This is a genomic window from Archangium sp., from assembly GCF_036277355.1.
Lineage (GTDB): Bacteria > Myxococcota > Myxococcia > Myxococcales > Myxococcaceae > Archangium.
This window is the reverse complement of sequence record NZ_DASUNC010000073.1, coordinates 1-56,177: the sequence shown is the minus strand read 5'-3', so window position 1 is coordinate 56,177 and position 56,177 is coordinate 1. Positions and strand designations below refer to the sequence as shown.

Below are 56,177 nucleotides of genomic sequence, written 5' to 3'. Positions count from 1 at the left end.
GGCTCGTGGCCATCCCATCAGCCAACGTGCCTCACCTTTCCAGTCTCGGTGATGGGATACCCCTGCTCACGGGGAGCCTGCCCATCACCCAGCTCGCTCATTCTGGCCCGCTTTTCCCTCATCCAGCGTGCTCGGTAACACAGAGGAGGCACTGGCGGACTTCGTCGCGTTCGCGACGCGCTGGGGTGACGGACTCGTACTGCTCGACATCCTCACGCCCCAGGTTCTGGATGAAGACCAGCAGATCTTCCGCCGGGTCCTCAACGCCAAACTCGATGAGGTTGAGCAACTGAGGCAGCAGATGACGATCTGCCGCCTCTTTCCTGGGTGGTTCCCCCTCGTGGGACCGACAGCGGTGATGCTCGCCTTCCTTTCTCTCGCATGCGGCAGGAAGGCGTTGGTTCGCGATTATCTCGCCTTCTACAATATCGATCACACCACGGCCGGTCCGCGTTGGGATGCGCTGGTGCGGAGCCTCAAGCGCAAGGCGAGAGGGTAGCGCGGCAACTCGCCCACTCATAGCGCTTCCCGATTGCGTTGAGCCCATTTCATATTTCAACACTGCGGGGGCTTTGGGAATCATCCCGATTGCGTTGAGCCTGCGCGCCTGATTTCTGAAGTGGCTGGAGGTGGACATGCCCCGGCCCTATTCCACTGACTTGCGCGAGCGTGTGCTTGCGGCCTGCGACCGCGGGTGCACGATCGAAGAAGTGGCTGAGCAGTTCGGTCTTGCGGTAGCCACCGTCAAGCGCTGGCGCCGCCTTCAGCACCGGACAGGCTCCGCAGGTCCAGTGCCGCACGGCGGTGGTCGTCCCCCTCGGGTTGTGGACAAGGGCCTGACAGTGGTGTCCCAGATCGTGCAGGAGCATGCTGACCTGACGGTCGCGGAGATTGCGGCGGAGTACAGGACGCGCACAGGGATCGCCGTGAGTCGCTCTTCCATGGGGCGCACGCTTCAGCGGTTGGCGCTGACGCGAAAAAAAAGTCCCTGACCGCCACCGAACAGAAGGCACGGAGGGTCCAACTCCTACGCGCGCTCTTCCTGCTGCTGGTGCACCTCATCGACCCTCACCGGCTCATCTTCCTCGACGAGTCGGGCAGTCACATCGGTATGACCCGGGAGTATGCTCGTGCGCCGCAGGGAGAGCGAGCACCTGCCAGCGTCCCACGCAATCGAGGCTGTGCCCTCACGCTGTTGGGCGCCCTGGACTGCCGAGGGCTGAGAGCTCTGATGACCATCGAAGGTGCCACCACGACGGAGGTCTTCGACGCCTTCTTGGAGCACTGCCTGGTGCCCGAATTGAAGGAAGGGGACGTCGTCGTGCTGGACAACTTGGGCGCACACAAGTCGGCGTCCGTCCTACGACGCGTCAGGGCGGCAGGTGCCTTTGTTCTCTTCTTGCCCCCGTATTCTCCGGAACTCAATCCGATAGAGCTATGTTGGAGCAAGTTCAAGAACCTGCTCAAGCATGCCGGTGCATGTACTCGCGAGGAACTCGAACACGCGGTCGCAGAAGCAATGAAATCAATAACCCCGGAGGATGCGGCGGGTTGGTTCCATCATTGCGGATACAGGCTCAACCCAAATGAGCACGACTGAGACAATCAGTCACTTCAAGCCACAAACGCAGGCTCAACGCAATCGGGAAGCGCTATCAGAGGAACAAGCTGGCGGGGCCGGGACCCAGGCGCTACAACGCGCGCGATGACATCCCTCCACGTCGCCATCGTCGGCGCGGGGCCGGCCGGCTCCTCCGCGGCCACGTTCCTCGCCCAGCAGGGTGCCCGGGTGACGCTGCTCGAGCGCAACCGCTTCCCCCGCGACAAGATCTGCGGAGATGGGTGCACGCCCCGCACCCTCTGGATGCTCGAGCGCCTGGGCCTCGGCGAGCTGCCCACCAGCACCGACGCCGCCCCCGTGGACTCCGTCTATGCCCTCTCCCCCGGCGGCGTCGTCCTCGAGGAGACCATCCCCTCGCGCCTCTTCGGCGGCAAGGCCAGCGTCATCGCCCGCCAGGTGCTCGATGAGCGGCTCGTCCGGCGCGCCGTCCAGGCCGGCGCCGAGCTGCGCGAGGGCGTGCTCGTGGACGGAATCGAACGGGACGAGCGCGGCGTCCTCCTGCGCTGCCGGGACGGCGAGCCGCTGCGCGCGGACCTGGTGCTCGGGTGCGATGGCTCCCCGTCCGTGGTGCGGCGCGCGCTCGGGGCTCCCGACTTCCCCCGCGACGAGGGCGCCTTCGCGGTCCGCGCCTACTACGAGAACGTCCGCCTCTCCCACCCGCGCAGCTTCGCCTTCTTCTGGGAGAAGGAGCTGCTGCCCGCCTACGGGTGGATCTTCCCGCTGCCGGACGGCCGGGCCAACGTGGGCCTGGGCATGCGGGCGGACCAGCTCGACGCCTCCGAGGTGAAGCTGCCCGCGCTGCTGGAGAAGTTCTGCGCGCTCCCCCGCGTGGCCGCGGAGCTGGCCGGCGCCCGGCGCGTGGGCAAGGTGAAGGGCCACCACCTGCCCTACGGCTCCTTCTCCCGGCACACCGGGTTCGACCGGGCACTGCTGCTGGGAGACGCGGCAGGCTTCGTCAACCCGCTCACCGGCGAGGGCATCGAGTTCGCCCTGGAGTCGGGCGCCTTCGCCGCCGAGGCGGTGGCCGAGGCCGCCGCGGCGGGAGACTTCTCCGCGCGGGGACTGAGCGGCTACGCGCGGCGCTGGGAGACGCGCTTCCGCACCGCCTTCCACCTCAACCGCCGGTTGATGTGGGCCTTCGAGCGGCCCTGGCTGCTGGACCGCGTCTTCCGCACGGCCAACCGCAGCACGTCCGTGCGCGCCGAGCTCAGTGACATCCTGGCCGGCGAGGCCACGCACATCTCCTGGCGCTTCGTGGCGGAAGTGGCACGCGGGGGCTGAGTAGCACACACCTCTGACACATGGATGACGTCTCGGAATGACGCACCGCGAAGGGGGTCGCGCCCCCTTGCACGCCCTTGGCACGTGGGCACATTCTTGCGGCGGACGGCCAACAGGGAGGTGGGCATGCTTTCCATCCACGAGCACGCAACGCTGGAAGAGGCGAGCACCGAGTTGCTCGAGTTCGCCCTCGAGCCGTCCAACTGGATGACGCTTCCACCCGCCGAGCAGGCAGCCGCCACCGTCCCGCAGGACGTGCGCTACCAGCGGCGCGTGGGCTCGCTGCGCATCTACACGGTGCTGGAGGTCGCGCCCTCGCTCGAGGTCTTCCTGCGCGTGGCCTTCCGCGCGCCGGGCCTCACGCCCGTGAAGGCGGCGGACCACCTGGAGGCCTTCCTCAAGCAGCGTCTGCCGCTGACGCCCAACAGCGAGTGGCAGGTGGAGGTGGACGAGCGCCGGTGGATCCACTTCGTGCGCCGCTACTCGGCCCCGCGCCTCCAGGCCTGATCGCCGGTACCACTCCCGCCCGGGTGGACGTCCCTATCTTGACGCCATGGCGGGGAGCGACACATCCACCAGCCCCGAGGCCCCCCTCCGGCTGTGTGACTTCATCCGGAGACACCGCGCCCGGGTGCTCGAGTCGTGGGCGGGACAAGCCGGTCTGCTGCCGGGCATCCAGGGCCTCTCCCGGCCGCAGCTCCTGGACCACCTGCCGGACCTGCTCGACCGCATCGCCAACGTGGTGGAAACGGTCCACACGGGCGAGCACCGCACCCTCGAGGAGTTCCCCGAGATGCATGCGCTCGAGCGGCTGGATGCCGGGTTGGACCTGGAGCAGGTAGCGAGCGAGTACGCCCTGCTGCGCGCGTGCATCCTGAAGCTCTACAGCGAGCACGTGGGCGAGCGGAACGCCGGGGTGGTGGTGCGGGAGATGTTGTACTTCAACCAGACGTGCGACACGGCCGTCGTCACCGCCGTGGCGCGTTATGCGCGGGCCCGCGAGCGGACGCTGGTGGCGTTGGATCGTCTCTCCGAGGCGGCGCTGGGCACGGAGGACCTGGACACGTTCCTGCCCCGGCTGCTGCGGGTCATCCTGGAGAGCACCGAGTCGGTGGACGCGCTCGCGCTGCTGCTGCGCGACGGGGACACGCTGCGGGTGGGCGCCTCGGTGGGGCTGGGCGAGGAGGAGTCCACGGGCTTCAGCCTGAAGGTGGGCGAGGGCTTCGCCGGAACCATCGCCGCCGAGCGGCGCCCGAAGGAGCTGCGCTCGGCCTCGACCCGCGGCATCCAGGCCCTCTACGGCGTGCCCCTGCTGGATGGAGAGCGGGTCATCGGCGTGGCGCACATGGGCAGCCGCACCACCCACGAGTTCTCCAACGAGGACAAGCTGCTCTTCCGGGTGATGGTGGGCCGGGCCGCCAGCCTCATCGTCCAGGCGCAGCTGGTGGCGCGCGAGCGGGAGGCGCTGGCGCGCGTGCGGGCGCAGGAGGAGCGCGCCGTGCGCCTCCAGGCGGTGACGGCCGCCCTGTCCCAGGCACTCACCACGACGGACGTGGCGCGCGTGGTGGTGGACAAGGCGGTGCGGGCGCTGGGGGCCATGGGTGGCTCCATCGGCCTGCTCTCGGAGGACGGCCAGTGGTTCGAGATGCTGGAGGCCCAGGGCCACCGCGACGAGGTGGTGCGGGACTGGACGCGATTCCCGGCGGACGCACCGGTGATGTTCCGCCAGGTGGTGTCCACGCGTGCGCCCGTCCTCTACGAAACGGTGGAGCACTTCCTGGCGGACTACCCGCAGTGGGAGGTGCTCGCGCGCGAGGAGGGCCATGGCGCCTTCGCCACCCTGCCGCTGTTGGCCGATGGCCAGGTGCTCGGGGCCATGGGCCTGACGTTCCGCGAGCGGCGCACCTTCTCCGCGGAGGAGGTGGCCTTCATGCGCGTGCTGGCGGGACAGTGCGCCCAGGCCCTGGAGCGCAGCCGCCTCTACGATGCCGAGCAGCGTGCGCGGGCCGAGGCCCATCTCCACCTGACCCGGCTCAACCTCATCATGGACACGGCGCCGGTGGGGCTCGCCTTCCTGGACACGGAGCTGCGCTATGTGCGCATCAACGAGCGCCTGGCGGAGATGAATGGGCGCTCCGTGGCGGACCACCTCGGACGCACCGTGCGCGAGGTCCTGCCCGGGCTCGCCTCCACCCTGGAGGCGCTCTTCCACCGCGTGCTGGAGACGGGACAGCCCGTGGTGGACCTGGAGGTGACGGGAGAGACGCCCGCCCACCCGGGCGTCCAGCGCCACTGGCTGGTGAGCTACTACCGGGTGCAGGACGTGAAGGGCCCCCCGCTGGGCCTGGGCGGCGTGGTGGTGGAGATCACCGACCGCAAGCGGGCCGAGGAGGAGCTGCGCCGCACGGCGGAGTTCCGCGAGCTGTTCCTGGGCATCGTCTCCCATGATCTGCGCAACCCGCTCAACGCCATCCGCCTGTCCGCCAGCACGCTGCTGCACTCCGAGGGGGTGGAGAAACATCAACTGAAGGCCGTGCGCCGCATCACCACCAGCGCGGAGCGGATGGGGCGGATGATCTCGGATCTGCTCGACTTCACGCGGGGGAGGCTGGGCGGAGGCATCCCCATCCACCCCCGGCCCGCCAACCTCCGTCACATCTGCCAGAACGTGGTGGAGGAGCTGGAGGCCGGCCACCCCGAGCGCAAGCTGAAGCTGACCGCGGTGGGCCGCTTCCAGGGGGCGTGGGACCCGGACCGGCTCGCGCAGGCGTTCGGCAACCTGGGCAAGAACGCGCTCGAGTACAGCCCCGAGGGCTCCCTGGTGGACTTCGTGCTCCGGGACGAGGGGGACACCGTGCGCCTGGAGGTGCACAACGAGGGCCCGCCCATTCCGGTGGAGGGGCTCTCGTCCGTGTTCGAGCCCTTCCAGCGAGCCGTGGAGCACACCGGCTCCTCGGGGCTGGGCCTGGGCCTCTTCATCGTCCAGCAGATCATCACCGCGCATGGCGGCACCGTGGAGGTGCGCTCCACCGAGGCCGAGGGCACCACCTTCACCGTGCGGCTTCCCCGCCACGCCGTGGAGAAGAGCCAGGGCACTCCGGCGAAGTAGACGGCCCCGTGGGCGCTCAGTTCAGCGCCCCACCGGGCACGTGCTTCTGTCCCCCCACCACCTGGCCGTCCTTCACCTCGATGACCCAGTAGCCCTCTCGGCCCGCCTGTGTGGAGGAGCCCGCGCTGAAGATGTGCGGGCGCTCGGCGGTGGACGGGTGGTGGTAGCGCTTGTGGATGTGGCCGTGGAGCACCGCGAAGCGGGGGCCCGGAATCAGCCGGAAGAGCGCCTCCGCGTCCCGCAGCCCGTGGAAGTAGCTGTCCGCCCGGCCATGGTGGGTGAGCGGAGCGTGGTGCACCGCCACCAGCACGGCGCGGCCGTCGAGCCGCGGATCCTTCACCAGCGCCGCGAGCCCCTCCAGTTGCGCCGGGCCGATGTGGCCATGGGCGATGCCCGGCAGGGAGGGCACCCGCGCCGACAGCAGGCCCACCACCGCGGCCTCCTGGCCCACCAGCCGCACGAAGGGGAAGGCTCCCTCGCGGCGGTACTCGGGCAGGTCACTCTCCAGCAGGTGGCCGAAGTACCGCGCGAAGCGGCCCTTGCGGTGACTGCCCGGGGTGAAGACGTCGTGGTTGCCGGGGATGACGGTGCAGCGGCCCGGATCCTCGGCCAGCGTGCCGAGCGACTCGCGCGCCAGCTGGAACTCGGGCTCCAGCGCATACGCGGTGACGTCCCCGGAGAGGATGAAGTGGTCCACCCCCTGTTGCTCCGCGTCGCTGGCGATGGCGGCGAGCGTCTCGGGAGCCCGCGCGTAGGCCTTCTTGCGCCCCCCCACGGACAGCTCGGCCAGGGCGGCCCACCGCCTCCAGCCGAGCCTCAAGAAGGGCAGGGAGAAGTAGTCGGCGGTGATGTGGACATCGGAACAATGGAGGAAGCGCATCCCGGTCCCCAGTTAACCTTCCGTGGCGTCCATGGCCACGGAAAGCTGCGCATGTCCGGTGCGGGGGCCAAGGAGGAAGCAGCCAGCCCTCCCCGGGCGCGTTAGTCTGCCAGGGACTTCCATGAGCTTCCGCGGACGCTTCGCCCCCAGCCCCACCGGCCGCATCCACCTCGGCAATGCCCGCAGCGCGCTGCTCGGCTGGCTCCAGGCCCGCGCGGCCGGTGGCCAGTTCCTGCTGCGCATCGAGGACCTCGACCGCGCGCGCTGCAAGCCGCAGTTCCTCGACGACCTGTACCGGGACCTGGAGTGGCTGGGCCTGGATTGGGACGAGACGCCCCTGGTGCAGAGCCAGCGCGATGACGTGTACCGGGAGGCCCTGGAGAAGCTGGAGCGCGCGGGCCGCGTCTACCCGTGCTTCTGCACGCGCGCGGAGATCGCCCGCGCCGCGAGCGCCCCCCATGGCCTGAGCGACGAGGGGCCGCGCTACCCGGGCACGTGCGCCGCCCTGACCCCCGAGGCCGTGGCCGAGCGGGCCCGGACGCGTGTGCCGGCCCTGCGCTTCCGGGCGGCCCCCGGCGAGTGGTGCTTCGAGGACGGGCTGCATGGCCGCACCTGCCAGGACGTGGCCACGCTGGTGGGCGACTTCGTGGTGCGCCGCAACGACGGGGTGGCCAGCTACCAGCTCGCCGTGGTGGTGGACGACGCGGCCAGCCACATCACCGGCGTGCTCCGGGGGGATGACCTGCTGACGTCCACCCCGAGGCAGCTTCAAATCCACGAGGCACTGGGCCTGACGCCTCCGCGCTTCTGGCACGTGCCCCTGGTGCTCGGCGAGGACGGCAAGCGGCTGGCCAAGCGGGAGGGCGCCTTCGCGGTGGCCGAGCTGCGCGAGCGGGGCATCTCCGTGGAGCGGGTGCTCGGGCTGCTCGCGGCGTGGAGCGGGCTGGGGGACGGCACGCCGGTGACGCTGCGGGAGCTGGTGCGGCGCTTCCGGCCCGAGCTGCTCCCCCGCTCCCCCGTCGTGGCCCGGGAGGCGCTGTTGAAGGAGGCACTGGGGCTCGGGGGTTGAAGGTGCACATGCGGGGCAGAGCCGTCTTCCTCTGGGTGGTCATCCCCTTCGTGGCCCTGAGCGTGCTGGCGCTCTGGCTCACGCGGGACACGTCCGCGCCCACCAGGGCCGTGGCCGTGGACGTCCCCGCCTCGCCTCCGCCCGGGCCGCCCTCCCCTGCCCCCGCTCCCGAGGTGCCCGTGGAGCGGACGCCTCCCGTGGCCCCACCGCCCCCCACGCCCCCCCCGGAAGAGGAGCCGAGGCTCGAGCTCCCGCCGGGCACGTGGAGCGAGGAGGAGGTCCGCGTGGCGCTCCGGTCCGTGCAGCCGCTGGTGCGCTCGTGCCTCGAGGACGCCTCGGTGCGCCACCCGGGTCCACAAACAGTGAGGCTGCGCTTCACCCTGGAGGCGCGGGGGGAGCGCGGCCACTTCCAGGACAGCGAGGTGGTGGAGAGCACCGTGCTGGACCCCTTCGTGCTCGCCTGCCTGGTCGATGCTTTCGCCGACGCACAATTTTCCGCTCCACCTGGGAAAGCGCCGCTGACGCTGACACATCCGTTCCACTTCCGGCCCGGAAAGCGCGGAGCCCCTTGAAAACCCTGGCGGGACGTATGGTGTAGTAGGACGGTCCGTCTCCCCCATGCCCATCACGGTCCAACAACTCGCCCCTTCGGACGCCGATGCGCTGCGGGCGCTGCTCGCCAAGGATCCGGCGCAGAACCTCTACCTGTTGGGGTTGCTGCAGGAGTTCGGCATCGCACCGGCGGACGGGCGCAGCAGCTTCTCGTACTGGGGACGCTTCGATGGGAAGACGCTCACGGCGGCGCTCTTCGTGGGAGGCGGGGGCGGACTGGTGGTGCCCTCGGCGAGCGACAGCGCGTCCACGGGAGTGATCGCGGACGCGCTGGCCGAGCGCGTGAGGCTGAAGGCCTCGGTGGGCGAGAAGCCGGCGGTGGACGCGCTGGTGCGCAGCCTGTGTCCGGGCAAGCCGCGGCTGTCGAAGAACTACCGGCTCTTCGCGGTGTCGGCGGATGACATGGGGCCGTTCACCAACCCGCTGCTGCGGCTGGCGCGCGAGGAGGATGTGCCGCGCCTGCTGCCGTTGGCGCTCGGGGCGGTGCAGGAGATCTACGGCCGGGACGCGCTGGCGGAGGATCCCCACTTCGAGGCGCGGGTGGCGCAGCGCGTGAGGGCCCGGCGCACCTACGTGCTGGAAGAGAACGGGGAGATGGTGTTCAAGGTGGACATCGGCAGCCGCTCGCAGTTCGGGGCGGAGCTGGAGAACCTGTACACGGTGCCCTCGCAGCGGGGGAAGGGCCACGCCACGCTGTGCCTGGGGCAGATCTCCCGCTTCCTGCTGTCGTCGTTGCCGAGGCTCACCCTCCGGGTGGAGGAGAAGGACGAGTCGCTGGCGCGGATCGCTCGCAAGGTGGGCTACCTGGCCGGCCGCACCCAGCGCCTGGTGCTGGCGGAGTAGTGCCGGTCCCGAGGGGTGTGATGAAGCAGGACGACCTCTTCGCGCGCATCCGGAGCATCTGCGAACGCCCCCGGATGTTCGCCCCCCACTTCTCGCTCGAACACCTGTTGCTGTTCATTCACGGTTATGAGGCGGCCCTGCGGGACACGCAACAGCCGGGCCAGCATGAACGCTTCGAGGCCTGGCTGTACGCGCAGCACCCGGAATGGCGGGCCTCGTCGATGTGGTGGGGGAAGCACCTGCTCGAAGCGTGCGGAGGCGACCTGGAGCGCACGCTCACGGAGATCATCGGACTCGTGGATCGCTTCGTGGCGTCACAGGCTGCTCACGGTCTGTGACGTGATGCTCGCTCCAGGCTCCGTCACCAACCGCTTCATGTATTCATCCACTGGAAGCCCGGCCGGGCCGGTGAACGCATCGTAGAGCCGATCCTTCACCCGCACGACGACATGCATCCATCGCTCACTGACTTGAATGGTGCTGCCCGGTTTGCCCGCGCGCATTTCGAATCCCAGGAACCGGGAGCCCTGAGCAGTGAACCGGACGAAGGAGGGCTCCGCACCGAGGCGTTTGAAGCCTTCGAAGATGGCCTTCGCCACCTCGATGCAGGGGCCCGCCCGTTGATTGCCCGTGCTGAATGCGTTTTGGAGCGCTCGCAGCCACAGGGGTGCCTGGCGTCCCATCTCCAGTTCCCACAGGGCGATGGCACCTGCGATGTCCCCTCGTGCGAGTGCCGCCAGGACCCGGACCCGAAGCGTGTCCGGCATCTGGAGCACGAGCTGGGAGAGCTGCGCGGGAACCCCAGCGGCCTGCGCCAGGACCAATTGCTGGGTGAGAACCGCAGGAGCCAGCACCCTGGGCGAAGCCTCAGCGGACATCGCGCCCATGGCGAGCACGACCATCAACCAGCGAAAGCGCATATCGAGGTGACCTCCCCGGGAATCATCCTCCACACCATGGCTCGCCCGGAAGGCGGGAAGCCAGGCTCACAAACCCGGCGCCCCATGACGGCAGCAGTAGCGTCCGCGAGCGGGGCGGTTACACTCCGCGCCCTCGCCGGAGTGCACCATGTCCCGTCCCACCCCTGAGCGCCGTCCCCTGTCCGGAGAGGGCCCCGTCATCCTCCGAGTCGCCTCGGATCCCCGCTGGCTGCCGCTGGCACTCGAGCGCTTCGACGAGGTGCTCGTGGACCATGCCCACTGCGAGAAGAAGGCGGCGGCCAACGCCCTCTCGCTGCTGCAGGTGTACCCGGACCTGCCCGGCCTGCCGGCGCAGATGGCACGGCTGGCGCGCGAGGAGAGCGCCCACCTGGCCCGCGTGCTGGACCTGATGGCGGCCCGGGGTCTGACGCTGGGGCGCGACGCCGGTGACCCGTACGCCCAGGGGCTGCAGAAGTTCGTCCGCACCTCCGCGGACGGGCGCCGGGTGGACCGGCTGCTGGTGGCCGCCGTCATCGAGGCCCGCTCGTGCGAGCGTCTCTCCCTGCTGGCCGAGGGACTCGAGGACCCCATGCTGCGCCGCTTCTACGGTGAGCTGGCGCAGTCCGAGGATGGGCACCAGTCCCTCTTCTTCCGGCTGGCCGTCACCGCGGCGGCGGGCGACGAGGCCACGGTGCGCACGCGGCTGGACGAGCTGCTCGTCCTGGAGGCCGAGGTGCTCGAGCGCATCGGCCTGCGCGCCGCCATCCACTGAAGCAAGAGGCCGCCCCGGTGTACTTGGGACGGCCTTGAGAAGCGTCCGTGGGACGGCGGGCTACTGGATCTCCGTGGCGCTCGCGGAGTTCTGCGGCTGACGCGTCGTGCGCAACACGAAGTCATTCGCGTTGTTGTCGCTGTCGTACCCGTTGCCACGAGTGGCGTCGCTGCCCCCCACGGCCATGGTCGCCGCGGTCGAGGTGGAGACCGCCTTGCGCTCGTAGCTGCCACTGGTGGCCAGGGTGCCCGTGATGGCGCTGCCCTCGGGGGCGTTCGCCGAGCCGTAACCCACCGTGTCCACAACCGTCACGCCATCCGCCTGGACGAGGCGCACATGGCCGCCAGCCTGGGCCATCGCCTGGGTATAGAACCCATTGGAGAGGGTGGAACCGGAGTAGGTGCCGCCGGACAACTCCAGCAGGTAATAGCCGCGGGCGGAGAGCTTCGCGCCGATCGAGAAGGTGTAGCTCGTCGCGTACGAACCACTGGTCGCCGCCTTGTACTGGAGCGTCCAGTTGGACAGGGACACGTCCGCGTTGGTCGGGTTGTGGAGCTCGATGAACTCGTCACCGTTCCCATTCGGCCCCGTATGAGCCAGCTCGCTGATGACCACGTGATTGGTCAAGACGGGAGGCGGCGGCGTGGCGACCGTCACGGTGCCGTAGGTGCCAGCCGGAGGCGTCACGGCCCCGCTCTGGTCGCAGTACGTATAGGGCGAATAGGTGCCCGTGGCCGGATCCAGGAGCCGGTAGCGGAAGCCGTACTTGTACGTGCCCGCCGTGGGAATGCTCAGGGTCCCCTGCACCTCATCGTTGTTGCTGGACGTGCTGGAGTAGCCGGCATTGGGGCTCGCCGCCGTCCACGTCCAGCCCGCCGGGTTGCTGGCATCCGTGCCGTAGCCCAGCTCGGCGGAGACATGCGGGTAGCCATCGTTGCCCTTCGTGTTCCGGTCGGTGACGCCGGGCTCTTGGAACTGGCTGAAGATCGTCCACGAGGAACCGGGAGTCACGGTGGCCGGGTAGACACCATCCCCGGACGGGAACGTCTTCGGGTACTGGATGGCGCAATAGTCCACGGGAGCCGCGGGCGCGATGCCGCACGAGGAGTTGGCGGCGTTGGGCGTACCGTAGTCGCCGCCCGAGAGCAGCGCCGTCAGCTCGGAGTCACACCAGTACCAGGGTTGCGCGCTGGCCGGGGTGCCCACCACGAGCGACGAGAGATTCATCGCGCGGCCCGTCGTCTGCGGGAAGCTCAGGGTGTACGTGAAGTCCTCCACCGAGGTGGCGCCGCTGACGAGCTGGATCCGTCCCTCCTTGTCCAGGTCGATGCCGGAGCCATAGGCGAAGTCCGCGGAGACGCCACCATTGGTGGCCGTGTCCTGGTTCTGCGCCAGGACGAAGGTGCCCTTGCGGTCGATGACGGCCGGCACGCTCCCGGAGCCCACCGTGAAGGAGCCCAGGGTGGTGCCGCCACCGTTCTTGAAGGTGACCGCGAGCCCGTTGAGGTTGAGCAGGGAGGAGGTGGTGTTGGTCAGCTCGACGTACTCCGTAGTGCCGACCGAGGCGGAGTGCATCACCTCGGAGACGCGGAGCGCGCTGGCGCCCGGCTTCGCCGCCGTGTCACAGGCGCTCTTGAAGCAGACGGCGTCGGTGCCCGGGCAGGCGGTGGTCGTCTGCGAGTCCTGGCACGTGGGGGTGTTGTCCACGTCCACGCAGGTCGACGAGTAGGTGATGCGTGAGACCCCATCCGGAGCACAGGTGGGCGAGGCCGCCGTGCAGGTGTACCCGGCGCACGGGTCCACGCGGGTCGTCACGCTCAGCACGGAGAGCACGCTCGCGTTGCCCACGTCGTCCTTCACCCTCAGCGCGAACTGGTACGAGGTGTTGGGGCTCAACCCGGTGATGACGCCCGACATCCCGGAGCCCGAGCCCAGCGGGCTCACCACCACCCCCGTGGTGGAGGCGGAGCCGAACGTCGAGTCGTCGATGGTGCTCGTCGCGTAACGCAGCTCGTAGCTGGAGGCGGAGCCGGCCATGGCGTCATCGCCCACGAGGTTCCACTGCAGCTCCACCCGGACGCTCGTCTTGCTCACCTCGGCGAGCACCGGAGCGCTCGGCGCGACGTCGTCCACGATGGAGAAGGCCGCACTGGAGACGGGAGCATACGAGCCACCCGAGGCCTCGAGCTGGAAGCCCGAGCCCTGCTGGTCCACGGAGAGGGAGCCGAAGGTGACGATGCCTCCCGAGGGGCTGGCCGGCACCATGCCACCGAGCACGGCCGCGGGATTGCCGCCGGTCAGGCGCAGGGAGATCTCCGGCTCCGAGACGTCGACGACGTTGCCGAACCCGTCCGTGACGACCACGCTCACGGTGCCCAGGGACTCACGTACCCGGGTGGAGCTGCCAGGCGGGTCGCGGAAGGCGAGCTTCTCGGCCGGGCCGGCGTCGACCCGGATGGAGGTCTCCGCCGCCAGGGAGGCGCTGGCCACGTCCTTCACGGTGAGCGTCTGGGCATCCACCCGGGCCGTCTTCAGCGTCACGGAGAAGGACCTGTGGCCGGAATCCCCGGGGACGAACGCGGTATCGCCGGGGAGGGCCGCCTTCGCGTCGCTCGATGCGAAGTGGACCGTGCCCGTGTAGCCGGTGGCCACGTTTCCGAAGCCGTCCATCGCCGTCACGTCGACGGTGAGCGCGGTGCCCGCGACAACAGGCCCCGAGGGCGTCACTGCCATGACGAGCTGCATCGCGGAGGCGGGGGTGACGTCCACCGTGTCGGAGCCGCTCTTGCCCAGGGCCGCGTCCGTCACGGTGAACGTGGTGGAGACGGCCTTCTTCGGCGTGAAGGAGAAGAAGGCGCTGCCCTTGTCCGCCGGGGCGAAGGTGTAGTCCGCCGGCAGCTCGGCGCCCGTCGGAGCCGAGGAGAAGCCCACCGTCCCGAGGTAGTCCTCCACGGTGTTGTCGTAGGCATCGAGCGCGGTGACCTTCACGGTGACCGGGTCGCCCGCCTTCGCGGAGGCCGGAGCGTCCATCAGGAAGCGCGCCAGCTCGGCCCACGTCACCTGGACACTGGCCGTGGCGGTGAGCGACGGGGTGGCCTTGTCCTCGACCGTCACGGAGTGAGCGAGCGCGCGCGCCGTGAACAGCTTGACGGGGAACTCCTTCGTGCCCAGGTCGGCGGGCGTGAAGGTGTACTCCGGCGGCAGCTCGGCCCTGCTGTCCGAGGAGGTGAAACGCACCGTGCCGGTGTAACCGGTCTTGGGCCTGCCGAAGCCGTCGAACACCTCGACCTTCAGCATGAACGAGTCGCCCGCCTTCACCGGGCCCGGCGGCCCCGTGAGCACCAGCGTGTCCGGAGGAGGCGGAGTCACCTCCACCTCCAGCGTGTTGCCCGGCAGCCCGTCGCTGGAGGACGCGGTGAGCGTCTGCTTGCCCGGGGTGCGCAGGATGACGCCAGGGAAGGTGTACTGCCCCTTGTCGGTGGCGGTGAAGGCGTGGCCCGCTGGCAGCGAGGCGCCGGCGTCACCCGAGGCGAGCGTCACCGTGCCGGAATAGCCCTCCGCGACATTGTCGAAGGAGTCCAGCACCTTCACCGTGGCGCTGTGCTCGGAGCCGGAGACGACGGGGCTCGAGCCGGACAGCACCAGGCGCGCGGCCGAGGCATGGGAGATGTTGAAGAAGTTGCTGGTGGCGGGGATGAGCGGGGTGCCCGAGGCGGTGCTCGCGGTGGCCTCCAGGGAGTAGTTCTCCCCCGCCTTGTCGATCCGCACGGCCCGGGTGCCGTCGAACGTGGCCACGCCTCCGCTGGCGTTGACGGTGAAGGGACCGAAGCCCGAGACGCCCTTCACGGTGAGCGTCACGGCGAGGCTCGAGCCGCTCACGATGCGCCCGGCCGCGTCCTGGATGGCCACCTGGACGGCGGGAGCCAACTGCGGCACGCCGGCCGTCCCGTTGCGAGGCTGCTCGAGGAAGACGAGCCGGGAGGCCTCGGGGTCCGGAGTGGAGGCCGAGCCCGTGACGCGCACGGAGTTGCCGGCGTTGTCCATCACCTTCAGGGCCACGTAGTAGGGGGTGCCGGGAAGGAGGCCCGAGAGCGTCGCCGACTCCAGCGCGGCGGCCGGCTTGGGCGAGCCCAGGACCACCGAAGAGGCCGAGGCGAAACCCGGGTCCGTGGAGTAGACGAGCTCGTGGCTGCTCGCCTGGCCGAGCAGACCGTCATCGCCGACGGCCTTCCAACCGACGGTGATGGAGTCGAGGCCGTTGACCGTGAAGGTGAGCTCCGGCGCGGAGGGCGCCAGGTTGTCGGTGATGGTGAAGGCATTGCTGGAAACGGGAGTCAGCCCGGAACCCGAGGCCGTCAGCACGTAGCCCGAGTCATCCTCGGCGATGGAGAGGCCGGAGAAGGAGGCCACACCGTCCACCGGGGTCACGGGGGCGCGGCCCACCAGCGTCCCGGTGGTCTTGTTGAGGCCGAGCGTCACCGATGGAGCGCGAGCGGCCACCCGGTTGCCGAAGGAGTCCGTCAGCGCCACCTGCACGCCGAACGTCTGGCGGACGAAGCGGTCCGTGGGCTGCCCGGTGAAGACGAGCTTCGCGGCGGCGCCGGGCACCACGCCCACCTCGCGGGTGGAGGCGAGGGCCGCGTTACCCGTGTCCCGCACCGTCAACCGCCGCGCGCCCGCCTGCTTCAGCACGAGCGCACCGGTGAAGACGTGGTGGCCCGCGTCGGCCGCGGTGAAGACGTAGTCCGCCGGCAGCGTGGCCGAGCCATCCGTGGAGGAGAAACGCACGGTGCCGGTGTAGCCCGTCACCCTGTTGCCGAAGACGTCCAGCACGGACACCTCGGGGCTGAGCGCGGCACCCGCCGTCACGGAGGCCGCCACCTGGGCCAGTTCCAGCGAGGCGGGCGCGGCGGGCGCCACGGCGAAGGAGGAGCTCGTCGTGCCCGTCAGTCCCGCGCCGCTCGCCACCAGGGTGTAGTTCGGCGCGGCCTTCTTCAGCACCAGCTCGGAGAAGCGCGCCACGCCATTCACCGCCGCCACCGACACGGTGCCCTCCAGGGCCGCGACCGCCGGGCCGGAGCCGAGCGCCAGCGTCACGGTGTTCGTGGCGCCCGTCATCGTCTCGCCATCCGCGTTCTGGATGGAGACCTCGACAACGCCGAGCACCGCGCCGGCCGTACCGCCCGAGGGCCCCTGGGTGAAGGCCAGCCGGGAGGCCGGCGGCACGACGAACTCGAGCGAGGGCCGGGACGTCAGCGTCACCGGGCCGCCCTCGGCCTCCACCGAGGCCGTCACCGTCTTGAGGCCGGCGACGGTGGAGGACACCCGGGCCACGGCCACGCCCTGTGCGTCCGTGGTGCCCTCGGGCTGCAGCACCGTGTTGCCCTCACCGGAGACCGCCACCTTCACGGTGCGGCCTTCCAGCGCCGTCCCGTCCTCCTTGCGCACCGTCACCGTGAGCTCGACGATGTCCTTGCCGTTGGCGCTGATCGCCAGGGTCTTGCTGGCCTCCACCGCCGAGCGGTCCGCATCCGGCATCTCGCGCATCGGTGGCGTCCCCGGGTCACAACCCGCGCCACATCCCACCGACAGACCGAGCAGCAACACGCTCCACGCGACCAGGCGCGTCATGACCCTCTCCCATCAAGAAATGCACCCGCCAGCACGGGGCACGGCGAGAACGAAGTGTCTTTTAGCAGACGCCTCGGCCTGCCCCCAATGTGGAGCGGGTGCGCCCAGGTGACGGGACCTGTGCGCTACGACCTGGGACGCATCTCCAAGACCCACCACCCCTCTCACCGTGGCGCCATGCGCTCGCTCACCGGCTCCCGGGCGCGAGCCGGCTCGGACCCGGCCTTGTGGAAGGGCCACACCAGGGGCACCACCGCCACCAGGAAGGCGAGCAGCAGCGCCGTCAGGGGCGTGCCCAGCCGGAAGAAGTCGGTGAAGCGGTAGTGGCCCGGGCCGTACACCAGCACGCAGCTCGGCTCGAGCGGCGTGATGAAGGAGCAGCTGGCCGCCAGCGTCACGCCAATGGCGAAGGGCCGCGGGTCCACGCCCAGCTTCGTGGCCGCGCCCACCGCCACCGGCAGAATCACCAGCGCGGCGGCCTGGTTGCTCATGGGCGCGGACAGGATGATGGTGAGCGCCATCATCAGGAGCAGCACCAGGCGCGGACCTCCGTACTCGCCGAGCCGCGCCGCGTGGGTGCCGAGGAACCTGCCCGCCCCGCTCTCCTCCATGGCCACGCCGAGCGCCAGCATGGAGCCGATGAGCAGCACCACGCGCCAGTCCACGCGGAAGGCCCGCCGCGCGTCCACGCACCCGGTGGCGATCATCGCCAGCATCCCCGCCAGCCCCGCCACCGACAGCGGCATCACCTTGAAGGTGCCCGCCGCGAGCGCCCCCAGGAAGAGCACCACCGCCAGCAGTGACTTGCCGTAGCGCGGCGGCTGGTACGCCACGTCCCCCAGGATGAGCAGGTTGACGCCGTCCGACAGCTCCTGGACCTTCTCCCGCGGGCCGCGCAGCAGCAGCACGTCACCGGCCGACAACGGCAGCGAGGACAGCGACTGCCCTCCGAAGAGCCGCCCCAGCATCTGCAGCTTCGTCAGCCGTTGGATGGCGGGCTTGCGGTGCAGCGCCAGCGCCACCAGGCCGTAGCGCTCCAGGAAGAGCGTCTCCTTCAGGCTGCGGCCGATGAGCGGGCTGCCCGTGGGCACCGTCGCCTCCACCAGCAGCGTGTCCTGGGGCCTCAAGTCCGTGTCCGACAACCGCATGTCCGGGCGGATCTCGATGCCCCTCAAGTCCTTCACCCGCAGGATGTCCTCGCGGTTGCCCTCGATGATGAGCCGCTCGTCCCCCACCAGCCGGTACGTGGGGACCGCCGGCTGCGACTGCCCCTCGCGCACCAGCCCGATGACGCGCAGCCCCAGGCCCTCGGTGATCTCCGCCAGCGCCTTGCCCGCGTAGCGCGAGTCCGGCGGCAGCTCCGCCTCGGTGAGGTAGTCGCGCAGGGACCAGTCGGCCACCGTGCCCTTGCCCACCCGCGCCGGCAGCAACACCGGCCCCAGCAGCACCACCACGAGGATGCCCAGCACCGCCACCGGAAACCCCACCGGCGACAGCTCCGCCACCCCGATGGGCTCCAGCCCGAAGCGCGGGAAGGCCGCGGACGCCACCAGGTTGGTGGACGTGCCGTACAGGAACACCATGCCCCCCAGCATGGAGGCGTACGCCAGCGGCAGCAGCACCTTGCTCTTGGGCACCTTGGCGCGCTGCGCCGCGCCAATGGCCACCGGCAGGAAGGCCGCCGTCGTCACCGTGTTGGACACGATGGAGGAGAACACCGCCACCACCACCATCATCGCCAGCACGAACGTCTGGTGCCCGAAGCGCGCGAAGAAAGCGAGCCGCTGCCCGACCAGGTGCACCACGCCCGTACTGGCCAGCCCCTCCGTCATCGCCAGCAGCGTGAAGATGAAGATGACCGTGTCGTTGCTGAATCCCTCGAAGGCCTGCTCGGGCGTCAGCACCCGGGTGACCGCCAGCAGACACACGATGACCAGCGAGCTGACCTCGATGGGTACGACATCAATGGAGAAGAGCACCAGGGCAACCAGCACGATGCCCAGCACGATGACGATGGTCATGGACGCCCCCAACGTGCGGACTCGTGTGCCCGGAGGTGAGACCCCTTCCGCTCCGAACGTCCGCTAGCCGAGAGCCTGTACTTCTCGAACGTCTTCTACTGAATAGTGGGGGTTCAATAAGTGAAATTGAAGGAACGTGGCAGCGCCGGGACGGTCTTCACCCGGGGCGGTTGTTGCTTTTACAGGGGCCTCCCGGGAAGGTTCGCCCACCAACTGAGGAGACAAGCGAATGGCTTCGACCCACAACGCGGCGCTCCAGGGCACTGCTCCCACGAAGAACGCGGAGCTGCTGGCCTGGGTAGCCAAGATGGCGCAGATGACCCAGCCGGACAGCATCGTCTGGTGTGACGGTTCCGAGGAGGAGAAGAAGCGCTTCACCGACATGGCGGTGAAGGAGGGCATCCTCATCCCGCTCAACCAGCAGAAGCGGCCGGGCTGCTACCTGCACCGCTCCAACCCCAACGACGTGGCGCGCGTGGAGCACCTCACGTTCATCTGCACCACCAACAAGGAGGACGCCGGCCCCACCAACAACTGGATGGAGCCCGAGGCGGCCTACACCAAGCTCACCCACCTGTTCACCGGCTGCATGAAGGGCCGCACCCTGTACGTGGTGCCCTACGTCATGGGCCCGCTGGGCAGCCCCTACGCCAAGATTGGCGTGGAGCTCACCGACAGCGTCTATGTCGCGCTCAACATGCGGATCATGACCCGCATGGGGAAGGCCGCGCTGGACATGCTCGGCGACTCCAACGACTTCAACCGCGGTCTGCACAGCACGGGAGATCTCAACCCGGACCGCCGCTACATCTGCCACTTCCCCCAGGACAACACCATCTGGAGCTTCGGCAGCGGATATGGCGGCAACGTGCTGCTGGGCAAGAAATGCCTCGCGCTGCGCATCGGCAGCTACCTCGGCGAGCACGAGGGCTGGCTGGCCGAGCACATGCTGATTCTGGGCGTCACCAGCCCCAAGGGTGAGACCACCTACGTGGCGGCGGCCTTCCCGTCCGCGTGCGGCAAGACGAACTTCGCCATGATGATCCCGCCCAAGGAGTACGAGGGCTGGAAGATCGAGACCGTGGGCGACGACATCGCCTGGATGCGCGTGGGTCCGGACGGGCGCCTGTGGGCCATCAACCCCGAGGCCGGCTACTTCGGCGTGGCCCCCGGCACCAACTACAAGAGCAACCCCAACGCCATGGCCTCCGTGGCCAGGGACACCATCTTCACCAACGTGGCCATGACGGCCGATGGTGACGTGTGGTGGGAGGGCATGGACGGCGAGGTCCCCGAGGAGCTCACCGACTGGCAGGGCCGCCCCTGGAAGAAGGGCAGCACCGAGAAGGCCGCGCACCCCAACAGCCGCTTCACCGCGCCCGCCTCCAACAACCCGGTCCTCAGCCCCAAGGCCAACGATCCCATGGGCGTGCCCATCTCCGCCCTCATCTTCGGCGGCCGCCGCTCCAACACCGTCCCGCTGGTGCTCCAGGCCTTCAACTGGACCCACGGCGTGTTCCTCGGCGCCACCATGGGCAGCGAGACCACCGCCGCCGCCACCGGCAAGGTGGGCGTGGTGCGGCGCGACCCCATGGCCATGCTGCCCTTCTGCGGCTACCACATGGGTGACTACCTCCAGCACTGGCTGGACATGCAGAAGAAGATCACCCACCCGCCGAAGATCTTCCAGGTCAACTGGTTCCGCCAGGACAAGAACGGCAAGTTCATCTGGCCGGGCTTCGGCGAGAACATGCGCGTGCTCGAGTGGATCGTGAACCGCGTCCACGGCCGCGTCCCCACCGAGGAGACGCTGCTGGGCTGGGTGCCGCGCTCCGACCAGGGCCTCAACCTCAAGGGCCTGGACCTGTCCCCGGAGGCCGTCAGCGAGGTCACCTCCATCAAGGAGGACGAGTGGAAGACCGAGCTCAAGAGCCAGGAGCCCTTCTTCGAGTCCCTGGGCCTCAAGGCCCCCGAGGCGCTCACGCTGCAGCGCAAGCTGCTCATCTCGCGCCTGGGCAGCTGAGCCACCGGCCCGTGGAGGGCCCGCCGTCTTCCGGGGCCGTCCCGCCACCAGGTGGGGCGGCCCCGCCGTTTTTCCGGCCCCCCCGTTCTTCCGGACCCTCTTCGCCCGGCGGGGAGTTCAGGAGTAGGCTCCGCAACCATGCGATTGGTCTTGGTTTTATTGGCGGCCTTCCTGTTCGCGCCCGCCCCCGCCCATGCCCAGCGGGGTGGCTCGCGCAACCCCAAGGAGCTCATCAAGCAGGCCGAGCGGCTCTACGACCAGAAGAAGTACCTGGAGGCCGCGGCGCTGCTGGAGAAGGCGAGCGAGTCCCTGCCGGACACGCGCATCCTCTACAACATCGCCCGCGCGTACGATCAGGCCGGCAAGGAGACGGAGGCCATCTCCTACTACGAGAGGTACCTGACGGACGGAGAGGACGCACAGCTGCGCAAGCGCTCGCGCCTGTCCATCGACCGGCTGCGGCTGCAGAAGGAGAAGGAGGAGAAGGCGACGGCGGCGGCGGAGGCCGAGCGCAAACGGCTGCGCGCGGAGGCCGAGGAGGCCAGGAAGCGGGCGGAGGCCGAGCGGGCCGAGGCCCGGCTCACCGACGAGGCCAACCAGCAGCGGCTGAAGGTGGCGTACGAGGAGGCACAGGCCTCGCGCAAGCGCATGCAGGTGACGTCCATCGCCCTGGGCGGCGTGGCGCTGGCGAGCGCGGGGGTGGGGGCCTTCTTCGGGGTTCAGGCCAACAACTCGCGCACCGCGTTCAACTCCGCCACGGAGCTGGACCAGAAGCTGGCGGCGAAGAGCGCCACCCGGAGCAACGCGCTGGTGGCGGACATCGGCTTCGGGGTGGGCCTGGTGGGCGCGGTGGCCGCCGTCCTGCTCTACCCCAAGGAGCCCGTGACGAAACCCGGCAAGGTCCGGCTGACATCTGCGCCCCGGGGGACCGGGGCCGGTGTGGAGGTGAACTTCTGATGCGCGCGCTGTTCTTGACGGGAGTGATGTCGGTGCTGGCCACCGGGTGCAGCTTCATCGTGGCGCCCGGGCTCGAGTGTGAGACGAGCGCGGACTGCCTGGAGGCGCAGGTGTGCACGGAACGGGTCTGCATGCCCCTGCCCGCCGGCTGCCAGGTCGAGCCCTACGGTTCCACCGACGCCGATGCCATCCGGATGGGCGGCCTCTTCCCCATCCACACCAGCCCGGAGCCAGGAGCCAGCGAGGACGAGTCCGACGTCCAGGGCTTCAACGCCGCACTGCTCGCGCTGGAGGAGGTCAACCAGCGGACGCTGAACGGAAAGAAGATCGCCCTGTACTTCTGCGACACCGGGAGCAGCAAGGACGTCGCCGAGGAGCAGGCCCGGTGGCTGGTGAAGGAAAAGAAGGTGGCGGCGGTGCTGACGGCTGGCAGCAGCCAGACGATCGCGGCGGCGGATGTGGCGATCCCCGCGGGCGTGCTCACCATGAGCTACAGCGCCTCCTCGCCGGAGCTCACCGCGAAGCCGGACACCAACGGCGGCCCGGTGGGCCTGCTGTGGCGCACCTCGCCCTCGGATGCCATCCAGGGCAGTGTCATCGCGAACCTGCTGCGCTCGGACAGCCGCTTCGGCGCTCCGGCCAAGGTGGGCATCCTCTATGTCGAGGATACCTATGGCCAGGGCCTCTCCAACATCATCTCCGAGCAGCTGAGCACCGGCCCGACACGGGTGGCCAACCGGCCCTTCCTCTACCAGCGCGGCGGCGACGTGAAGGCCGTGCTGGACTCGCTCGACATGACGTACGACCCGGACGTCACCGTGCTGATCGGCTTCGCGGATGACGTGAAGGCCATCCTCAAGGAGGCCGCCAACCGGACCAACCTCAAGCGGGAGAACGGCCACCGCTGGTTCTTCTCCGACAGCGTGAAGGACAAGGCCGTGCTGGCGGACGCGCTGGCGGCAGCGCAGGCCCGGGGCTTCTACGGTACGGCCCCGGCCCAGGGCACGGGCCAGGCCTTCAACACCTTCAGCGCGCGCTTCACCGACAAGTACAAGAAGGATCCGGCCGCGTACGCCTATACCTCCAACGCCTATGACGCCATGTACCTGCTGGCCCTGGGCGCGTCCTACTCCCTGAGCACCAGCAACGCGGTGACGGGAGCGAAGATCGCCGAGGCGCTGATGCGCGTCTCCAGCGGCGCGAGCAGCACCAACACCCAGCTCACCAACTCCAACTTCACCTACCTCGCGGCGGAGCTGGCCGCGGGCCGGAGCGTCAACATCGAGGGCGCCAGCGGCCCGCTGAACTTCGATGCCAATGGCGAGGCGCGCGCCCCCGTGGAGCTGTGGCAGGTGGGCGACACGGACTTCGTGACCATCGCGTCCAACCTCGAGCCACCTCCCTAGCACAAGGGCAGCCCCCCGCCCGCGAGCATGCGGGGGCGGGGGAGACGGCCACTCAGGGGCTCCGCTCCTCGAGTCTCCTCATGAACTCGGGGCGGACTCCTCGAAGCCCGTGGAGCCCGGCTGGAACTGGGCCGGCACCCCGCTCCCCTCGAAGAAGACGAGCGTCTTGCCGTTGTCCCCGTCCTCGATCTCCAAGCAGTCGATGTTCCCGTCGTCATCCACCTCGAGGTACACGCGCACCGCGTTGTCGATCTGGTGCGTGAGCTCCCGGCGCTCATCGCCCACCGTCACCTCGATGTTCCCCGCCTCGGAGCCCTTCGTCTCCAGGTCGATCCCCCTCAGGGGAAGCCTGCGCGTCAGCTCCTGGTCGCCGATGTCCCGGTTCTCCACCTCGATGCGGACGGGCTCACTCAGCGCCCGCTTGTTGAGGTTGTCGAAATAGACGGCCCAGGTCTCCCTCGGAATCTCGATCGTTCGTCCCATGACCTACCTCCGCACCCAGGAAGGTAGGTCCGGCGACGCACGCGCGATGCCCGCGGCCGCGTGCCGGTGGCATGGCGGTTCCCCGTCTGGCCGCACCACCGGCTACCGGTTCGCCACCGCGTCCTTCCGCAGGTCGCGCGAGGACACGTCCGCGTCCGCGCCCTCTCCGCCCGGCGAGCCGTCCGCGCCATAGGCGGTGATGACGGGCTTGCCACCCTCGTTGAGGTACACGTACTCGTTGCCCCACGGGTCCCTGGGCATCTGCTCCAACGTCTGCGTCTCCACCAGCGCGCGCAGGCCGGTGCTCGTGTCGGGGAACTTGCCCTTCTTGGCGTAGTAGAGCTTGAGCGCGTTCTGGAGGTTGGCGATGTCCAGGCGCGCGGTGTCCCGCTTGGCCTCCTCCAATCGAGGGATGACGGCCACGCCCACCGCGGCCATGATGAGGCCGAGGATGGTGATCACCACCATGATCTCGATGAGGGTCATGCCGCGCTGGCGGCGGCGCGTGCTGCGCGTGCTCTTCTTCTGGCTCATGTCATTCTCCTCGCGTGTGGCCTTCCGTCAGGCCACCGGGCTGCTTGTGCAACCCCCGCGCCCGGCGCCATGACGCGGGCGCTCCCGAGGGAAGCGCGGCGTGGCGGAGCGGAGCCGGGCGGCACCGGCGCGCCAGCGTGTCCGCGCGGCGGGGGAGCGCCCTGACAAGCCGTCAATGCCAGTGGAGGAGAGTGCGCTCCCGGTCAACAAAGCCCGGATGATCGCCCTCCAGGCGGCCAGCCAGCCCACTTCCCTGGGCCGTGCTCGCCACCCAGGCTGGTCATGTACGCCTTCACATCCCCCTCCACGGCACGAGCCGCGTGGTAGGATTGTCCTCCCCGAGGTCATCGCCCAAGCAGGATCCCCCCTCCTGGGTTCGGCCCGGTCTACAGAGAGAACCTGTATGGATGCCATCGCCGTGGTAGGATTGGGCTGCGTCCTGCCGAACGCCCTTCGCGTTTCCGACTTCTGGGCCAGCGTTTCCACGGGCAGGGTGTCCCTCTCGAAGGTGCCCTCGCGCGCATGGGACCACTCGCTCTACTTCCACCCGGACCGCACCATGCCGGACCGGGCGCATGCGGAGCTGGGCGGCTTCATCCACGACTTCGTCTTCGACTGGCGCAAGTACAAGGTCACCCCCGCGGACGCCCAGCAGGTCAACCCCTTCCAGTGGATGGTCCTGGAGGCGGGCACCCAGGCGCTCTCCGAGGTGCGGGTGCTGCCCCGGGACACCACCGGCATCATCCTCGGCGCCACCAGCCTCGGCTGGCAGCGCGACAGCGGCATGCACATCCGCCTGGAGGACATGCTGGACGCCGTGCGCGCCACGGACGAGTTCCGCGCGCTGCCTGGCACCCGGCAGCAGGAGGTGCTCGAGGTCACCGCCCAGCGGCTGCGCTCGCGCCTCAAGGAGTGCAGCGACGACAACGTGGTGGGCTCCTCGGCCAGCGTGGCCGTGGGCCGCATCAACATGCAGTTCGATCTCAAGGGACTGCACTACTCGGTGGACGCGGGGTACTCGTCCTCGCTGGCGGCGTTGGACCTGGCGGTGCGCGGGCTGCGCGACGGCGAGTTCGACCTGGCGGTGGCCGGTGGCGTGAGCGAGATGCTGACGCCGCTGGAGTTCATCGCCTTCTCCAAGCTGGGGGGGCTGTCGCACAAGGGCCACGTGAGGCCCTTCTCGGACGAGTGTGACGGCACGCTGCTGGGCGAGGGCGTGACGCTGTTCGCCCTCAAGCGGCTGGAGGACGCGGAGCGGGACGGGGAAACCATCTACGCGGTGCTGCGCGGCGTGGGCGGCTCGTCGGACGGGCGGGGCAAGTCGCTGGTGGCGCCCCGGCGCGAGGGCCAGGCGCTGGCCATGCGCCGCGCGCTCGAGGACGCGGGCCTGGGGCCGGACTCCGTGCAGTACGTGGAGTGCCATGCCACGGGCACGCCGGTGGGTGACGTCAGCGAGGTGCAGGCGCTGGCCAGCGTGTACTCGGGCGCGGCGGGCTCCATCGCGCTCGGCTCGGTGAAGGCCAACATCGGCCACCTGCGCGCGGGCGCGGGCGGCGCCGGCCTGCTCAAGGCCGTGCTCGCGCTGCACCACGGGCAGATTCCGCCCCAGCCGGGCGTGGAGCGCATCAACCCCAAGCTGGAGCTGGAGCGCACGCCCTTCTTCATTCCGCGCAAGGCGCAGCCGTTCCGCGCCGGCACCCTGCCGCGCGCGGCCGTCAGCTCCTTCAGCTTCGGCGGCAACAACTTCCACGCGGTGCTGGAGGCCTGGCAGCCCGGCACCGAGCGCAAGGCCGCCCCCCGCCGCCGCCAGGCCGAGCCGCTGGCCATCGTGGGCATGGGCGGCATGTTCCCCGGCGCCCCCAACATCGAGTCGCTCTGGAAGCGGCTGCTCGAGGGCCACGACGCCACGCGCGAGGTGCCCAAGGATCGCTGGAAGGTGGAGCGCTACCACCACCCGGATCGCAAGGATCGCACGTACACGAAGCTGGGCTGCTGGCTGGACGAGCTGCCCACTCCGACGATGGAGATGCGGATTCCGCCCGCGGCCTGGGCCTCGTTGGACCCCTCGCACGTGGTGACGCTGCTGAGCACCGAGCAGGCGCTGAAGGACGCGGGGTACTCGCCGGACAAGTGGGACCGGGACAGGGTGGCCCTGGCGCTGGGCTTCCTGCCGTACCAGGGCATCAAGTTCCTCGCCGACACGCGCGTGCGCTGGGCCGAGTTCGCCCGGGAGCTGCGCGAGACGATGGAGAAGTCCGGCCTGCCCGAGGAGCTGCGCCTGGCCATCCTGCGCAACGCGGAGGAGCGCTACAAGGCGGGCCTGCCGCCCATCAGCGAGGACAGCCTCACCGGCTACCTGGGCAGCCTCAACGCCGGCCGCATCTCCGCGCTCTACGACTTCCACGGGCCGCACATGGTGATGGACTCGGCCTGTGCCAGCTCGCTGGCCGCGCTCCACGGCGCCTGGAAGCTGCTGCAGCATCGCGAGGCGGACGTGGTACTCACCGGCGGCGTGTGGGCCGACATGTCCCCCGAGTTCTACATCGCCGGCTGCCGCTTCAACGCCCTGTCCGCCAAGGGCAGCCAGCCCTTCAACGCCCAGGCCGACGGCTTCGTCCCCGGCGAGGGCGCGGGCATCCTCGTGGTCAAGCGCCTGTCCGACGCCGAGCGCGACAAGGACCGCATCCACGCCGTCATCCGCTCCATCGCCGGCTCCAGCGACGGCAAGGGCCGCTCCGTGCTGCCCCCCAGCGAGATGGGTGAGACGCTCGCCATGCGCCGCGCCCTGGCCTCCGCCAACCTGCCCCCCGCCAGCGTGGACTACGTGGAGTGCCACGGCACCGGCACCGCGCTGGGGGACGTGGTGGAGACGAAGTCCACCCACAACGCCTACAGCAGCGAGGGCCGCACCCGCCCCATCCTCATCGGCTCGGTGAAGTCCAACATCGGCCACCTCAACGCCGCGGCCGGCGCGGCCGGGATGATCAAGGTCACCCGCGCCATGCAGGAGCGCGTCATCCCCCGCTCCCTCAAGAGCGAGCCGCGCAACCCGAAGATTCCCCAGGGCGTCGAGGTGGTGACGGACAACCGCGAGTGGCCCGCCCCCGCCGGTGGCGCCCCGCGCCGCGCCGGTGTCAGCTCCTTCGGCGTCGGCGGCTCCAACTTCCACGCCATCCTCGAGGAGTACAAGGGGCCGCCCTCGGCTCCGGGCAAGAAGGAGGGCGAGCCGGCGGAGGGAGACCCGAAGCTCGTCGCGGTGGCGGGCGCGGACGCGCGCGCGTGCCTGGAGCAGCTCAACGCCCTGTGCGAGCAGCAGGGCCCGCTGGAGGACACGCGCCACACGCCCGAGGGCCCCTGGCGCGTGGCCATCACCGCGCGCACCCGCGAGGAGCTGCGCAAGAAGCGCGACTTCCTGCGCAAGACGCTGGACGCCGGTGGTGACCCAGAGCCGCTGGGCCAGTCCGGCATCTTCGCGGCGGGCCCGGACGCGCCCCTGCGCGGCGCCAAGGTGGCCATCACCTTCCCCGGCCAGGGCGGCCAGTACGCCAACATGCTGCGCCCGCTCGCCCGCGCCTACCCCGTGGTGGCCCGGACGCTGGAGGAGGCGGACCGCGTCTACCTGCGCCTCACCGGCCGCACGCTGACGAGCAGCTTCTACACGGAGGATCCGAAGAACTACCGGCAGAACGACGAGGACATCCACGCGGCCGTCTTCCTGGTCAACGTGGCCCTCTACCGGCTGCTGAAGGCCCATGGCATCCACGCGGACATGGTCATCGGCCAGAGCGCGGGCGAGCTGGCGGCGCTGGTGACCGCGGGCAGCCTCTCCCTGGAGGAGGGCCTGCACGCCATCCACTCGCGCACCGTGGCCGTGCTGGAGATGCCCACCGAGGATCCCGGGCAGATGGCCGCGCTCGCGTGCCCCTCCGAGCAGGTGCCCTCCCTCATCGAGGGCCTGCCCGGCTACGCCACCCTCGCGGCGGACAACGGGCCGCGCGCCTGCATCGTGTCCGCGGATCGCAACGCCCTGCCCGGCCTGGTGGAGCGCTGCACCGCGCAGGGCATCGAGTGCACCGTGCTCGCCGTCTCCCACGGCTACCACTCGGAGCTCATCGGCGCGGCGCGCCCCGCCTACCAGAAGGTGCTGGAGGGGCTGACGTTCCACGCCCCCACGGTGCGCCTCATCTCCACCATCGACGCGGCGGAGTACGGCGGCCGGCCGCTGCGGGAGTACCCGGCGTTCCTGACCAGCCAGTTCGTCGAGCCCGTGCGTCTGCGCCAGGCCATCGGCGAGGCCCACGCGCAGGGCGCCCGCATCTTCATCGAGGCCGGGCCCAAGTGGTCTCTCACCCAGTTCACCCGGGAGATCCTCAAGGGCCGGCAGCATGGCGCCATCGCATCGATTCATCCCAAGGTAGGTGACATGGAACAGTTCAAGCGCGTGGTGGGATATTCATTCGTGAATGGCGTCGGCCAGCTCTCGGAGGATGCCGCGGGCGCCGTGGTCGAGGTGGAGCAGGCGCTGCTGCAGCTGCCGCTCGAGGGAGTGCTCGAGCCCGCCACCGCCTTGAAGGTGGCCATCGCCCTGGGACGCGAGTTCGGCGTGGACGCCTCCGTGGCCCAGCCGGAGAACCTGCGCACGTTCGACGCCATCGTCGCGCTCGTGGAACAGCTGCGCACGGGCCAGACCGCGGCCCCCGCCGCCACGAAGGCGCCCGTGGCCGAGCCCGCCGCGGCCGCCCCGCAGGTGACCACGGTGCAGAAGAGCATCGCCCTGGAGGAGGAGGTGCGCCGCGTCCTGCTGGACACCGTGGTGGCCAAGACGGGCTACCCGGAGGACATGCTGGAGATGAACCTCGATCTCGAGGCGGATCTCGGCATCGACACCGTCAAGCAGGTGGACATCTTCGCGCGCACCCGCGAGGCCTTCGGCGTCACGCGGGACCCCAGCCGCGCCCTGCGCGACTTCAACACGCTGCAGAAGGTCGTCGACCACATCGTCGAGCGCATCATCGCCACGGGTGCCGCCGCCGCCCCGGCCTCCGCGCCCGCCCCGGCCCCCGCCCCCGTGGCGGCCCGGCCCGCTCCGGCGGCTCCGCCCCCCACTCCGGCCCCTGCCGCCGCCCCGGCGATGCCCACCTCCACCATCGCCGCCTCGTTGGATCTCTTCGAGCAGGTGCGCGAGGTGCTGCTGCGCAACGTGGTGGAGAAGACGGGCTACCCGGAGGACATGCTGGAGCTCGACCTCGACCTCGAGGCGGACCTCGGCATCGACACCGTCAAGCAGGTGGACATCTTCGCGCGCACCCGCGAGGCCTTCGGCGTCACGCGCGACCCCAGCCGCTCCCTGCGTGACTTCAACACCCTGCGCAAGGTGATTGAGCACATCGTCGAGCGCGCGCAGCAGCTGGCCGCGGCCACGTCCGCCGCCTCCACCCGGTCCGCCGCCCCCGCTCCCGCCACCGCCGCCGAGCCGCCCGCGAAGCGCGCCAATGGGAACGGGCCGCGCTCCGTCCGCGAAGCGCTCCTCTCCATGGATCTCCGGCAGGCCGCCGGGCTGAAGGACGGCGAGGTGCGCAAGCTGGCCGAGGCGATGTCCTCGCGCCTGGGCGTCGCCACGCCGGAGACGGAGCCGGTCCGCACGCTGAGCGAGCTCGCCCAGCAGCTCGTGAAGGGTCACTGAACCGTGCAGCCCGATACCTCCCAATACCCGCTGCTGGAGGATGTCTCCGAGGTCTTCCGCGGCGAGAGCGCGGTCGCCAAGCGCGACGTGCACCTGCCGCGGGAGCTCGACGAGGAGATGCGGCCGCTGCCCGCCTCGATGGAGCTGGAGTTCCTGGCCGAGGTGGGCGCGCTCGTGTACCCGGACCGCGTGCTGGTGGGGATGAGGGACGTGCGCTGGTTCCTGCGCTCCTCCCAGCCCTCGTCCGCCGCGCGGCTGGTGGGGCGTGCCCGCCGCGAGGGCGATGGAGAGGTGTCGGTCTTCCTGTCGATGGAAGTGGTGAACACCGGCGCCAGCGCGGGACACGAGGAGGCCTCCGAGGAGCCCATCCCCGTCTGCCGCGCCGTGCTCCAGTTCGCCCACGCGTACGGGCCCGCGCCCTGGCCCCAGCAGCAGCAGATGCTGGCCCCCCGCTCGGAGAATCTCCAGAACGGCCGGCAGCTCTACACCTCCGCGGGCGGACAGGGAGATGTGCCCGAGTCGCTCCAGGTCATCTCCTGGGCCCGGCTGTGCGAGCTGGGCCGCATCCAGGGGGGGCTCGTCCACCCGCGCGTGTTGTCCAAGGTGCTGCCCGCCAGCCGCATCCAGGTGGCGCCCGCCGCCATGGAGGGCGCGCTGCACATGGTGAAGTGGCTCTGGTACGCCTTCTCCGGCGAGGGCTCGCGCGAGATGGCCATCTCCGAGGCCACCTGGTTCCGCATGCCCCGGCGCGACGAGCGCCTCATGTGTGACGCCCGCCTGTGCGGTGCCAGCGGCGGGCTGGCCTCCTTCGACGCCCACCTCCTGGGCCAGGACGGCATCCCCGTGCTCGAGCTGCGAGGCATCGGCATGGCCTCGCTGCCCACCGAGGACGTCGCCCCCACCCTTCCCCGCCTCGCCTGGCAGTCATTCGTCAAGAGCCTCTCTCCGCGATGACCTCCTCCACGCACATCCCTCTGGCCATCATCGGGCTCGGGTGCCGCCTGCCCGGCGCCGACTCCCCGTCGCGCTTCATGAACCAGTCCCTGGAGGGGATGCGTGCCCTGACACGGGCCCCCGCGGAGTGGGGCGCCGGGCTCGGCCTGCGCCATCCGCTGGTGGGCGGTTTCGCTCCCGAGGAGGGCAAGGACTGGAAGCAGTTCCGCCTGCCGCCCAACCAGGTGGAGAAGATGCACCGCATGGAGCGGCTGCTGCACCTGACGCTGCTCCAGGCGACGCAGGACGCGGGCTATGGCCCCGACAAGAGCCCCGGTGGCCGCTGCGCCATCTACCTGGGCGCCACCGGCCTGGGCGTGGACGTGAAGGTGGACCAGACGGTGCGCATCCGCTCGCCGGAGTTCCGCGAGCACCTGTCCGCCCTCCTCCAGGGCCGCGGTGACCAGGCCCGCCTGCTGGAGGCGGTGGATGGCTACATCGCGCAGCACGCCCCGCCCATCACCCCCGAGTCCGTGCCCACCACGGCCACCATCGTGGCCGGCCGCCTCTCCGGCCTGCTGGACACGCGCGGCGGGCACCTGGCCATCGACGCGGGCACGGCCTCCTCGCTGGCGGCGCTGAAGTTCGCCTCGTTGTCGCTGCAGCTCGGCCACTGTGACGTGGCGGTGGTGGGCGCGGTGTCCCCGCTGCTCAGCCCCTCCTCCTTCGGCATGCTCTCCGCGCGCGGCTGGCTGGCCGAGCAGGAGCTGCTCTCGCTGGATGGGCGCTCCGCGGGCACGCTGCCCGGCGAGGGCGCCGTGGCCCTGGTGCTGTGCCGGCTGGACGACGCGCTGGCGGACAAGCAGCGCATCTACGCCGTCCTGCACGGCGTCAGCGCCGAGGTGAACCTCAAGCAGGGCCTCTCGCGGCTGTCGCGCATGGTGGACAAGGCCGCGCGCGCCTGCCTGGACATGGCCGGCATCGAGGCGGAGCTGGTGCGGCACGTGGAGCTGCAGGCGTGCGGTGTCCCCGGCCTGGAGGATCAGGAGCTCATCGGCCTCAAGGCCGCGCTCAACGCCACGCGCACCGAGCCCCTCACCTTCTCCACCGCGGCCCCGCAGGTGGGCTTCCAACAGGCGGCCAGCGGGCTCGTCTCGGTGATGCGCGCGGCGCTGTCGCTGCACGGAGGCGTGCGCGCGCCCGTGGCCGGCCTCACCTCGCCGCGCCACGGGACGGAGGGCTCGCTGGAGTGCCTCACCCGGCCCATGAAGCTGACGCCGCGCAGCTACGTGGGCGTCAGCTCTCTGGGGTGGAGCAACATCGCCTACCACGCGCTGCTCGGGCCCGCGCCGTCCCACGAGACGTGGGCGGACATCCGCCCGGTGCGTCCGCCCAACCAGAAGTTCGCCATCGTCGGCATGGGCGCCATCGCCCCGGGCGCGCCGGACTCGCAGGCGCTGTGGACCAACGTCGTCTCCAAGGCGGATGCCATTGGAGACCTGCCCACCTCGCGCTTCGATGCCCAGCACCTGCTGGGCGCGCTCATGGGGCCCAAGGAGATGGTGCCCCGGCTGGCCGGTACGGTGGATCTGCCCTCGCCGGATGCGCGCTGGCTCCGGCTGCCGCCCAACCAGGCCGCGGCGCTGGATCCGGCCGTGCCCCTCTTCGTCAAGGCGGCGGAAGAGGCGCTCGGACAGGCCGGCTACGAGCCCGGGATGTGGAACGGGCGGCGCGTGCAGGTGGTGGTGGGCCAGCTGCCGGTGCGCGCCAAGGAGTTCGAGACCGAGCTGCGCTTCGTCCTGGAGCGCTACCTGTCCATGGCGTCCGAGGCCCTCCGGGCCCAGGGCCTGTCCGCCGAGCAGGTGGCCGCGCTGCTCGACGCGGTCCGCCAGCGCGTGGTGGGCAAGCTGCCCCCGCTGGATGAGAACACGTCCCAGTACTACTCCAGCCTGCCCGTGGCGGCGCGGCTGGCGGCCATCCACGACTTCACCGGCGGCGTGCTGATGGTGGACGCGGCCTGCGCCAGCTCCCTGGCCGCGGTGCACACGGCGATGATGTCGCTGGCCAACCGCGAGGCCGACATCGTGGTGGCCGGCGGCGTGGCCTTCAACCTCGTACCCGAGTACTCCGCCTCGCTGGCGGTGCTCGGCTTCCTGTCCCCGCGAGGCACCTTCCCCTTCGATGATCGCGCGGACGGCTTCGTGCCGGCCGAGGGCGCCGGCGCGGTGGTGCTCAAGCGGCTGGAGGACGCGGAGGCGTCGAAGGACAAGATCCTCGCCGTCATCTCCGGCATCGGCTTCTCCAGTGACGGGCGCGGCACCACCCTGCTCACCCCCAACCCCAAGGGACAGGCGCGGGCGGTGGAGCGCGCGCTGCAGGACTCGCGCGTGCGGGCGGATCAGATCGGCCTGCTCGAGGCGCACGGCCCGGGTACGAAGGTGGGCGACAAGACGGAGGCGGACGCCTACGGCGAGGCCTACCAGTCGCGCGGCCGCGACAACCCGGTGCCCATGGGCACGCTCAAGTCGCAGATCGGCCACACCTCGTCGGCCTCCGGCCTGCTGGGCATCATCAAGACGGCCTTCGCGGTGAGCGAGCACTTCCTGCCGCCCATGAACGGCGGCGAGTTCCCCAAGGCGGACATCCCCTTCGACCGGCTGCCCATCTCCCTGTCGCTGGAGGGCCGCCCGTGGCCCGTGCCCCGCGAGGGCCGGCGCTACGCGGGAGTGAGCGCCTTCGGCCTGGGCGGCTCCAACTACCACGTCATCCTCGAGGAGCACGACAACGCCCACAGCAAGCCGTGGACGGCGGATCCGCTGAGCGCCACGGCCAGCTACCCCATCCCCAGCCGTGGCCTGTCCGCGCAGCGCTGGCGCGTGGACCTGGTGCCGCTGTCGCTCTCCTCGGAGAAGCGCTACCAGCTGCAGGGCAAGAAGCTGCTGCTCGTGGGAGACGAGCCGGGCCTGGTGGCCGCCTTCAGCCGCCTGCTGCTGGGCAAGGGCGTGCGCGTGGCCACGGTGTCGGTGGCGGGCATCACGGATGCCATGGAAGTGGAGCGCCGGGTGCGCCGCGCCAGCGAGGAGCTGGGCGGAGCCGACGGTGTCATCGACCTGGGCGCCTTCGGGCCGGTGGAGTACTTCCTCACGCTGGGCAGCGCGCGCTTCGGGCGGAGGATGGCGGAGACCACCGCGCGCTGGCACGGCACCGGCCGCGCCATGTACGAGCGCCTGCGGGACGCGAAGGGGCGCACCGCCTGCTACGTGGCCGTCACCTCCATGGGAGGCGACTTCGGCTTCGTGGGGGATGGCGGCAACGTGATGGGCGGCTCCATGGCCGGCTTCCTCAAGGGGCTGAAGCAGGAGCTGCCCGGCGCGGTCATCAAGACGATCGACTTCGAGCCGCGCGCCTCGCACTGGGTGGTGGCCGAGACGGTGGCCCGCGAGCTGGAGGAGGGCAGCGACCGGACGGAAATCGGCTACATGGCCAGCCGCCGCTTCGTGGTGGGCCTGCGCCGGGCGGACTTCCCCCAGGAGGGCACCCAGGTGCTGCGCCGGGTGGACCCGAGCTGGGTGCTGCTCTTCTCGGGCGGCGGGCGCGGGGCCGTCTTCGAGGTGGCCAAGGCGGTGGCGCGGCTGGGCCCCAAGGTCATCGTCACCGGGCGCACCCCGGCCCCCACGGGGGACGAGCCCTACCTGGCGCTGGACGACAACGACTTCGAGACCTTCCGCAAGGAGGAGATGATCCGCCGCAAGAAGGCGGACCCCACCCTCACGCCGGTGAAGTTCAAGGAGGCCTTCGAGCCCTACGAGCGGGCGCGCGAGCTGTGGCGCAACCTGCAGGAGGTCTACGCCCAGGGCCTGCCCATCGAGTACGAGACGTGTGACTTCCGCAACGCCGCGGACGTGCGCGCCATGGTGGACCGGGTGCGCGAGTACCACGGCCACATCGACGGCATCGTCCACGGGGCCATGGTCGAGGCCTCCAAGAGCCTGCCGGACAAGACGCCGGGCTTCGTCGCCGCCACCATGGAGGTGAAGGTGCTGGGCCTCATCAACCTGCTGGAGGCCACGCGGCGCGATGACCTGAAGCTGATGATGTGCTTCGGCTCCGGCGCGGGCCGCTTCGGCAACAAGGGCCAGACGGACTACAGCGCCGCCAACGACTTGATGAGCAAGTGCGCCATGGCGTACGCGCACCGGGCGCGCCCGCACATGCGCTGCGTCACCATCGACTGGACGGCGTGGGACAGCGTGGGCGCCGCCGCCCGCAACCCCGAGGTGGTGCGCGGCACCGGCGTCTCGTACATCACCCCGGCCGAGGGCTCGTACTGGTTCATCAACGAGCTGCTGCTCGGCCGCACCGAGCGCGAGGTGGCCATCTTCGAGGAGCGCCTCTTCCGCGAGTGGCCCTTCCTCGGCGCCTCCGCGGACGGCCCGGACGCGCGCACCGTCTACGACGACCGCGGCTTCCTGCTCGTGCCCTCCGACTACCCGATGATCGACTGCGTGGAGCAGCACGGGGCGGAGACGCTGGTGGCCACGCGGACGTTCGACCTGAACACGGACCCCTTCGTGCTCCAGCACCAGCTGGACTCGGTGCCCATCATGCCGGGCACGTTCGGCTTCGAGATGCTCGGCGAGGCCGCCGCCCTCTTCCGGCCGGACCTGGCGGTGCTGCGCGCGGAGAACCTGCGGATTGAAACGCCGCTCAAGTTCTTCAAGGCCCCGCACGGCTCCAAGGGCAAGCCCGTCCACATCACCCTCACCGCCCGGGTGCTCAAGCAGCAGGGCGACGAGATGACGCTCTACGTCGAGTCCGCCAGCGACCTGGCGCTGGGCGGCCGCTCGGACCAGACGCAGCGCCGCATCCATCAGCAGGGCATCTACGTGCTCGGGCCGCCGCCGCGCCACGAGCCGGGCAACGGCAAGCTGCCGGAGGCGCTGCCGGGCTCGCGCGCGCGCTCCATCTTCCACCTGGCCAAGGAGCCGCTGTACCTCGGCCCGCTCTTCTGCCGCGCCGAGTGGGTGTACGTCGGCGAGACGGAGGTGGAGGGCATCATCCGCGCCCCGCGGCAGCGGGAGATCTTCACCCACGTGGCGCGGCCGCGCTTCCAGTTGGATCCGCTGTTGCTCGACGCCGCCTTCCAGGTGGCGGCCAACTGGGACGGCCACCACAACAACCTCGTCTCCGTGCCCATGGGCGTGGAGCAGCTGGTGCGCGGGCGGCAGCGGCGCCTGGGCGAGTCCGGGCACGTGAAGGCGAGGATGGTGAAGGTGGAGGGCGATGACGTCCTCTACGACTTCGAGGTGCGTGGCGAGGACGGCGCCCTGCTGCTGGGAGGCACGGGGCTGTGGTTCCGCCGGCTGCGCCGGGGAGAGCGCCGGAGTGCGGAGGGCTGAGCGGCTGCGGCTGCCCGGCGGCCGGGAGGTGGTGCTCGGCTGGGGCGAGGTGGGGCGGGAGGACGACGCCTCGCTCTCGCCCCTGGAGCGCGAGGGGCTCGCCCGGTGCAGGACGGACAAGCGGCGGCGGGAGTTCGTGGCGGGCCGGCTCGCCGCGCACCGGGCGCTCGCGTTGCTGGAGCCCGAGGCGCGCGCGGAGGTGACGGCGCGCGAGGACGGGCCGGACGCCGGCAGGCCCTTCTTCTCACCGGGGCACGGGCTCGCGCTCTCCATCTCCCACAGCGGGGAGCTGGCGGTGGCGGCGGTGTCGCGCGGAGGCGCGCTGGGCGTGGACCTGGAGCAGCGGGTGGAGGCAGGCGCGGCCTTCCTGGAGGAGGCCTTCGCGCCGGGCGAGCTCGCGGGCTACGTGCCCCTGTGCGCGGGACACCTGGACCCGGTGACCGCGGCGTGGGCCCTGAAGGAGGCGGTGCTCAAGGTGTGGGGCGTGGGGCTGCGCGCGCCCCTGCAGAAGGTGGCGCTGCGGCCGGTGCTGCTCCACGCCGGGGGGGACGCACTGTCCCTGCGGGTGACGCTCGACACGTGGGAGCTTCCCCCGGGACTCGGGGAGCCGCCCCCGGCACTGACCGCGCTCCTGGTGGCGTGGCGGGCCGGGGGGGTGCTGGGCCTCGCCGGGCTCGTCCCAGACGCGCGACGCCGCGGGGGCCGGCTTCAGTGACGCGTGTGCCTGTGGGACGCCAACCAGACGTCCACTTCCGCGACACGCTCCCGCGGGCCCCTGGGTGCTCCGGCGCAGCAGCCGCGCCCCGCACAACGGTTGCCACCGGATGGCCATGATTCCTGTTCCACTTCATGCGCTTTGACGGCGCGTTGACGCTGCGATGACGAAGCAGCGCGGCGTCACCCGGCTTCAATGCCTCGTCATTCCCAGACAGGGTGGCTGGCTTTCAGGATTCCCCCGAGGCGCTCCCCGCGCCCCACCCGGGAAAACAAGGTTTCCGGCTACCACGTCCAGGGCAACGGCTCTACAGTCCCGGCATGCATGCCAACGCGCGTCCTCCCATCCGTCCGAAGCTGGTGTTGGCCGCGGTCGCCGGAGCCGGCGTGGTGCTCGCGCTCCTGCTCTCCACCCGCGCCACGCCCCCGCCCACCTCGAGCACCGCCGCGGACTCGGGCGGCTCGGTGCTGGGCGGAGAGACCGTGCGGCTGCTGCTCGTCGGAGATCCCTTCGCGCTGGCCCTCCAGGAGGCCGCCCCCGAGCTGGAGCAGCTCGCCGGGGGCCGGCTCGAGCTCGAGGTGGTGGGTTACGACGACGTGCGGCGGCTGACCCTGCGCAACGCCCAGGACCAGGTCAGCGCGTACGACATCGTCAGCTTCGATGTGGTGTGGACGGGCGAGTACGGCCAGCTGGGCGTGCTGCTGCCGCTGGAGACGTGGATCTCCCAGGCGGGCGCCCAGGTGGAGCCCGAGGACTTCCTGGACATCGCGTACACGCAGAGCCGCTACCACACCCGGCAATTGGGCCTGCCCATCCAGCCGCACCCGGAGCTGCTGTGGTACCGCAAGGACCTGCTCGCCGCGGACGGGCTGCAGCCGCCGCGCACCACCGACGAGCTGCTCCGGGTGGCGCGGCACTACCACCGGCCGGAAGCCGGGCAATATGGCCTCGTCTGGAATGGACAGCGGGGCCAGGCCTTCGGCCAGCAGATGGCCCACTTCTATGCCGCCTTCGGCCAGCCGCTGCTGGACGAGCAGGGCCGGCCCACGCTGGACACGCCCCGGGGCGTGGCGGCGGCCCGCTTCGCGCTCGAGCTGCTGAAGGTGTCACCGCCGGATGTCGTCAATACCGCGTGGGATCAGCGCCCGCGCCGCATCGCCCAGGGCCAGGCGGCGATGACGTACGAGTGGGGCGCCCGCGCCTGGCTCGTGGAGGAGGCGCCCTCCTCCGCCGTGGCGGGGAAGATCGGCTACGCGGCGGCGCCCCATGCTCCCGGAGCCGCGCCGGTGACGCCCATGGGGACCTGGAGCCTGGGCATCCCCGCCAACATCGGCCCCCGCCAGGAGCTGGCCTGGCGCATGCTCCGCTGGCTCACCTCACGGCAGGTGTTGAAGGTGCTGGCCCACCACGGCAGCGGCGGCATGCCGCGCAAGAGCCTGCTGCGCGACCCCGAGCTCATCCACCGCTACCCGGTGTTCTCCGTGGTGGACCAGCTCTCCCGGGCCGGCCAGCTCCAGGACTGGATGCGCCCCGCCGTGCCGCAGTGGCCCCAGCTCGCGGAGATCCTCGGCACCACCTACCACGACATGCTCCTGGGTCTGCTCCCCCCCGAGCAGGCGGCTGCCCAGGCACAACAGCGGGCGGAAGCGCTGTTCGCCCCGAGCGCCACGGGAGACTGAAATGGCTCCGGGCCCCCAAGCACCCCTCCCCCGGCACCGCTCGCTGCTGCGCTCGCCGCTCTACCTGCGCATGGTGGCCAGCATCACCGCCGTGCTGCTCATCCCCGCCATCATCACCTCGCTCTACAACGTCCAGCGCTCGGCCCAGGCGCACCTCGAGGCCAGCCACCCCCAGCTGCTCCAGGCCACCGAGGCCAAGGCCACCGCCGTCGAGGCCCTCCTGCTGCGCTCCATCAGCGACGTGCTCCTGCTCGGCCAGGCCCCGCCCATGCGGCGCTACGCCCAGGCCCTCGCCACCGCCCCGGCCTCGCCTCCCCAGGACGTGCTCGAGCTCTTCCAGACGGTGCTGCGCCGCTCGGGCGGCCTCTATGACGGCATCACCCTGCTGGATCGCACCGGCCAGGAGCAGGTGGCCGTCCTCCTCGACGGCAAGCGCCTCCAGGTCGTCCCGAAGCAGGCCCTGCGCTCGCGCGCGCACGAGGCCTTCTTCTCCGGGGCCATGAGCCTGGGCGGCATCTCCGGCCAGCTGGCGCCCGTCTACCTGAGCCCCGTCGAGCTGGAGCAGTCCCCGGAGGGCCACCGGCCCGCGCTCCACTACGCCCTGCAGGTGCTCGCGTTGGATGGGAGCGCCGCCGGCGTGCTGGTGGTCTCCGCGCCGCTCCAGCCCCTGCTGCGGCCGCTGCGCCCCGATGAGCCCGAGGACCGCGTGTACCTGGTGGATGCCTCCGGCAACTACCTCGCCAGCCCCGAGCCCCGCCACCTCCACGGGGACATGACGGGCCCCGGCCCCACCCTGCGCACGGAACGCCCGCGGGACGCGAAGGAGCTCCTCGGCCGGCCGGGCGGGACGCTGCTCGACACCGCCGAACGGCCGGGCTACCTCCAGGCCTTCGCGCGCATCCGCCCCGCGGGCCAGGGCACCATCCAATGGACGGTGCTGTACGAGCGGCCCCTGTCCACCCTCCTCGCCAGCGAGCGGGAGATCTCACGCGTCATCCTCGCCACCACCGCGGGCTCGCTGCTGCTGGCGCTGCTGGTGGCGCTGTTCTTCACCCGGGGCCTGGTGGGCCCCATCCGCCAACTGGCCACGGCGGCGGACGCGCTCAGCCAGGGACAGTGGCAGACGCCCCTGCCCTCCAGCCGCCGCCGCGACGAGCTCGGCGAGCTCACCGAGTCCTTCGCGAAGATGGGCCATCAGCTCCAGTCCGCCTGGCTCGACCAGCAGCGGCACGTGGAAGCGCTGCGCCAGGCCCACGACGAGCTCGAGCAGCGGGTCAGCGAGCGCACCCGGGAGCTGCGCGAGGCCCACCACCAGCTCATGGAGGCCGCGCGCGTCGCCGGGCGCGAGGAGATCGCCACCACCGTCCTGCACAACGTGGGCAACGTGCTCAGCAGCGTCAAGGTCTCCACCCAGCTCCTGGAGGAGCGCTTCCGCCGCTCGCGCCTCCACAACCTCTTCAAGGCCCTGGAGCTGCTGCGCGGCCATCAGCAGGAGCTCGCGCGCTACCTCACCGAGGATCCCCAGGGCCGGCTCCTGCCGGCGTACCTCTCCTCGGTGGGCGGCGTGCTGGCCGAGGAGCACGCGCAGCACCAGAAGGAGCTGGAGGGGCTGCGCAAGAACCTCGACCACATCGGCAACATCATCAGCGTGCAGCAGTCGCTGGCCGCCCGGCCCTCGCAGCTCCTCGAGGAGTTCGACGTGTGCGACGCCGCCGACGACGCGCTGCACATCCAGTTGCGGCAGTCCTCGCAGATCGAGGTGGTGCGCGATTACGCCCAGGTGCCGAAGGTGCTCACCGATCGGCACAAGCTGTTGCAGATCTTCGTCAACCTCGTCAGCAACGCCCGGCATGCGCTGATGGCGGCCCCCATCTCCCAGCGGCGCCTGGTCGTGCGCATCCGGGCCCTGGACGAGAGCATCCAGGTGGAGGTGAGCGACAACGGCATCGGCATCTCCGAGGTGAACATGCGGCAGATCTTCCAGTACGGCTTCACCGCCAGGAAGGACGGGCACGGCTTCGGGCTGCATGGCTGCGCCCTGCTGGCGCAGTCGATGGGAGGCAGCCTGCGCGCCCGGAGCGATGGGCCCAGCCAGGGCGCGGCCTTCACCCTGGAGCTGCCGTGGAAGCCGGGAAGCCCGGCCAGGCCCGCCCCGGACGAGGCGAACGGGCACGCCCATCCGTAGAGGGCTTCACCCCGGCAGCGCGAGCGGTCCCGCCAGGCCCCCCCGGCTCAGGCCACCGACTCTCCACCGCCCGTGCCCGGAAGCGGCGGCGGGCCGGCGGAAGCGCGCTGCTTGCGGCTCTGCCAGTCGTACTCGCCCACGAAGGTGCTCACGCGCTCGGCCACCAGCCGCATCTGATCCGCGGCCTCGTCGCTGGTGCGCAGGCTCGACATCGTCTGGTCCATGATCTTCGTCAGATCATTCACCGCCTGGAAGATCTGCCCGATGCCCTGGTTCTGCTGCGTGACGGCGGCGGAGATCTGCCGCACGGAGCTCACGTTGTCGCGCACGATGCCGGACAGCTGCCGGATGTTGTCGCCGAAGGACTGCAGCTGCTGCACGCTGCCCTGCACCTTCACGGAGCCCCCCTCCGTCATGTCCGCCGTGACGCGGATGGCCTCGCTCAGGTCCTGCAGGATGTTCTGCACGCTGTGGGTGGCCTTGATGGACTGATCCGCCAGGCTGCGGATCTCCCGCGCCACCACGCTGAAGCCCTTGCCGTGCTCGCCCGAGCGCACGGCCTCGATGGCGGCGTTGAGCGCCAGCATGTTGGAGCGGTCCGCCAGGCTCTTCACCGTCGTGGTGATGTTGGCGATCTGCCGCGCCCGCTCGTCCAGGGAGCGGATGCTCTGCGCCATCTCCATCACCTGCTTCTGGATGTCGTGCATGCCCGAGAGGCTCTGCTCGAGCGCGGCCTCACCGGCGCGGCCGATCTGATCCGCGCGCTCGGCCTGCTGCAGCACGTCCTCCGCCTTCTGGGCGGCCACCATGGACGTCTGTTTGATCTCCTGGGCGGTGACCTGCGTCTCCTGGAGCGACGCGGCCTGGATGGAGAGCGCCTCGGTCTGATCCTTGTGCGAGTCGTTGAGCGCCTCCGCGGACCTGCCCAGCAGCGACGCCGAGTCACTCAGCGAGGAGGAGAACGTCCGCAGCCGCTCGAAGGCGGACGCGGTGGACATGGACAGGTCACCCACCTCGTCGGTGGCCACCCACTCCGGCAGCGAGGGCCGGCCCGAGGCGATCGACTCGATGGACTTCTGCACGGCCTCGGTGCCCTGGCTCTGGTGGCGCGCCAGCTCCCAGGCGCACCACGCCGCCGCGAAGATCATGAAGCCACCGACGCACACCACCGGCACCACGATGGTGCCCAGGATGTTGGCCACGTCCGTGCGCAGCTGGGCCAGCACCGCGGCGGGCACCAGCCGCATCAGGTTGGTGAACAGCTCACCGAAGCCGTACTGGGTCTTCTTGTAGACGATGATGCTCGTCACCGTCAGCGTGGCGAAGACGAAGAGGGCGAAGCAGTAGGGCAGGTACCAGCGCATCTTGGGCCAGGCCTGGCCGCTGTCCTCCACGCGCGCCTGCGGGTACTTGTGGAACTCCTCGAGGGCGTAGGGGCGCAGCAGCCGATCCAACCGCAGCGCCATGCGGATGCCCACCACCTTCGCCAGCACCATGAACGAGGCCACCGTCAGCGGCACGTCCCAGGCATCCAGCCCGTACAGCACCGTGGGCCAGCCCGCCCACAGGACGCAGGACACGCCGTAGCCCAGCCACATCCGGAGCTCGATGCGCCGGGGCGCCTTGAGGATGCGCTTCAGCCGCTCGCCGGGAATCTCGTCCACACGAGGCGTGAGCGCGTTCTTCAGCTCGAGCCAGATGAACAGCAGGGGCAGCATGGCCCCGAACACCGGCGTCAGCGTGCCGAAATTGACCCAGGTGACGAACCAGGCCCGGTCCGGAGGCAGACCCAGGGTCAACGTGATCATGTAGGCCACGGGACCCAGGGCAGTCAGCATCGCGATCTGCTGCTCCAGGAAGAACTTGAGAACCAGCCGCTTCAACTCAGCGTTGCTCATGGATGGGCGGCATCCTAGCACTGTTCGCCTGAAATGCCGTTTTCCGTCCGCGCTGCTCCGCACATACATGGCGTGAAGCCGCTCCCTCGGCAGGAGCAGGGCCATCCATCCCGTTGGATCGTGTTGACGCGACCCGTCGTGTTGGGGCGGCTCCTACCCTCTCCGCGCAGTTGGCACATACCGGGAGACCGTACCGGTTCTTTTCAGCTTCACCTATCCTCGCAAGCCCCCACAGCGAGCAGTCGATCAGCCCCCCTATCAGGAGGTGAGAGTGCGTCCCAACGAGCGAGGACCCGGACAGGCCATTGTCATTGGCGGCAGCATGGCGGGACTCTTGAGCGCGCGGGTGCTCTCCGGGCAGTTCGAGAAGGTCATCATCCTGGAGCGGGAGCGGCTGCCGGAAGGCCCGGAGGCCCGGAAGAACGCGCCGCAGGGGCGCCACATCCACGCCCTGCTGGAGGCCGGGCTGACGGTGCTGGACGGCCTCTTCCCCGGGCTGGTGCGGGAGCTGGTGCACGAGGGCGCGGATCTCGCAGATCTGGCCCGGGACGCCGCCTGGTTCCAGTCGGGCAGCTGGAAGGTGCGCTACGAGGGCGGTCCCCGGTCCGTGCTCGTCTCGCGGCCCTTCCTGGAGTGGAAGGTGCGCGCCCGCGTCACCTCGCTGCCCAACGTCGAGGTGTGGCAGGGCTATGGCGTGGAGGAACTGCTCACGGACGCCTCGCGCACGCGCGTCACCGGGGCGAAGGTGAAGGGCCCCGAGGGCGAGCAGCTGCTCGAGGGCGGGCTGGTGGTGGACACCAGCGGCCGGGGCTCGCGGGCCCCGCACTGGCTGGAGGCGCTGGGCTACGGCCGCCCGGAAGAGGAGCAGGTGGGCATCGACCTGGGCTACACGAGCCGGCTCTACGAGCGCCCCGCGAACTTCGAGGAGTGGAAGATCCTGGTCATCAACGGCCGCGCCCCCGAGGCGAAGCGCTCGGGCTTCATCTCCAACGTGGAGGGCGGACGGTGGATCGTCAGTCTCAACGGGTACTTCGGGGACCACGCGCCCACGGATGACGCGGGCTTCCTGGAGTTCGCCCGGAACCTGCCCGCGCCCCACCTCTACGAGTACATCCGCGACGCGAAGCCGCTGAGCGCGCCCGTCTCGTACAAGATTCCGACGAGCCGCTGGATGCACTACGAGAAGATGGCGCGCTTCCCGGAGGGCTTCGTGCTCCTGGGTGACACCGTCTGCGCCCTCAACCCCGTCTTCGGGCAGGGCATGACGGTGGCGTGCCTGGGGGCGAAGCTGCTCGGGGAGAAGGTGGCCCGGGCGCGCGCCTCGCCGGGGGGCCTGTACGCGGGGCTGGCGCGGAGCTTCCAGAAGGAGCTGAGCAGGATCGTCGGCCTGTGCTGGTTCCTCACCACCACCATGGACCTGGCCCACCCGGAGGCCCGGGGCAGGCGGCCCTTCGGGCTGAAGGCCGTGCAGTGGTCCGTCCAGAACATGATCGACCTGACCTCGCTGGACGCGAAGGCCTGCCACGCCTTCTACGAGGTGCTGCACATGCGCAAGGGGATGGAGGGGCTGCTGCAGCCGGGCTTCGTCGCGGCGCTGACGGCCTACAACCTCAAGAGCCTGTTCGTCCCGCGGGAGCAGCGGGCCAACCTCACCACCCTGCCCCCCCCGCCCGGGCGGAGGACGCCCCCGGCGGCTCCGGGCGCGCGGGACATCGCCGCATAGCGTCACGCCCGCCTGCCTGGGCTCCGGCTCCCAGCGGTCATTTGGAGGACCGGGGAGGGAGTTGTAGAACTCCACCCCCGACACGGTCGTCCCCCTTCTGGGAGCCCCCATTGAAGCCTGAAGCAGCCAAGTCCGAGGCGGTTCGGAGCGTCGCCGTCGCGGCCGCCTCCGCCGCCCCCGAAGCCGTCAAGACAGCGGAGTTCCAGCCCTACATCCCCGCGGACCGGAGCGACGTCGCCGAGTTCACGCCCAAGGCCATCGGCATCGGCGTGCTCTTCGGCGTCATCTTCGGCGCCGCCACGGTGTACCTGGCCCTGAAGGCGGGCCTGACGGTCTCCGCCTCCATCCCCATCGCGGTGCTCGCCATCTCCCTGCTCAAGAAGCTGGGAGGCTCGACGATCCTCGAGAACAACGTGGTGCAGACCATCGGCTCGGCCGGTGAGTCCATCGCCGCGGGCGTGGTGTTCACCCTGCCCGGCTTCCTCTTCCTGAGCACCGACAGCCAGGGCTCCAGCTTCTTCGAGTACTGGACCATCTTCACGCTGGCGCTGCTGGGCGGCGTGCTGGGCACGCTGATGATGGTGCCGCTGCGCCGCTCGCTCATCGTGAAGGAGCACGGCAACCTGCCCTACCCCGAGGGCACGGCGTGCGCCTCGGTGCTCATCGCCGGTGAGAAGGGCGGAGACCTGGCGAAGATCGCCTTCCAGGGCGTGGGCTTCGCCTTCGTGTACGCGCTGCTGCAGAAGATCGTGAAGCTCATCGCCGAGACCCCGGCGCTGGTGACGAAGCAGGCCAACAAGTACTTCCCGTCCGCCACGCTGAATGGCGACATCACCCCCGAGTACCTGGGCGTGGGCTACATCGTCGGCCCGAAGATCGCCGGCGTGCTGGTGGCCGGTGGCGTGCTGGCGTGGCTGGGCATCATCCCGCTGCTGGCCTCGGTGGTTCCGCCGGACACCATCGCGGAGCAGCTGGTGAAGCTGGGCTACCTGACGAGCCTCACCACGGCGGGCGGCCCCGGCGGGTGGGATCCGGCGACGCACGGCTTCGCCAACACGGCCACGGCCATCTACCGCGCGTACGTGCGGCAGATCGGCGCGGGCGCGGTGGCCGCGGGCGGCTTCATCACGCTGCTCAAGACGCTGCCCACCATCGTGGCGGCCTTCAAGGAGAGCATCGCCTCCTTCAAGGAGGGCGCCGCGGGCGCCGCGCAGAAGCGCACCGAGCGCGACCTGCCCATCACCTTCGTGCTCTTCGGCAGCGTGGGCCTCATCCTGACGATGGCCGCCCTGCCCTTCCTGCCGGGCAGCGTGTTCGGCCGGCTGCTGCTGGGCATCCTCATCGTGGTGTTCGGCTTCTTCTTCGTGACGGTGGCCTCGCGCATCGTCGGCATCATCGGCTCGTCGTCCAACCCCATCTCCGGCATGACGATCGCCACGCTGATGGCCACCTGCCTCATCTTCATCGGCATCGGCTGGACGGGTGACATGTACCAGCCCATGGCGCTGTGCGTGGGCGGCATGGTGTGCATCGCCGCGGCCAACGCGGGTGCCACCTCGCAGGACCTGAAGACGGGCTACCTGGTGGGCGCCACCCCGCGGGCGCAGCAGATCGGCCTCATGATTGGCGCGGTGGCCGCGGCCATCGTCATCGGCCTCACCATGAAGCTGCTGGACACCCCCACCGAGGCGCTGCGGGCCCAGGGCGTGCAGCACATGATCGGCACGGACGCCTTCCCCGCCCCGCAGGGCACGCTGATGGCCACCCTCATCAAGGGCCTGCTGTCCTTCAACCTCGACTGGCAGTTCGTGCTGGTGGGCGTGGCCCTGTCGGTGACGATGGAGCTGTGCGGCGTGAAGTCGCTGTCCTTCGCCGTGGGCGCCTACCTGCCCCTGTCCACCACCGCTCCCATCTTCGTGGGCGGCGCCATCAAGGGCCTGTCCGACTACATGGCCAGGCGCAAGGGCGAGCACGTGGAGGAGTCCGAGCTCGGGCCCGGCAACCTCTTCTCCACGGGCCTGGTGGCCGGTGGCGCCCTGGCCGGCGTCGTCGTCGCCATCCTCTCGGTGAACGAGGGCGTCAACGCCGCCATCTCCAAGCTGTCCGTGGAGCAGGCCCTGCACCACTCCGTGGGCGCGGCCGGCTATGACCTGATCGGCGTCATCGCCTTCGCCCTCATGGGCTTCGTGCTCTACCGCATCTCGCGCAAGCCCACGCAGGCATAGCCACCCCACCCCCGTCTTCAGCCCCGAGCGCCCGGTGGGAGTCTTCCCCACCGGGCGCTTTGCTTTGGTTGACGGGAATAGGACTCCAACTTAGCTGTAGAATTTCAGCTGGACTTCAGCTAAAACTCCGAAGGCAGGAGAGTCCCGAGGAACAGCCCGGAATCCTCGGAGGAGAGAGTCCCATGTATGAGCTCAGCCAGCGTGTCGTTCTGCTCGTCGAGGACAATGCCGATGACGAGCTGATGACCCTCCGGGCGTTCCGCAAGAGCGGCCTGCACAACCCGGTGGTGGTGGTGCGGGACGGCGCCGAGGCGCTCGACTACCTCTTCATGCAGGGCCGGCACGAGAACCGGGATCCCTCCATCCGGCCGCAGGTGGTGCTGTTGGATCTGCACCTGCCGCGCATCGATGGGCTGGAGGTGCTGCGGCGCATCCGCGCCAACGAGCAGACGCGCGCGCTGCCGGTGGTGGTGCTCACCTCCTCCAAGGAGGAGCGCGACCTGGTGGAGAGCTACGAGCTGGGGGTGAACAGCTTCGTGCACAAGCCGGTGGACGTCACCGCCTTCTTCGAGGCGGTGCGGCAGCTGGGCATGTACTGGCTGGTGCTCAACGAGCTGCCGTCCGCGGCCGCCGCGCCCCGGAAGACGGCCTGAGGGCCTGTCCACTGCCGTACGCTGCCTTCCCCGGAGGGCAGGACTTTGCTGGCTGGAGAACGCTCGCCTCCCTGTTTGCATGAAGAAGGAGGGAGCCGTCCTTATCTCCCGTCAGGCGCATCACGAAGCAGCGTCAGGCGTCTCCATTAAATGGATGGAGACATGGGCCCACTTCCGGGCCTCTGGGGAGGAGCCCACGATGAGCACAGCCCTGGTGAATCGAGCGTCGGTGCGCGCCGAGGAGGCACGTGTGCTGGAAGCACGGGAGCAGCGTTCCAAGGTGCGTCAGGAGCTCGCCCGGAACATGTCCGGCCGCTCCATCATCGAGCTGGCCCTGGACGTGCCCCGGGGCACCGCGTCCAACGAGGACTGCCAGCACCTCTTCCTCGCCGGGCTGCAGCGGCTGGAGCAGGAGCTGGGCACGTCGCCCGCGGAGATGCTCGAGGACGCGGCGGGCTACTACGGCCTCTTCGTCACGCAGCTGCCCGCCCTGCTGGCGCGCCGCCGGGCCACCCGCATCGAGGGGGAGGCCGCGTGGGACCGGCAGCTGGGCATCGAGTGCTACGGCCTCGCCGGAAGCCTGGGGACCACGGGCAAGGTGCCGCGCGAGGCGGTGGGCGGCACGGCCTCCCGGTAGGGGAGGCCGCTATCCGCTCGTGGCCAGCACGCGCACGAGCGGCTCCATCGCGGCGGAGAAGACCTCCGGTGCCGGCAGCAGGGACAGCACCAGGAAGGCCCCGCCGGTGAAGTCGTAGAAGTAGCCCGGCTGCACCCCCACGCCCGCGTCGAGCAGGGCCAGGCAGGTGGCCTCCTCCCCGGGCTCCAGCGGAATGCGCAACACGGTGCTCCATCCCCCCTGAGCGGGCAGGACGTCCCAGCGGGCATCCCCCGGGCGGGCCTGGAGCAGCCGGCGCCGGTTCTCCTTCACCCGGGCCAGCAGCGCCTGTTGGAAGCGCGGTGCGTGCGCCAGCAGCCCCGGCAGGGCGAGCTGCACGGGCGTGTTCACCGGCAGGTACGTGTCCGCCACCAGCTCCAGGCGGGCCAGGGCCTCCTCGCGGAGGGCAGCGGGCCCGCCCACGTGCGTCCAGCCCAGCTTGAGGCCGGGCAGCCCCGCCACCTTGGACAGGCCGGAGAGGGAGAAGGTGAGCATGGGCAGCTCGCGCCCGGCCACGGTGGGCACCCGGCCTGGCGCCTCGTCCCAGGCGAAGTCGGAGAACACCTCGTCCGAAATGAGCGCCAGCCCGGCCTCCGCGCACAGCCGCCCCAGGGCCTCCAGCTCGCCCTCGTGGAGATAGTGGCCGGTGGGGTTGCCGGGGTTCACCACGAGCACGGCGCGGGTGCGGGCGTCCCTCGCGGCGGCCACCTCCTCCACGTCCAGGCCGAAGCCGTGGGCGCGCGGCAGGCGGTAGGTGCGCGCCTCCACGCCCTCCAGACGCGTGAGGTACTCGAAGAGGGGGTAGCTGGGCGCGGGGACGAGCACGTTGTCCCCGGGCTCGCACAGCAGCTTGAAGAGCCAGCCGTAGGACTCGCTCGTGCTCGCCGAGAGGACGAGGTGCGCGGGGGAGACGGGGGCGCCACGGGAGGCCAGGTGCGCGGCCACGGCCTCGCGGGCCGGGAGGAGCCCCAGGGGCTCGGGCGCGTAGCCGAGGGCCCCGGGAGTGGCCAGCAGGGCCGGCTCGGGCGCGGGCAGGCCCACGCGGGTGGGGTTGGTCTCGGTGAGATCCAACAGGGGGAGCCCGCGTTGGCGGCGCTCGTCGAGCGCCCGGGCCAGGGGGATCCAGGTGCGGGGGAAGCCGGTGCGGGAGGAGAAGCCGCTCACAGCCCCGTCTGCAACATGGCGGAGGCGACGAGGCGGATCAGCTCGCGGCGGATCTCCTTGCGGCAGTGCTCGACGGCCTTCGGGTGGGGCGCGGCCAGCCCGTCAGCGCGGGAGCGGATGGCGGTCCGGACCACGAGATCGACCTTGGCGGGCTCGATGTGGAAGAGCCGCTGACCATCCTTCTGGAGGAAGTAGGAGATACCGCGCGCATCGAGCAACTTGGAGAGGTAGCGCCTGGCATCGGCGAGGAGCGAGAGGTCGATGATGTCCGCCATTCGCGTGGCGTTCTCGCGCAGATCGAAACATGCGTCCATTTCACGGCCGTGCAACACGAAAACTTGCACTCGCGCGCGCCTTTGGATCGCCGCGGAGGCCGATTTATCGGCCTCGCGCGCGTTCGGGCACGAGTGGAGCGAGCGCCTTGCGGAAGGCCGCGTGGCGGCGGCGTGGATCCTCCAGGTAGGGAACTGGACCGAGGACCTGGATGTGATGGCGCTCGGCGATGAGGGAGGGGTTGTCGCGCTCGGAGGGGTCGCGGGAGGGAGAGCTCCGGGAGAGGAGCACGGCCGCGACAGGGATGTTGCGCGCGGCGAGGGCCTCGAGGGACAGGGCGGTGTGGTTGAGCGTACCCAGGCCGGCGCGGGCGACGAGCAGGACGGGGAGCCCGAGGAGGGAGATGAGGTCGATGACGTCGTGGGAGGAGTCGAGGGGGACGAAGAGGCCACCGGCGCCCTCGACGACGACGGAGCCGTGGCGGATGCGCTCCCAGGCGGCGAGGGTGGTGTTCCAATCCGGCTCACGGCCGAGGCGGCGCGCGGCGACGCCTGGGGCGAGGGGCGCGCGGAAGCGGTGGGGGCAGACGATGTCGAGGGGCAGGTCGCTCCGGGCGGCCTCGCGCAGGGAGAGCGCGTCGGAGGGAGCGGAGAGGGAGGCACACCCGCTCTCATAGGGCTTGAAGCCCTGGGGAGAGAGCCCGGCATCGGCGAGCAGGGAGAGCAGAGCGCGTGAAGCCTGCGTCTTCCCCACCCCGGTATCCGTGCCCGTGACGAAGAACCGCGGCCATTGCCCCTCTCCCTTCGGGAGAGGGACGGGGTGAGGGTATCGAGAACCTCGAGTTGCCACACGACCTCCCACTTGGAGATTCAGAGTCGCAGCGAGCGCAGCCCTTCCAGGGCGAGGTCCAGATGGCCCTCGGTATGGGCGGCGGAGAGACAGAAGCGAAGCCGGCTGGTGCCCACGGGGACGGTGGGAGGGCGGATGGCCTTCACCAGCAGGCCCTTGGAGCGCAGCGCGCGAGCCGCGGCGACGGCGGCCTCGGGCTCGCCCACGATGACGGGGAAGATGGCACTGCGGGGCTCGGCGGCGAAGCCGAGCGAGCGCAGGCCCTGGGAGAAGCGGCGGATGTTGCGCCACAGGCGGGCGCGCAGGGCGTCATCGTGCTCGACGATGTCCACGGCGGCCCCGGCGGCGGCGCACAGGGCGGCGGGCAGGGCCGTGGAGAAGACGAGGGGCCGGGCGCGGTTGAGGACGAGCTCCACCACGGGGCGGGAGGCGCAGATGTACGCGCCCAGCACGCCGAGGGACTTGCTCAAGGTGCCCATGCGCACGTCGACGGCGCTCTCGAGCCCCAGCTCCTCGCACAGCCCGGCGCCGCGGGAGCCGAGCACGCCGGTGGCATGAGCCTCGTCCACGAGGAGCGCGGCGCCGTGGGCGCGGCAGACGCCGACGAGCTCCCGCAGGGGCGCATGGTCCCCGTCCATGGAGAACACGGTGTCGGTGACGACGAGGCGCCTTCGTGCGGGAGTGGAGGCGAGGGCGCGGTCGAGCACCTCGACGTCGGCATGCGGGTAGACGACGGTGCGGGCGCGCGAGAGGCGGCAGCCGTCGATGAGGGAGGCGTGGTTGAGGGCGTCGGAGAAGACGGCGTCCTCGGGGCCGAGGAGGGCCTGCAGGGTGCCGACGTTGGCGGCATAGCCCGAGTTGAAGAGAAGGGCGGCCTCGGCGTGCTCGAAGGCGGCGAGCCGGGCCTCCAGCCGCTGGTGGGCGGTAGTGTCGCCGACGACGAGCCGGCTGGCGCCGGAGCCCACCCCATGGACCTCCAAGGCGGCCATGGCGGCGGCGCGCACGGAGGGCGAGGCGGCGAGGCCCAGGTAGTCATTGGAGGAGAAGTTGACGAGCGTCTCCCCGCCGACGCGGACGAGGGGGCCCTGGGGGGAGTCGAGCGGCTCGAGGAACCGCTTCAGCCCGCGGGAGGACAGGGAGTCCATGTCCGCCCGGGCCCAGCCCGTGACCACCGCGGCCCCATTGCCCACGGGGGCAACACTCCCCTCTCCCTCCGGGAGAGGGACGGGGTGAGGGTATCGCGAATCCCGGGTCATTACCGCGCCGTATCCGGCTCCAGGGGGCGGATGCCGGCCTTCTCGAGGAGGGCCATGTCCTGGGTGTACTCGGGGTTGCCGGTGGTGAGGAGCTTCTCGCCGAAGAAGAGCGAGTTGGCGCCGGCGAGCATGCACAGCAGCTGGGCCTCCTCGTTCATCTGCATGCGGCCGGCGGACAGGCGCACCATGGCCAGGGGCATGAGGATGCGGGCGGTGGCGATGGTGCGGACCATCTCCACGGTCTGCACGGGCTTCTGGTCCTGCAGCGGCGTGCCCTTCACGGCGACGAGCGCGTTGATGGGAACGGACTCGGGGTGGACCTCCTGGTTGGCGAGCGTGAGGAGGAGCTTGCAGCGGTCATCCAGGGACTCACCCAGGCCGATGATGCCGCCGGAGCACACGGAGATGCCGGCCTGGCGCACGCGCTCGAGGGTTTCGAGCCGGTCCTGGTAGGTGCGGGTGGAGATGATGTCGCCGTACTTCTCCTCGGAGGTGTCGAGGTTGTGGTTGTAGGCGGAGAGGCCGGCGTCCTTGAGACGCTTCGCCTGGCTCTCGGTGAGCATGCCGAGCGTGGCACAGGCCTCCATGCCGAGCGCCTTCACGCCGCGAACCATCTCCAGGACGTTGTCGAACTGGGGCCCGTCCTTCACCTCGCGCCAGGCGGCGCCCATGCAGAAGCGGGTGGCGCCGGCCGAGCGGGCCTTGGAGGCGGCATCCAGCACGGAGGGCACGGACATGAGCTTCTCGGCCTGCAGGCCGGTGTCCTTGTGGTAGCGCGCGGCCTGGGGGCAGTAGCCGCAGTCCTCGGGGCAGCCGCCCGTCTTGATGGACAGCAGCGAGCACAGCTGCACCTTGTTGTCCTGGAAGACGGCGCGGTGGACGCTCTGCGCCTTGTGGATGAGCTCGAGCAGGGGGAGCTCGTAGAGGGCGCGCACCTCGGGGAGCGTCCAGTCGTGGCGGACGACGACACCCGGAGGCGGAGCGGCGAAGTGGGCGTGACCGTGGAAATCGTGGGCGGCGGAGTCGGACATGGGCTCCTCGGGGGGTGTGGAGCGCGCACGGTGCGTGGACGGACCGCCCTTGTCAACCACGCAGCGCGCCCGGGTTGACGACCCCGATCCACCCCCCGAGGGAGGGACCCGGCGGAGGAGGCACGACGGGCGTGCCCCTCCCCTACCGGGTCCCCGACATCAGGCGTGGATGCGACGGCCCCGGCCCGCCATGCTCACCACGAGTAGCACCACGATGGAGCCGATGATCGACATGATGAGACCCGTGGCATGCAGGTCCGTCACGGCCCGGTGCGTGAAGAGCGAGCCGATGAAGCCACCCACGAACGAGCCCACGACGCCCAGCACCATCGTCATGACCAGACCCATGGACTGACGGCCCGGAACGAGAGCACGCGCGATCAGACCCGCCACCAGACCCACCACCAGCAACCAGAGGATGCCCATCTTCGTTCTCCCTTTCATGGGGTACCGCGACGTGCGGCCCCGATTGGGAAGAAACGTGGTGAGCCCAGCCCCGAGGCACAACTTGACGGGGAGGCCCGGGAGAGACCCCCATGCCCGGCCGCTCGCTCGCCGGACGGCCCCCGGGGAGGGGCGGGCAGGCGTGAGGGAAAGCGAGGGAAACGTGGGTGCCCTGGGATAGACAAGGGGTTCCATGGCGAAGGCAAAGACGCACTACACGTGTCAGGCGTGCGGGTACCAGTCGGCGAAGTGGTTGGGGAAGTGTCCCGACTGCGGCGCGTGGAGCTCGCTGGTGGAGGAGACCGAGGCGAAGGTGGACGAGAAGCGCCCGGCGTGGGGCGCCTCGGGAGGGGCGTCCAAGCCGGTGCGGCTGCGCGAGGTGAGCGGCGAGCAGGAGGAGCGCCGGCGCACGGGCATCGCCGAGTTCGACCGGGTGCTGGGAGGCGGAGTGGTGGACGGCTCGCTGGTGCTGCTGGGAGGAGACCCGGGCATCGGCAAGTCCACGCTGCTCTTGGCGGCACTGGACAAGCTGGGGCGGTGGGGCCCGGTGCTGTACGTATCGGGCGAGGAGTCGCTGCGGCAGACGAAGATGAGGGCCGAGCGGCTGCGGGTGGAGAGCGAGGACATCCACCTCTTCGCGGAGACGGACGCGGACCGGGTGCTGGCGGTGGCCGAGGGCCTCAAGCCACGGGCGCTGGTGGTGGACTCCATCCAGACGATGTACCTGCCGGAGCTGGGCAGCGCGCCGGGGAGCATCTCGCAGGTGCGAGAGGTGGCGGGGCGCTTCATGGCGTTCGCCAAGCGCAGCGGGGTGCCGACGTTCCTGGTGGGGCACGTGACGAAGGAGGGCTCCATCGCGGGCCCGCGCGTGCTGGAGCACATGGTGGACACCGTCCTCTACTTCGAGGGCGAGCGGGGCCATCCGTTCCGGATTCTTCGGGCGCACAAGAACCGCTTCGGCTCGACGAACGAGATTGGCGTCTTCGAGATGAAGGGAGCGGGGCTGGTGGAGGTGCCGGACCCGTCGGCGCTGTTCCTGGCCGAGCGGCCGGCGGGCAAGGCGGGCAGCGTGGTGACGTGCACGCTGAACGGGACGAGGCCGCTGCTGGTGGAGGTGCAGGCGCTGGTGGCGCCCACGGGCTACGGCACGGCGCGGCGCACGGCGATTGGCGTGGACGGTAACCGCGTGGCGCTGCTGGCGGCGGTGCTGGAGAAGAAGGAGGACATCCCGCTGGTGGGGTGTGATCTCTTCGTGAACGTGGCGGGAGGCATGCAGCTGTCGGAGCCGGCGTGCGACCTGGCGGTGTGCGCGGCGCTGGTGAGCAGCCTGCAGAACCGGCCGCTGGAGGCGCACACGCTGGTGCTGGGCGAGGTGGGCCTGGCGGGAGAGGTGCGCGCGGTGGGCCAGGTGGAGCCGAGGCTGGCGGAGGCGGCGAAGATGGGCTTCCAGCGGGCCATCATCCCCAAGGGGAGCGCGAGGCGGCTGGAGGGCACGAAGCTGGAGGTGGTGGGAGTCGAGACGCTCTCCGAGGCGCTGGGAGCGATGTTCGACTGAGGGGGGGGGGCCGTTCAGCGAGGAAGGGACATGCCCGCGGCAGCAGGTACCCGGGCCGGAGGCGCAGGGGGTGGGGGACGCGCCGGGAAGGGGATGACCTGTCCACCTCCTTGGGTCGGCGGCTGCTGGGCTCCCGAGCCCATCTGGCCTTGAATCGCACCCCACAGGACCGTCGTCGCGATTCCACCGATGAGGTCGATCACCATCCCCACGGTCCCGCTGACGGTGGCGAGTTTCTCACGCCGGCTGATCATCCCTTCCACGGCCTTTTCCACCCACCCGCCATACTGCCGCAACTCCTCCACCGTGAGGTCCACCCACTGCGCGTCCCTGTATGCAGCCACTTCCGAATCAAAGGGCTTCTGACTGCGCGTCCACCGGTACTGCACCACCCCCGGCTCGGAGGTCTTCCACTCCAGCCGCCAGATGTATTGCCCTGCCGCGAAGCGAATCAGGATTTCGCCGTGGAAATCCGTGCCCCCAGTGAAGCGTTCGCCGACCAGGATGGTCCGGTTCAGTGCAGCCAGGTACTTCCGTGCCTCCTCGCGGCCTTCGCTGAGGGCCTGCTCATGCCAGGGTTTGATCTCGAAGAGCACCAGGCGGGAGACATCGGCAATATCCGGGCATATCAAGACCTCGTCCGGAAGCAGGAGGGATTCATCTCCAATCCTTGCATCACGAATGATGGATTTGAGTGATTTATTATTATAGTACGTTACGCTATCTGGATAACTGACACCATACCGGAAAGCAATCAGCCGGTGTGAGGCATTGCCCATGAAGAACTCCCAGGGCATCTGCGAATCCAGCTTCCGGCCGGGTACATTGTAGCCCTGAAACACAGGGCCAGGAGACTGCCCACCCGCCGCTGGGACGTCGCTCATGGCCAGCAGCACTCCCTGCCGAGGAGTGCCAGTTCGCGGCGTCTCAAAACCTGGGCTCTCCGAGTTCCAGGCAGAGGAACTCCGCCCTCCGGAGGCTGTCACACAGCCGGCGAGCACCGAGACGAGAATCACAGCAATGCACCATGCGAACTGAGACCTGGGTGGACAGCAAGTGGTGGCACTCACGTGTAACTCCCGATCCGCTCGTGCGAGAAGTCACGAAGCCGGGAAGAAGTAGAAACGGAGAGCGACGAGTAACTCCAGGCCCTCGGCAGTCAGGTCACCCAGCGCCCCCCTCCTACCGGCACACCTCGATTCCTAATGCTTCTCGAGTTCGCGCTCCCAGATGGTCAACAGCCAGATGAGGTCCCCTGGACGTGCGCCAGAGACCCGGTCGAAGGACCATGAGTCGAGTGTAGCGAGGCGCTCACGTTGGAAGTCAGGGTCGGCCACCACTCTGTAGTGCTTCAACTTCCCGGCATGCGCCAAGGCTCGCGGCATCCCCCGGAAGATGGCCTCGATACAGTCCTCCCGCGTCGCCCGCGCCATGCGCTCCGCCGCCAGGGCCAGGCGCTCGCGCACTGAGGCGTCCTCCTCAGGGCACCACGCATCCATGGCCCAATCACAGGAGGCCACCATCACCTCCTCCAGCGTTTGCGCCGTCCCCAGCTTCTTGAAGAGGTAGCGCGCGGAATCGAGCGGCTCCCAGAAGCGCAGCACCGCCTGCAGACGCTTCGCCGTACGCTGCGCACTCACCGGGCCCATCTGCGCGAGAGCGAAATGGAGCGCGCCCCAGGCCGTCTCCAGACAG

38 protein-coding genes and 2 pseudogenes are annotated in these 56,177 nt (G+C 70.3%); 25 read left to right on the top strand and 15 right to left on the bottom strand.

From position 1 onward, the window contains the following. The first annotated feature begins 127 nt into the window (after positions 1–127). The 6 genes from VFZ09_RS19310 to VFZ09_RS19290 all read left to right on the top strand — a co-directional run bounded on the left by VFZ09_RS19310 (position 128) and on the right by VFZ09_RS19290 (position 6,011). On the top strand, positions 128–499 hold the full coding sequence (locus tag VFZ09_RS19310; RefSeq protein WP_329729076.1) for a hypothetical protein: 372 nt from the start codon (positions 128–130) through the stop codon (positions 497–499). Between the two features lie 136 nt (positions 500–635). After that, positions 636–992 (top strand): helix-turn-helix domain-containing protein, encoded by a 357-nt coding sequence (locus VFZ09_RS51655; protein WP_414640718.1) that lies wholly within the window; start codon positions 636–638, stop codon positions 990–992. After that, the gene (locus tag VFZ09_RS19305) at positions 989–1,600 is read left to right on the top strand and encodes an IS630 family transposase (protein WP_329729078.1); all 612 of its coding nucleotides are present in this window, start codon (positions 989–991) and stop codon (positions 1,598–1,600) included. Before VFZ09_RS51655 ends, VFZ09_RS19305 begins: the two co-directional genes overlap by 4 nt. A gap of 105 nt (positions 1,601–1,705) precedes the next feature. After that, positions 1,706–2,902 carry an NAD(P)/FAD-dependent oxidoreductase gene (locus VFZ09_RS19300; RefSeq protein ID WP_329729075.1) on the top strand — a complete coding sequence of 399 codons (1,197 nt, stop codon included), beginning with the start codon at positions 1,706–1,708 and terminating at the stop codon, positions 2,900–2,902. A 126-nt stretch (positions 2,903–3,028) separates the two neighbouring features. After that, on the top strand, positions 3,029–3,409 hold the full coding sequence (locus VFZ09_RS19295) for a hypothetical protein (protein WP_329729074.1): 381 nt from the start codon (positions 3,029–3,031) through the stop codon (positions 3,407–3,409). Positions 3,410–3,455: 46 nt separating this feature from the next. Then, on the top strand, positions 3,456–6,011 hold the full coding sequence (locus VFZ09_RS19290; RefSeq protein ID WP_329729073.1) for a GAF domain-containing protein: 2,556 nt from the start codon (positions 3,456–3,458) through the stop codon (positions 6,009–6,011). Between the two features lie 16 nt (positions 6,012–6,027). Here the strand turns inward: VFZ09_RS19290 and VFZ09_RS19285 are convergent, their stop codons facing one another. Continuing rightward, a complete protein-coding gene (locus VFZ09_RS19285) occupies positions 6,028–6,891 on the bottom strand; it encodes a metallophosphoesterase (RefSeq protein ID WP_329729072.1) in 864 nt (287 codons plus the stop codon). A gap of 121 nt (positions 6,892–7,012) precedes the next feature. Between VFZ09_RS19285 and gluQRS the strand changes: the two genes are divergently transcribed. The 4 genes from gluQRS to VFZ09_RS19265 are packed head-to-tail and all read left to right on the top strand — an operon-like array spanning position 7,013 to position 9,753. Next, positions 7,013–7,960: a tRNA glutamyl-Q(34) synthetase GluQRS gene (gluQRS, locus tag VFZ09_RS19280; RefSeq protein ID WP_329729071.1), complete on the top strand. Its 948-nt coding sequence runs from the start codon at positions 7,013–7,015 to the stop codon at positions 7,958–7,960. 8 nt (positions 7,961–7,968) lie between these two features. Then, positions 7,969–8,532, top strand: coding sequence for an AgmX/PglI C-terminal domain-containing protein (locus tag VFZ09_RS19275; protein WP_329729070.1), 564 nt, complete (start codon positions 7,969–7,971; stop codon positions 8,530–8,532). A 46-nt stretch (positions 8,533–8,578) separates the two neighbouring features. Then, positions 8,579–9,415 carry a DUF4081 domain-containing protein gene (locus tag VFZ09_RS19270; protein WP_329729069.1) on the top strand — a complete coding sequence of 279 codons (837 nt, stop codon included), beginning with the start codon at positions 8,579–8,581 and terminating at the stop codon, positions 9,413–9,415. Between the two features lie 20 nt (positions 9,416–9,435). After that, positions 9,436–9,753, top strand: a complete 318-nt coding sequence (locus VFZ09_RS19265) for a hypothetical protein (RefSeq protein ID WP_329729068.1) — start codon at positions 9,436–9,438, stop codon at positions 9,751–9,753. Here VFZ09_RS19265 and VFZ09_RS19260 read toward each other — a convergent pair. After that, the gene (locus VFZ09_RS19260; protein WP_329729067.1) at positions 9,730–10,335 is read right to left on the bottom strand and encodes a hypothetical protein; all 606 of its coding nucleotides are present in this window, start codon (positions 10,333–10,335) and stop codon (positions 9,730–9,732) included. The two genes, VFZ09_RS19265 and VFZ09_RS19260, sit on opposite strands and share 24 nt — an antisense overlap. 148 nt (positions 10,336–10,483) lie before the next feature. Here VFZ09_RS19260 and VFZ09_RS19255 point away from each other — a divergent pair, with 148 nt between their 5' ends. Next, the gene (locus tag VFZ09_RS19255; protein WP_329729066.1) at positions 10,484–11,107 is read left to right on the top strand and encodes a tRNA-(ms[2]io[6]A)-hydroxylase; all 624 of its coding nucleotides are present in this window, start codon (positions 10,484–10,486) and stop codon (positions 11,105–11,107) included. Between the two features lie 60 nt (positions 11,108–11,167). Here VFZ09_RS19255 and VFZ09_RS19250 read toward each other — a convergent pair whose 3' ends face one another. Further along, positions 11,168–16,738 carry a lamin tail domain-containing protein gene (locus VFZ09_RS19250; protein ID WP_329729065.1) on the bottom strand — a complete coding sequence of 1,857 codons (5,571 nt, stop codon included), beginning with the start codon at positions 16,736–16,738 and terminating at the stop codon, positions 11,168–11,170. 164 nt (positions 16,739–16,902) lie between these two features. Further along, entirely contained in the window at positions 16,903–18,759 is a 1,857-nt protein-coding gene (locus VFZ09_RS19245; RefSeq protein ID WP_329729064.1) for an SLC13 family permease, read from the bottom strand. A 229-nt stretch (positions 18,760–18,988) separates the two neighbouring features. Between VFZ09_RS19245 and VFZ09_RS19240 the strand changes: the two genes are divergently transcribed. The 3 genes from VFZ09_RS19240 (at position 18,989) to VFZ09_RS19230 (ending at position 23,145) form a co-directional block, all read left to right on the top strand. After that, entirely contained in the window at positions 18,989–20,782 is a 1,794-nt protein-coding gene (locus VFZ09_RS19240; protein ID WP_329729063.1) for a phosphoenolpyruvate carboxykinase (GTP), read from the top strand. 138 nt (positions 20,783–20,920) lie between these two features. Beyond that, positions 20,921–21,739: a hypothetical protein gene (locus tag VFZ09_RS19235; protein WP_329729062.1), complete on the top strand. Its 819-nt coding sequence runs from the start codon at positions 20,921–20,923 to the stop codon at positions 21,737–21,739. Further along, positions 21,739–23,145: an ABC transporter substrate-binding protein gene (locus tag VFZ09_RS19230; RefSeq protein ID WP_329729061.1), complete on the top strand. Its 1,407-nt coding sequence runs from the start codon at positions 21,739–21,741 to the stop codon at positions 23,143–23,145. The genes VFZ09_RS19235 and VFZ09_RS19230 overlap by 1 nt, the downstream gene beginning before the upstream one ends. 78 nt (positions 23,146–23,223) lie before the next feature. On the opposite strand, the gene VFZ09_RS19225 is transcribed toward VFZ09_RS19230, so the two are convergent. Both VFZ09_RS19225 and gspG read right to left on the bottom strand, forming a co-directional pair. After that, on the bottom strand, positions 23,224–23,628 hold the full coding sequence (locus VFZ09_RS19225; protein WP_329729060.1) for a DUF5335 domain-containing protein: 405 nt from the start codon (positions 23,626–23,628) through the stop codon (positions 23,224–23,226). A gap of 102 nt (positions 23,629–23,730) precedes the next feature. Then, positions 23,731–24,162: a type II secretion system major pseudopilin GspG gene (gspG, locus tag VFZ09_RS19220; protein ID WP_329729059.1), complete on the bottom strand. Its 432-nt coding sequence runs from the start codon at positions 24,160–24,162 to the stop codon at positions 23,731–23,733. Between the two features lie 403 nt (positions 24,163–24,565). Between gspG and VFZ09_RS19215 the strand changes: the two genes are divergently transcribed. The 6 genes from VFZ09_RS19215 (at position 24,566) to VFZ09_RS19190 (ending at position 40,756) form a co-directional block, all read left to right on the top strand. Further along, complete coding sequence (locus VFZ09_RS19215; RefSeq protein WP_329729058.1) at positions 24,566–29,845, top strand: polyketide synthase; 5,280 nt, start codon at positions 24,566–24,568, stop codon at positions 29,843–29,845. Between the two features lie 3 nt (positions 29,846–29,848). Then, positions 29,849–30,799: a hypothetical protein gene (locus VFZ09_RS19210; protein WP_329729057.1), complete on the top strand. Its 951-nt coding sequence runs from the start codon at positions 29,849–29,851 to the stop codon at positions 30,797–30,799. Continuing rightward, on the top strand, positions 30,796–36,177 hold the full coding sequence (locus VFZ09_RS19205) for an SDR family NAD(P)-dependent oxidoreductase (RefSeq protein ID WP_329729056.1): 5,382 nt from the start codon (positions 30,796–30,798) through the stop codon (positions 36,175–36,177). Before VFZ09_RS19210 ends, VFZ09_RS19205 begins: the two co-directional genes overlap by 4 nt. Next, positions 36,164–36,892 carry a 4'-phosphopantetheinyl transferase family protein gene (locus VFZ09_RS19200; RefSeq protein WP_329729055.1) on the top strand — a complete coding sequence of 243 codons (729 nt, stop codon included), beginning with the start codon at positions 36,164–36,166 and terminating at the stop codon, positions 36,890–36,892. Before VFZ09_RS19205 ends, VFZ09_RS19200 begins: the two co-directional genes overlap by 14 nt. Positions 36,893–37,212: 320 nt before the next feature. Continuing rightward, complete coding sequence (locus VFZ09_RS19195; protein ID WP_329729054.1) at positions 37,213–38,571, top strand: ABC transporter substrate-binding protein; 1,359 nt, start codon at positions 37,213–37,215, stop codon at positions 38,569–38,571. Between the two features lies 1 nt (position 38,572). Further along, a complete protein-coding gene (locus tag VFZ09_RS19190) occupies positions 38,573–40,756 on the top strand; it encodes a sensor histidine kinase (RefSeq protein ID WP_329729053.1) in 2,184 nt (727 codons plus the stop codon). Positions 40,757–40,803: 47 nt separating this feature from the next. On the opposite strand, the gene VFZ09_RS19185 is transcribed toward VFZ09_RS19190, so the two are convergent. After that, on the bottom strand, positions 40,804–42,654 hold the full coding sequence (locus VFZ09_RS19185) for a methyl-accepting chemotaxis protein (RefSeq protein WP_329729052.1): 1,851 nt from the start codon (positions 42,652–42,654) through the stop codon (positions 40,804–40,806). A gap of 271 nt (positions 42,655–42,925) precedes the next feature. Here VFZ09_RS19185 and VFZ09_RS19180 point away from each other — a divergent pair, with 271 nt between their 5' ends. From VFZ09_RS19180 to VFZ09_RS19165, 4 genes are all read left to right on the top strand, one after another. Then, positions 42,926–44,377 carry a hypothetical protein gene (locus VFZ09_RS19180; RefSeq protein ID WP_329729051.1) on the top strand — a complete coding sequence of 484 codons (1,452 nt, stop codon included), beginning with the start codon at positions 42,926–42,928 and terminating at the stop codon, positions 44,375–44,377. Positions 44,378–44,487: 110 nt separating this feature from the next. Then, positions 44,488–46,602 (top strand): OPT family oligopeptide transporter, encoded by a 2,115-nt coding sequence (locus VFZ09_RS19175; RefSeq protein ID WP_329729050.1) that lies wholly within the window; start codon positions 44,488–44,490, stop codon positions 46,600–46,602. Positions 46,603–46,784: 182 nt separating this feature from the next. Then, on the top strand, positions 46,785–47,255 hold the full coding sequence (locus VFZ09_RS19170; RefSeq protein WP_329729049.1) for a response regulator: 471 nt from the start codon (positions 46,785–46,787) through the stop codon (positions 47,253–47,255). 199 nt (positions 47,256–47,454) lie between these two features. Next, positions 47,455–47,892: a citrate lyase holo-[acyl-carrier protein] synthase gene (locus VFZ09_RS19165; RefSeq protein WP_329729048.1), complete on the top strand. Its 438-nt coding sequence runs from the start codon at positions 47,455–47,457 to the stop codon at positions 47,890–47,892. Positions 47,893–47,901: 9 nt separating this feature from the next. On the opposite strand, the gene VFZ09_RS19160 is transcribed toward VFZ09_RS19165, so the two are convergent. The 6 genes and pseudogenes from VFZ09_RS19160 to VFZ09_RS19135 form a co-directional block, all read right to left on the bottom strand. Then, positions 47,902–49,074, bottom strand: coding sequence for a pyridoxal phosphate-dependent aminotransferase (locus VFZ09_RS19160; RefSeq protein WP_329729047.1), 1,173 nt, complete (start codon positions 49,072–49,074; stop codon positions 47,902–47,904). Next, a complete protein-coding gene (locus tag VFZ09_RS19155) occupies positions 49,071–49,388 on the bottom strand; it encodes a hypothetical protein (protein ID WP_329729046.1) in 318 nt (105 codons plus the stop codon). The genes VFZ09_RS19160 and VFZ09_RS19155 overlap by 4 nt, the downstream gene beginning before the upstream one ends. A 64-nt stretch (positions 49,389–49,452) precedes the next feature. Beyond that, positions 49,453–50,130: pseudogene (gene bioD, locus VFZ09_RS19150) on the bottom strand (dethiobiotin synthase); the annotation flags it as partial. A gap of 86 nt (positions 50,131–50,216) precedes the next feature. Beyond that, positions 50,217–51,341: an 8-amino-7-oxononanoate synthase gene (gene bioF, locus VFZ09_RS19145; RefSeq protein WP_329729077.1), complete on the bottom strand. Its 1,125-nt coding sequence runs from the start codon at positions 51,339–51,341 to the stop codon at positions 50,217–50,219. Positions 51,342–51,451: 110 nt separating this feature from the next. Then, on the bottom strand, positions 51,452–52,483 hold the full coding sequence (gene bioB / locus VFZ09_RS19140) for a biotin synthase BioB (RefSeq protein WP_329729045.1): 1,032 nt from the start codon (positions 52,481–52,483) through the stop codon (positions 51,452–51,454). A 159-nt stretch (positions 52,484–52,642) separates the two neighbouring features. Next, complete coding sequence (locus VFZ09_RS19135) at positions 52,643–52,909, bottom strand: GlsB/YeaQ/YmgE family stress response membrane protein (protein WP_329729044.1); 267 nt, start codon at positions 52,907–52,909, stop codon at positions 52,643–52,645. Positions 52,910–53,120: 211 nt separating this feature from the next. Here VFZ09_RS19135 and radA point away from each other — a divergent pair, with 211 nt between their 5' ends. Then, a complete protein-coding gene (radA, locus tag VFZ09_RS19130) occupies positions 53,121–54,482 on the top strand; it encodes a DNA repair protein RadA (RefSeq protein WP_329729043.1) in 1,362 nt (453 codons plus the stop codon). Positions 54,483–54,496: 14 nt separating this feature from the next. Here radA and VFZ09_RS19125 read toward each other — a convergent pair whose 3' ends face one another. Both VFZ09_RS19125 and VFZ09_RS19120 read right to left on the bottom strand, forming a co-directional pair. Then, positions 54,497–55,366, bottom strand: a complete 870-nt coding sequence (locus VFZ09_RS19125; RefSeq protein ID WP_329729042.1) for a hypothetical protein — start codon at positions 55,364–55,366, stop codon at positions 54,497–54,499. A gap of 318 nt (positions 55,367–55,684) precedes the next feature. Further along, a pseudogene (locus VFZ09_RS19120) lies at positions 55,685–56,177 on the bottom strand (hypothetical protein); the annotation flags it as partial.

Excerpts from the sequence above, each read along its gene's own strand:
- gluQRS (WP_329729071.1), top strand. The coding sequence starts at position 7,013 with ATGAGCTTCCGCGGACGCTTCGCCCCCAGCCCCACCGGCCGCATCCAC.
- VFZ09_RS51655 (WP_414640718.1), top strand. The coding sequence starts at position 636 with ATGCCCCGGCCCTATTCCACTGACTTGCGCGAGCGTGTGCTTGCGGCC.
- VFZ09_RS19275 (WP_329729070.1), top strand. The coding sequence starts at position 7,969 with ATGCGGGGCAGAGCCGTCTTCCTCTGGGTGGTCATCCCCTTCGTGGCC.
- VFZ09_RS19250 (WP_329729065.1), bottom strand. The coding sequence starts at position 16,738 with ATGACGCGCCTGGTCGCGTGGAGCGTGTTGCTGCTCGGTCTGTCGGTG.
- bioB (WP_329729045.1), bottom strand. The coding sequence starts at position 52,483 with ATGTCCGACTCCGCCGCCCACGATTTCCACGGTCACGCCCACTTCGCC.
- VFZ09_RS19265 (WP_329729068.1), top strand. The coding sequence starts at position 9,436 with ATGAAGCAGGACGACCTCTTCGCGCGCATCCGGAGCATCTGCGAACGC.
- VFZ09_RS19230 (WP_329729061.1), top strand. The coding sequence starts at position 21,739 with ATGCGCGCGCTGTTCTTGACGGGAGTGATGTCGGTGCTGGCCACCGGG.
- VFZ09_RS19260 (WP_329729067.1), bottom strand. The coding sequence starts at position 10,335 with ATGCGCTTTCGCTGGTTGATGGTCGTGCTCGCCATGGGCGCGATGTCC.
- VFZ09_RS19205 (WP_329729056.1), top strand. The coding sequence starts at position 30,796 with ATGACCTCCTCCACGCACATCCCTCTGGCCATCATCGGGCTCGGGTGC.
- gspG (WP_329729059.1), bottom strand. The coding sequence starts at position 24,162 with ATGAGCCAGAAGAAGAGCACGCGCAGCACGCGCCGCCGCCAGCGCGGC.
- VFZ09_RS19155 (WP_329729046.1), bottom strand. The coding sequence starts at position 49,388 with ATGGACGCATGTTTCGATCTGCGCGAGAACGCCACGCGAATGGCGGAC.
- VFZ09_RS19285 (WP_329729072.1), bottom strand. The coding sequence starts at position 6,891 with ATGCGCTTCCTCCATTGTTCCGATGTCCACATCACCGCCGACTACTTC.
- VFZ09_RS19165 (WP_329729048.1), top strand. The coding sequence starts at position 47,455 with ATGAGCACAGCCCTGGTGAATCGAGCGTCGGTGCGCGCCGAGGAGGCA.
- VFZ09_RS19170 (WP_329729049.1), top strand. The coding sequence starts at position 46,785 with ATGTATGAGCTCAGCCAGCGTGTCGTTCTGCTCGTCGAGGACAATGCC.
- VFZ09_RS19300 (WP_329729075.1), top strand. The coding sequence starts at position 1,706 with ATGACATCCCTCCACGTCGCCATCGTCGGCGCGGGGCCGGCCGGCTCC.
- VFZ09_RS19255 (WP_329729066.1), top strand. The coding sequence starts at position 10,484 with ATGTCCCGTCCCACCCCTGAGCGCCGTCCCCTGTCCGGAGAGGGCCCC.
- VFZ09_RS19270 (WP_329729069.1), top strand. The coding sequence starts at position 8,579 with ATGCCCATCACGGTCCAACAACTCGCCCCTTCGGACGCCGATGCGCTG.
- bioF (WP_329729077.1), bottom strand. The coding sequence starts at position 51,341 with ATGGACTCCCTGTCCTCCCGCGGGCTGAAGCGGTTCCTCGAGCCGCTC.
- VFZ09_RS19215 (WP_329729058.1), top strand. The coding sequence starts at position 24,566 with ATGGATGCCATCGCCGTGGTAGGATTGGGCTGCGTCCTGCCGAACGCC.
- radA (WP_329729043.1), top strand. The coding sequence starts at position 53,121 with ATGGCGAAGGCAAAGACGCACTACACGTGTCAGGCGTGCGGGTACCAG.
- VFZ09_RS19225 (WP_329729060.1), bottom strand. The coding sequence starts at position 23,628 with ATGGGACGAACGATCGAGATTCCGAGGGAGACCTGGGCCGTCTATTTC.
- VFZ09_RS19125 (WP_329729042.1), bottom strand. The coding sequence starts at position 55,366 with ATGAGCGACGTCCCAGCGGCGGGTGGGCAGTCTCCTGGCCCTGTGTTT.
- VFZ09_RS19240 (WP_329729063.1), top strand. The coding sequence starts at position 18,989 with ATGGCTTCGACCCACAACGCGGCGCTCCAGGGCACTGCTCCCACGAAG.
- VFZ09_RS19235 (WP_329729062.1), top strand. The coding sequence starts at position 20,921 with ATGCGATTGGTCTTGGTTTTATTGGCGGCCTTCCTGTTCGCGCCCGCC.
- VFZ09_RS19135 (WP_329729044.1), bottom strand. The coding sequence starts at position 52,909 with ATGGGCATCCTCTGGTTGCTGGTGGTGGGTCTGGTGGCGGGTCTGATC.
- VFZ09_RS19185 (WP_329729052.1), bottom strand. The coding sequence starts at position 42,654 with ATGAGCAACGCTGAGTTGAAGCGGCTGGTTCTCAAGTTCTTCCTGGAG.
- VFZ09_RS19295 (WP_329729074.1), top strand. The coding sequence starts at position 3,029 with ATGCTTTCCATCCACGAGCACGCAACGCTGGAAGAGGCGAGCACCGAG.
- VFZ09_RS19190 (WP_329729053.1), top strand. The coding sequence starts at position 38,573 with ATGGCTCCGGGCCCCCAAGCACCCCTCCCCCGGCACCGCTCGCTGCTG.
- VFZ09_RS19195 (WP_329729054.1), top strand. The coding sequence starts at position 37,213 with ATGCATGCCAACGCGCGTCCTCCCATCCGTCCGAAGCTGGTGTTGGCC.
- VFZ09_RS19290 (WP_329729073.1), top strand. The coding sequence starts at position 3,456 with ATGGCGGGGAGCGACACATCCACCAGCCCCGAGGCCCCCCTCCGGCTG.
- VFZ09_RS19245 (WP_329729064.1), bottom strand. The coding sequence starts at position 18,759 with ATGACCATCGTCATCGTGCTGGGCATCGTGCTGGTTGCCCTGGTGCTC.